Annotated in this window: 62 protein-coding genes (2 of these 62 only partly in view); 10 read left to right on the top strand and 52 right to left on the bottom strand. The window is 41.2% G+C overall.

Annotated features, from left to right (window positions below; genetic code table 11):
* The 9 genes from eno to cspD form a co-directional block, all read right to left on the bottom strand.
* Positions 1 to 1,189, bottom strand: partial view of a phosphopyruvate hydratase gene (gene eno, locus IHV10_RS11670; protein WP_197129365.1) — the 5' portion only. Its footprint begins 104 nt before the window's first position; the window shows 1,189 of its 1,293 coding nt (coding positions 1-1,189); it begins with the start codon at positions 1,187 to 1,189; its stop codon lies off the left edge, out of view.
* A gap of 95 nt (positions 1,190 to 1,284) precedes the next feature.
* Positions 1,285 to 2,817, bottom strand: coding sequence for a 2,3-bisphosphoglycerate-independent phosphoglycerate mutase (gene gpmI / locus IHV10_RS11665; protein WP_197129362.1), 1,533 nt, complete (start codon positions 2,815 to 2,817; stop codon positions 1,285 to 1,287).
* The gene (tpiA, locus tag IHV10_RS11660; protein WP_197129359.1) at positions 2,814 to 3,572 is read right to left on the bottom strand and encodes a triose-phosphate isomerase; all 759 of its coding nucleotides are present in this window, start codon (positions 3,570 to 3,572) and stop codon (positions 2,814 to 2,816) included. The genes gpmI and tpiA overlap by 4 nt, the downstream gene beginning before the upstream one ends.
* A 221-nt stretch (positions 3,573 to 3,793) precedes the next feature.
* Positions 3,794 to 4,978 (bottom strand): phosphoglycerate kinase, encoded by a 1,185-nt coding sequence (locus IHV10_RS11655; protein WP_137791696.1) that lies wholly within the window; start codon positions 4,976 to 4,978, stop codon positions 3,794 to 3,796.
* A 128-nt stretch (positions 4,979 to 5,106) separates the two neighbouring features.
* Positions 5,107 to 6,114, bottom strand: coding sequence for a type I glyceraldehyde-3-phosphate dehydrogenase (gene gap, locus IHV10_RS11650; protein ID WP_066397583.1), 1,008 nt, complete (start codon positions 6,112 to 6,114; stop codon positions 5,107 to 5,109).
* 81 nt (positions 6,115 to 6,195) lie between these two features.
* On the bottom strand, positions 6,196 to 7,218 hold the full coding sequence (locus IHV10_RS11645; RefSeq protein ID WP_197129355.1) for a sugar-binding transcriptional regulator: 1,023 nt from the start codon (positions 7,216 to 7,218) through the stop codon (positions 6,196 to 6,198).
* 285 nt (positions 7,219 to 7,503) lie between these two features.
* Positions 7,504 to 7,749, bottom strand: a complete 246-nt coding sequence (locus IHV10_RS11640) for a glutaredoxin family protein (RefSeq protein WP_197129352.1) — start codon at positions 7,747 to 7,749, stop codon at positions 7,504 to 7,506.
* 199 nt (positions 7,750 to 7,948) lie between these two features.
* Positions 7,949 to 9,274, bottom strand: a complete 1,326-nt coding sequence (rpoN, locus tag IHV10_RS11635) for an RNA polymerase factor sigma-54 (protein WP_197129348.1) — start codon at positions 9,272 to 9,274, stop codon at positions 7,949 to 7,951.
* A 224-nt stretch (positions 9,275 to 9,498) separates the two neighbouring features.
* Positions 9,499 to 9,699 (bottom strand): cold-shock protein CspD, encoded by a 201-nt coding sequence (cspD, locus tag IHV10_RS11630; RefSeq protein WP_066245685.1) that lies wholly within the window; start codon positions 9,697 to 9,699, stop codon positions 9,499 to 9,501.
* A gap of 334 nt (positions 9,700 to 10,033) precedes the next feature.
* On the opposite strand from cspD, the gene yvfG reads away from it, so the two are divergent.
* Together yvfG and clpP are read left to right on the top strand one after the other, a co-directional pair.
* Positions 10,034 to 10,249 carry a protein YvfG gene (yvfG, locus tag IHV10_RS11625; RefSeq protein WP_066245683.1) on the top strand — a complete coding sequence of 72 codons (216 nt, stop codon included), beginning with the start codon at positions 10,034 to 10,036 and terminating at the stop codon, positions 10,247 to 10,249.
* 218 nt (positions 10,250 to 10,467) lie between these two features.
* Complete coding sequence (gene clpP, locus IHV10_RS11620; RefSeq protein WP_137791692.1) at positions 10,468 to 11,070, top strand: ATP-dependent Clp endopeptidase proteolytic subunit ClpP; 603 nt, start codon at positions 10,468 to 10,470, stop codon at positions 11,068 to 11,070.
* Between the two features lie 53 nt (positions 11,071 to 11,123).
* Here clpP and IHV10_RS11615 read toward each other — a convergent pair whose 3' ends face one another.
* The 18 genes from IHV10_RS11615 to IHV10_RS11530 all read right to left on the bottom strand — a co-directional run bounded on the left by IHV10_RS11615 (position 11,124) and on the right by IHV10_RS11530 (position 28,111).
* Positions 11,124 to 12,101: a zinc-binding dehydrogenase gene (locus IHV10_RS11615; RefSeq protein WP_197129345.1), complete on the bottom strand. Its 978-nt coding sequence runs from the start codon at positions 12,099 to 12,101 to the stop codon at positions 11,124 to 11,126.
* A 158-nt stretch (positions 12,102 to 12,259) separates the two neighbouring features.
* Positions 12,260 to 13,792, bottom strand: a complete 1,533-nt coding sequence (trpE, locus tag IHV10_RS11610; protein ID WP_197129342.1) for an anthranilate synthase component I — start codon at positions 13,790 to 13,792, stop codon at positions 12,260 to 12,262.
* A gap of 295 nt (positions 13,793 to 14,087) precedes the next feature.
* The gene (locus tag IHV10_RS11605; RefSeq protein WP_197129339.1) at positions 14,088 to 14,390 is read right to left on the bottom strand and encodes a hypothetical protein; all 303 of its coding nucleotides are present in this window, start codon (positions 14,388 to 14,390) and stop codon (positions 14,088 to 14,090) included.
* Positions 14,391 to 14,532: 142 nt separating this feature from the next.
* Positions 14,533 to 14,790: an HPr family phosphocarrier protein gene (locus IHV10_RS11600; RefSeq protein ID WP_066397607.1), complete on the bottom strand. Its 258-nt coding sequence runs from the start codon at positions 14,788 to 14,790 to the stop codon at positions 14,533 to 14,535.
* A 41-nt stretch (positions 14,791 to 14,831) separates the two neighbouring features.
* A complete protein-coding gene (whiA, locus tag IHV10_RS11595; RefSeq protein ID WP_191752265.1) occupies positions 14,832 to 15,773 on the bottom strand; it encodes a DNA-binding protein WhiA in 942 nt (313 codons plus the stop codon).
* 40 nt (positions 15,774 to 15,813) lie between these two features.
* Complete coding sequence (locus IHV10_RS11590; protein ID WP_197129336.1) at positions 15,814 to 16,764, bottom strand: gluconeogenesis factor YvcK family protein; 951 nt, start codon at positions 16,762 to 16,764, stop codon at positions 15,814 to 15,816.
* Positions 16,765 to 17,640 carry an RNase adapter RapZ gene (rapZ, locus tag IHV10_RS11585; protein WP_197129333.1) on the bottom strand — a complete coding sequence of 292 codons (876 nt, stop codon included), beginning with the start codon at positions 17,638 to 17,640 and terminating at the stop codon, positions 16,765 to 16,767.
* Between the two features lie 51 nt (positions 17,641 to 17,691).
* Complete coding sequence (locus tag IHV10_RS11580; RefSeq protein ID WP_066397616.1) at positions 17,692 to 18,150, bottom strand: NUDIX hydrolase; 459 nt, start codon at positions 18,148 to 18,150, stop codon at positions 17,692 to 17,694.
* A gap of 496 nt (positions 18,151 to 18,646) precedes the next feature.
* A complete protein-coding gene (trxB, locus tag IHV10_RS11575; RefSeq protein WP_197129330.1) occupies positions 18,647 to 19,603 on the bottom strand; it encodes a thioredoxin-disulfide reductase in 957 nt (318 codons plus the stop codon).
* A gap of 84 nt (positions 19,604 to 19,687) precedes the next feature.
* Positions 19,688 to 21,313, bottom strand: a complete 1,626-nt coding sequence (locus IHV10_RS11570) for a tetratricopeptide repeat protein (RefSeq protein WP_197129327.1) — start codon at positions 21,311 to 21,313, stop codon at positions 19,688 to 19,690.
* 338 nt (positions 21,314 to 21,651) lie between these two features.
* Positions 21,652 to 22,296: a bifunctional phosphoribosyl-AMP cyclohydrolase/phosphoribosyl-ATP diphosphatase HisIE gene (hisIE, locus tag IHV10_RS11565; protein WP_197129325.1), complete on the bottom strand. Its 645-nt coding sequence runs from the start codon at positions 22,294 to 22,296 to the stop codon at positions 21,652 to 21,654.
* On the bottom strand, positions 22,293 to 23,051 hold the full coding sequence (hisF, locus tag IHV10_RS11560; protein WP_197129323.1) for an imidazole glycerol phosphate synthase subunit HisF: 759 nt from the start codon (positions 23,049 to 23,051) through the stop codon (positions 22,293 to 22,295). Before hisF ends, hisIE begins: the two co-directional genes overlap by 4 nt.
* Complete coding sequence (hisA, locus tag IHV10_RS11555; protein WP_197129321.1) at positions 23,051 to 23,782, bottom strand: 1-(5-phosphoribosyl)-5-[(5-phosphoribosylamino)methylideneamino]imidazole-4-carboxamide isomerase; 732 nt, start codon at positions 23,780 to 23,782, stop codon at positions 23,051 to 23,053. Before hisA ends, hisF begins: the two co-directional genes overlap by 1 nt.
* Positions 23,779 to 24,420 (bottom strand): imidazole glycerol phosphate synthase subunit HisH, encoded by a 642-nt coding sequence (gene hisH / locus IHV10_RS11550; RefSeq protein ID WP_197129319.1) that lies wholly within the window; start codon positions 24,418 to 24,420, stop codon positions 23,779 to 23,781. Before hisH ends, hisA begins: the two co-directional genes overlap by 4 nt.
* Complete coding sequence (hisB, locus tag IHV10_RS11545; RefSeq protein ID WP_197129317.1) at positions 24,421 to 25,017, bottom strand: imidazoleglycerol-phosphate dehydratase HisB; 597 nt, start codon at positions 25,015 to 25,017, stop codon at positions 24,421 to 24,423.
* Positions 25,018 to 26,289 carry a histidinol dehydrogenase gene (hisD, locus tag IHV10_RS11540; protein WP_197129315.1) on the bottom strand — a complete coding sequence of 424 codons (1,272 nt, stop codon included), beginning with the start codon at positions 26,287 to 26,289 and terminating at the stop codon, positions 25,018 to 25,020.
* Entirely contained in the window at positions 26,286 to 26,930 is a 645-nt protein-coding gene (gene hisG, locus IHV10_RS11535; protein ID WP_197129313.1) for an ATP phosphoribosyltransferase, read from the bottom strand. Before hisG ends, hisD begins: the two co-directional genes overlap by 4 nt.
* A complete protein-coding gene (locus tag IHV10_RS11530; RefSeq protein ID WP_197129311.1) occupies positions 26,927 to 28,111 on the bottom strand; it encodes an ATP phosphoribosyltransferase regulatory subunit in 1,185 nt (394 codons plus the stop codon). Before IHV10_RS11530 ends, hisG begins: the two co-directional genes overlap by 4 nt.
* Positions 28,112 to 28,373: 262 nt before the next feature.
* Here IHV10_RS11530 and cax point away from each other — a divergent pair, with 262 nt between their 5' ends.
* Together cax and IHV10_RS11520 are read left to right on the top strand one after the other, a co-directional pair.
* Positions 28,374 to 29,429 (top strand): calcium/proton exchanger, encoded by a 1,056-nt coding sequence (gene cax, locus IHV10_RS11525; RefSeq protein ID WP_197129308.1) that lies wholly within the window; start codon positions 28,374 to 28,376, stop codon positions 29,427 to 29,429.
* 416 nt (positions 29,430 to 29,845) lie between these two features.
* Positions 29,846 to 30,868, top strand: coding sequence for a redoxin domain-containing protein (locus tag IHV10_RS11520; protein WP_197129305.1), 1,023 nt, complete (start codon positions 29,846 to 29,848; stop codon positions 30,866 to 30,868).
* A 208-nt stretch (positions 30,869 to 31,076) separates the two neighbouring features.
* Here IHV10_RS11520 and IHV10_RS11515 read toward each other — a convergent pair whose 3' ends face one another.
* From IHV10_RS11515 to IHV10_RS11455, 13 genes are all read right to left on the bottom strand, one after another.
* Positions 31,077 to 31,619 (bottom strand): histidine phosphatase family protein, encoded by a 543-nt coding sequence (locus tag IHV10_RS11515; RefSeq protein ID WP_197129302.1) that lies wholly within the window; start codon positions 31,617 to 31,619, stop codon positions 31,077 to 31,079.
* A gap of 22 nt (positions 31,620 to 31,641) precedes the next feature.
* Positions 31,642 to 32,103: an SRPBCC family protein gene (locus IHV10_RS11510; protein WP_197129300.1), complete on the bottom strand. Its 462-nt coding sequence runs from the start codon at positions 32,101 to 32,103 to the stop codon at positions 31,642 to 31,644.
* 77 nt (positions 32,104 to 32,180) lie between these two features.
* Entirely contained in the window at positions 32,181 to 32,489 is a 309-nt protein-coding gene (locus IHV10_RS11505; protein WP_197129297.1) for a hypothetical protein, read from the bottom strand.
* 69 nt (positions 32,490 to 32,558) lie between these two features.
* Entirely contained in the window at positions 32,559 to 33,002 is a 444-nt protein-coding gene (locus tag IHV10_RS11500) for a GNAT family N-acetyltransferase (RefSeq protein WP_197129294.1), read from the bottom strand.
* A 93-nt stretch (positions 33,003 to 33,095) separates the two neighbouring features.
* Complete coding sequence (gene putP / locus IHV10_RS11495) at positions 33,096 to 34,565, bottom strand: sodium/proline symporter PutP (protein WP_197129291.1); 1,470 nt, start codon at positions 34,563 to 34,565, stop codon at positions 33,096 to 33,098.
* 519 nt (positions 34,566 to 35,084) lie between these two features.
* Positions 35,085 to 35,675, bottom strand: a complete 591-nt coding sequence (locus tag IHV10_RS11490) for a hypothetical protein (RefSeq protein WP_066397668.1) — start codon at positions 35,673 to 35,675, stop codon at positions 35,085 to 35,087.
* A gap of 89 nt (positions 35,676 to 35,764) precedes the next feature.
* On the bottom strand, positions 35,765 to 36,277 hold the full coding sequence (locus IHV10_RS11485; RefSeq protein ID WP_197129288.1) for an acyltransferase: 513 nt from the start codon (positions 36,275 to 36,277) through the stop codon (positions 35,765 to 35,767).
* Positions 36,278 to 36,919, bottom strand: a complete 642-nt coding sequence (gene ppaX / locus IHV10_RS11480) for a pyrophosphatase PpaX (protein WP_197129285.1) — start codon at positions 36,917 to 36,919, stop codon at positions 36,278 to 36,280.
* On the bottom strand, positions 36,894 to 37,862 hold the full coding sequence (locus IHV10_RS11475; RefSeq protein WP_197129282.1) for a nucleoside recognition domain-containing protein: 969 nt from the start codon (positions 37,860 to 37,862) through the stop codon (positions 36,894 to 36,896). Before IHV10_RS11475 ends, ppaX begins: the two co-directional genes overlap by 26 nt.
* A 16-nt stretch (positions 37,863 to 37,878) precedes the next feature.
* Positions 37,879 to 38,694, bottom strand: a complete 816-nt coding sequence (lgt, locus tag IHV10_RS11470; RefSeq protein WP_197129275.1) for a prolipoprotein diacylglyceryl transferase — start codon at positions 38,692 to 38,694, stop codon at positions 37,879 to 37,881.
* Between the two features lie 22 nt (positions 38,695 to 38,716).
* On the bottom strand, positions 38,717 to 39,652 hold the full coding sequence (gene hprK, locus IHV10_RS11465; protein ID WP_137791665.1) for an HPr(Ser) kinase/phosphatase: 936 nt from the start codon (positions 39,650 to 39,652) through the stop codon (positions 38,717 to 38,719).
* 75 nt (positions 39,653 to 39,727) lie between these two features.
* A complete protein-coding gene (locus tag IHV10_RS11460; protein ID WP_197129273.1) occupies positions 39,728 to 40,234 on the bottom strand; it encodes a GNAT family N-acetyltransferase in 507 nt (168 codons plus the stop codon).
* Between the two features lie 71 nt (positions 40,235 to 40,305).
* A complete protein-coding gene (locus IHV10_RS11455; protein WP_197129271.1) occupies positions 40,306 to 40,806 on the bottom strand; it encodes a cytoplasmic protein in 501 nt (166 codons plus the stop codon).
* A gap of 603 nt (positions 40,807 to 41,409) precedes the next feature.
* On the opposite strand from IHV10_RS11455, the gene IHV10_RS11450 reads away from it, so the two are divergent.
* Positions 41,410 to 42,261: a vanadium-dependent haloperoxidase gene (locus IHV10_RS11450; RefSeq protein WP_197129269.1), complete on the top strand. Its 852-nt coding sequence runs from the start codon at positions 41,410 to 41,412 to the stop codon at positions 42,259 to 42,261.
* A gap of 388 nt (positions 42,262 to 42,649) precedes the next feature.
* Here IHV10_RS11450 and IHV10_RS11445 read toward each other — a convergent pair whose 3' ends face one another.
* From IHV10_RS11445 to IHV10_RS11430, 4 genes are all read right to left on the bottom strand, one after another.
* Positions 42,650 to 43,018, bottom strand: coding sequence for a phage holin family protein (locus IHV10_RS11445; protein ID WP_197129988.1), 369 nt, complete (start codon positions 43,016 to 43,018; stop codon positions 42,650 to 42,652).
* A gap of 4 nt (positions 43,019 to 43,022) precedes the next feature.
* Positions 43,023 to 43,211 carry a PspC domain-containing protein gene (locus IHV10_RS11440; protein ID WP_137791660.1) on the bottom strand — a complete coding sequence of 63 codons (189 nt, stop codon included), beginning with the start codon at positions 43,209 to 43,211 and terminating at the stop codon, positions 43,023 to 43,025.
* Between the two features lie 14 nt (positions 43,212 to 43,225).
* On the bottom strand, positions 43,226 to 44,305 hold the full coding sequence (locus IHV10_RS11435; protein ID WP_197129267.1) for a DUF4097 family beta strand repeat-containing protein: 1,080 nt from the start codon (positions 44,303 to 44,305) through the stop codon (positions 43,226 to 43,228).
* A gap of 91 nt (positions 44,306 to 44,396) precedes the next feature.
* A complete protein-coding gene (locus IHV10_RS11430) occupies positions 44,397 to 44,699 on the bottom strand; it encodes a DUF4870 domain-containing protein (protein ID WP_197129265.1) in 303 nt (100 codons plus the stop codon).
* A gap of 177 nt (positions 44,700 to 44,876) precedes the next feature.
* Between IHV10_RS11430 and IHV10_RS11425 the strand changes: the two genes are divergently transcribed.
* The gene (locus IHV10_RS11425; protein ID WP_197129263.1) at positions 44,877 to 45,077 is read left to right on the top strand and encodes a hypothetical protein; all 201 of its coding nucleotides are present in this window, start codon (positions 44,877 to 44,879) and stop codon (positions 45,075 to 45,077) included.
* Positions 45,078 to 45,181: 104 nt separating this feature from the next.
* Positions 45,182 to 45,385, top strand: coding sequence for a hypothetical protein (locus IHV10_RS11420; RefSeq protein ID WP_197129261.1), 204 nt, complete (start codon positions 45,182 to 45,184; stop codon positions 45,383 to 45,385).
* Between the two features lie 222 nt (positions 45,386 to 45,607).
* On the opposite strand, the gene uvrA is transcribed toward IHV10_RS11420, so the two are convergent.
* Positions 45,608 to 48,478, bottom strand: a complete 2,871-nt coding sequence (gene uvrA, locus IHV10_RS11415) for an excinuclease ABC subunit UvrA (RefSeq protein WP_197129257.1) — start codon at positions 48,476 to 48,478, stop codon at positions 45,608 to 45,610.
* Between the two features lie 6 nt (positions 48,479 to 48,484).
* Positions 48,485 to 50,476, bottom strand: coding sequence for an excinuclease ABC subunit UvrB (gene uvrB / locus IHV10_RS11410; RefSeq protein WP_197129254.1), 1,992 nt, complete (start codon positions 50,474 to 50,476; stop codon positions 48,485 to 48,487).
* Positions 50,477 to 50,717: 241 nt separating this feature from the next.
* On the opposite strand from uvrB, the gene IHV10_RS11405 reads away from it, so the two are divergent.
* On the top strand, positions 50,718 to 51,590 hold the full coding sequence (locus tag IHV10_RS11405; RefSeq protein ID WP_197129251.1) for a sulfite exporter TauE/SafE family protein: 873 nt from the start codon (positions 50,718 to 50,720) through the stop codon (positions 51,588 to 51,590).
* A gap of 15 nt (positions 51,591 to 51,605) precedes the next feature.
* Here IHV10_RS11405 and IHV10_RS11400 read toward each other — a convergent pair whose 3' ends face one another.
* Entirely contained in the window at positions 51,606 to 51,836 is a 231-nt protein-coding gene (locus IHV10_RS11400) for a DUF2198 family protein (RefSeq protein ID WP_197129247.1), read from the bottom strand.
* Positions 51,837 to 52,075: 239 nt separating this feature from the next.
* Between IHV10_RS11400 and IHV10_RS11395 the strand changes: the two genes are divergently transcribed.
* Both IHV10_RS11395 and IHV10_RS11390 read left to right on the top strand, forming a co-directional pair.
* Positions 52,076 to 52,261 (top strand): hypothetical protein, encoded by a 186-nt coding sequence (locus tag IHV10_RS11395; protein WP_197129244.1) that lies wholly within the window; start codon positions 52,076 to 52,078, stop codon positions 52,259 to 52,261.
* Positions 52,262 to 52,282: 21 nt separating this feature from the next.
* Positions 52,283 to 53,083 (top strand): serine/threonine protein kinase, encoded by an 801-nt coding sequence (locus IHV10_RS11390; RefSeq protein ID WP_231619510.1) that lies wholly within the window; start codon positions 52,283 to 52,285, stop codon positions 53,081 to 53,083.
* Positions 53,084 to 53,130: 47 nt separating this feature from the next.
* Here IHV10_RS11390 and IHV10_RS11385 read toward each other — a convergent pair whose 3' ends face one another.
* From IHV10_RS11385 to IHV10_RS11365, 5 genes are all read right to left on the bottom strand, one after another.
* Positions 53,131 to 54,507, bottom strand: a complete 1,377-nt coding sequence (locus IHV10_RS11385) for a DUF2254 domain-containing protein (RefSeq protein ID WP_231619509.1) — start codon at positions 54,505 to 54,507, stop codon at positions 53,131 to 53,133.
* Positions 54,508 to 54,659: 152 nt separating this feature from the next.
* Positions 54,660 to 55,163 carry a GNAT family N-acetyltransferase gene (locus IHV10_RS11380; protein ID WP_197129242.1) on the bottom strand — a complete coding sequence of 168 codons (504 nt, stop codon included), beginning with the start codon at positions 55,161 to 55,163 and terminating at the stop codon, positions 54,660 to 54,662.
* A gap of 25 nt (positions 55,164 to 55,188) precedes the next feature.
* Positions 55,189 to 55,512 (bottom strand): MGMT family protein, encoded by a 324-nt coding sequence (locus tag IHV10_RS11375; RefSeq protein ID WP_197129239.1) that lies wholly within the window; start codon positions 55,510 to 55,512, stop codon positions 55,189 to 55,191.
* A gap of 85 nt (positions 55,513 to 55,597) precedes the next feature.
* Positions 55,598 to 57,217: an ABC-F family ATP-binding cassette domain-containing protein gene (locus tag IHV10_RS11370; RefSeq protein WP_066397735.1), complete on the bottom strand. Its 1,620-nt coding sequence runs from the start codon at positions 57,215 to 57,217 to the stop codon at positions 55,598 to 55,600.
* A 213-nt stretch (positions 57,218 to 57,430) separates the two neighbouring features.
* On the bottom strand, positions 57,431 to 57,671 hold the end of the coding sequence (locus tag IHV10_RS11365) for a TRAP transporter permease (RefSeq protein WP_197129979.1). 1,685 nt of this gene lie beyond the right edge of the window; only the last 241 of its 1,926 coding nucleotides appear in the window; its start codon lies off the right edge, out of view — the gene reads right to left on this strand; it ends in the stop codon at positions 57,431 to 57,433.

The raw sequence follows: 57,671 nt of genomic DNA, 5'->3' as shown, positions 1-57,671 counted from the left end.
TACGTGAAGGAGCACCTGTTTTGATTTGTCCAGCGTTTGTCGCAACAGCGATGTCAGCGATTGTGCTATCTTCTGATTCACCTGAACGGTGAGAGATAACTGCTGTGTAACCAGCACGTTTAGCCATTTCGATCGCGTCGAACGTTTCAGTCAACGTACCGATTTGGTTAACTTTGATAAGGATAGAGTTACCGATTCCTTTTTCGATACCTTCAGCAAGCTTAGTTGTGTTTGTTACGAACAAGTCGTCACCAACAAGCTGTACGCGGTCACCGATACGCTCTGTTAATAGTTTGAAACCATCCCAGTCGTTCTCGTCAAGACCGTCTTCGATTGAAACGATCGGATATTTGTTAGCAAGATCTTCGTAGAATGCAACCATCTCTTCAGAAGTCTTAACAACACCTTCACCAGAAAGGTGGTATTTTCCGTCTTCTTTGTTGAACAATTCAGAAGCAGCAACGTCCATTGCAAGGCGAACTTCTTCACCTGGCTTGTAACCAGCTTTTTCGATCGCTTCCATGATTGTTTGAAGAGCTTCTTCGTTCGAACCAAGGTTTGGAGCGAATCCACCTTCGTCACCTACAGCTGTGTTCAATCCTTTTTCTTTAAGAACTGCTTTTAAGCTGTGGAAGATTTCAGTACCCATGCGAAGTGCTTCAGGGAAGCTTTCAGCACCAACAGGCATTACCATAAATTCTTGAATGTCTACGTTGTTATCCGCATGCTCTCCACCGTTTAAGATGTTCATCATAGGAACTGGAAGAGTTTTAGAGTTGAATCCTCCAAGGTACATGTAAAGAGGTACGTTTAAGAAATCAGCAGCAGCATGTGCAACAGCCATGGAAACACCAAGGATTGCGTTAGCGCCTAGCTTACCTTTGTTTTCAGTACCATCAAGCTCGATCAACGTTTGGTCGATTCCAACTTGGTCAAGTACATCAAAACCGATAAGTTCTGGAGCGATGTTTTCGTTTACGTTGTTTACAGCGTTCATAACACCTTTTCCAAGGTAACGCTCTTTGTCGCCATCACGAAGCTCAACTGCTTCGTATTCACCTGTAGAAGCACCAGATGGAACGATTGCGCGTCCAAAAGCACCTGATTCTGTGTAAACTTCTACTTCAACTGTTGGATTACCGCGAGAGTCTAGAACTTCGCGAGCATAAATTTCAATAATAGCTGACATATTTGTCTCTCCTTTTTAAAAGAAAATGTAATTTGAGAATAAGGTATTTCGAGCACTATGCACAAGAGGCTCTGTACATATTCCGTAAAATAAACTTATTTAATTAATGATTTACCTGTCATTTCTTTTGGTTGTTCTCCACCTAAAAGGTTTAAAACTGTTGGTGCAAGATCGGCCAAGATTCCGTCTTGACGCAGTTTCAATCCTTCTTGTGTCACAATTACAGGAACAGGATTTGTTGTATGAGCTGTCATCGGATTGCCTTCCATCGTAATCACTTCATCAGCATTACCATGGTCAGCTGTAATGATCGCTGCTCCCCCTTTTGCAAGGATCGCATCAACCACTCTTCCTAAACACTCATCCACCGTTTCAACCGCTTTAATCGTAGGCTCAAGCATACCTGAGTGACCTACCATATCAGGGTTGGCAAAGTTTAAGATAATCGCATCGTGCTTATCTGCTTCAATCTCTCCTACAAGCGCATCCGTAACTTCATAAGCACTCATCTCAGGCTTTAAATCGTACGTTGCCACTTTAGGCGAGTCGATCAAGATACGCGTCTCACCAGGAAACTCTGCTTCACGTCCTCCACTAAAGAAGAACGTTACGTGTGGGTACTTTTCAGTTTCGGCAATACGAAGCTGTTTAAAGTTTTGTTGTGATAAAACTTCACCCAATGTGTTATCTAGGTTTGTAGGTTTGAACGCTACATTCCCATCCACTGTTTCACTGAAGTGTGTTAAACAGACGAAGTGAAGGTTTTTCGGGAACGCTTCTCCGCGATCAAATCCACGGAAATCTTCGTTCGTAAACACTTGTGAGATTTGGATCGCACGGTCAGGACGGAAGTTACAGAAGATGACTGCATCTCCATCTTGAACAGTCGCAACAGGCTCACCGTTCTCTTGTTTTAAAACAGAAGGAAGAACGAATTCATCATGAACGCCATTGCTGTATGAATCTTCAACAACTTCAAATGGATCTTTGTAATCTGGTCCTTCACCATAAACCATAGCGCGGTATGATTTTTCAACTCGGTCCCAACGCTTATCACGGTCCATGGAATAGTAGCGGCCAGAAAGTGTTGCAATCTCACCAACACCGAGTTCATTCATCTTGTCCACTGTTCTTTGAATATAACCTTTAGCCGATTGCGGTGGTACATCACGCCCGTCCAAGAATCCGTGCAGATATACCTTTTCCACGTTCTGCTTTTTAGCTAGTTCTAATAGTGAAAGAATGTGTTCGATATGGCTGTGAATACCACCATCAGAAAGCAATCCAAAGATATGAAGTGCTTTACCAGTTTTTTTCACATGGTCCATCGCATCAATAAACGTTTGATTTTCGTAAAAATCTCCTTCTTTGATCGATAGGTTCACGCGAGTCAAACTTTGGTAGACGATACGTCCTGCACCAATGTTTAAGTGACCCACTTCTGAGTTACCCATTTGACCTTCAGGAAGTCCAACGGCTTCCCCACTAGCTGTTAGTTGAGCGTGCGGATACGTTTCCCAGTAGCGGTCAAAGTTGGGCTTTTTCGCTTGTGCAACAGCATTACCTTTGTCTTCATTACGGCAAGCAAAACCGTCTAAGATGATTAAAGCTACTGGTTTTTTACTCATCGGCTAACGCCCTCCAGAAGCTGAAGGTAAGATTTTGGCTCCAGGCTAGCTCCGCCAACCAAAGCGCCATCAATATCAGACATACCCATTAATTCTTTAATGTTGTCAGGCTTCACACTGCCGCCGTATTGAATACGAACTGCATCTGCAACATCTTGAGAGAATTGCTCTGCTACAACACTGCGGATGTAAGCACATACTTCGTTCGCGTCTTCAGAAGAAGCTGTTTTGCCTGTTCCGATCGCCCAAACTGGCTCGTATGCGATAACCGTTTGTTTTATCTGCTCATCTGTTAATCCAGATAAACCTTTTTCAGTCTGTTGTTTAACAACATCCTTCGTCTTGTCTGCTTCACGCTGTTCAAGCGTTTCACCAACACATACGATTGGAGTCAGACCATGTTTGAATGCTGCATGTGTCTTTTGGTTAACAAGCTCATCTGTTTCACTAAAAAGTTCACGACGCTCAGAATGTCCTAAGATCACATATTGAACGTTAAGATCTTTTAGCATAACAGGGCTGATTTCACCTGTGAACGCACCACTCTCTTCAAAGTGCATGTTTTGTGCACCGATCGCAAGTGGTGTACCTTCTGACTCGTCTGCTAAGCTGTCAAGGAACAAAGCAGGAGCACAGATTACAGAGTCTACAGTTTCAGCTGAAGGCACAAGACCTTTCACTTCTTCTACAAAACTGCGTGCCTCTGTTAAAGTTTTATTCATTTTCCAGTTACCTGCAATAATAGGTTTACGCATTCTTTTCACCTCTTAAAAGTGTTTCTTTTAGAGTAGTACTAAAAGTTAAAGCAGTCAGTTTTACAGTAGCTTCATTGATAAGTCGATTGGAGTGTAAGGTGCGAGACTCCTGCGGGACAAGCGGTCAGGTGAGACACTTAGTGGGCAAAGCGGCAAGTGGCTCACCGCCTGCCCCGCGGAAAGCGAAGCACCTGAAGCGGAAATCGACCGCGCACAAAATCTTACTTGTCGTTTAAAGCTACTACGCCTGGAAGCTCTTTACCTTCCATGAACTCAAGGGAAGCGCCGCCGCCTGTTGAGATGTGGCTCATTTTATCAGCAAGACCAAATTTCTCTACCGCTGCAGCTGAGTCTCCACCGCCGATAACGCTGTACGTGTCAGTTGCTTCTGCTAGTGCGTTTGCTACTGAACGAGTACCGTTTGCGAATGCGTCGATCTCAAACACACCCATCGGTCCGTTCCATATTACAAGCTTCGATTCTTTAATAACCTTTACGTACTTTTCGATCGTTTTTGTTCCGATATCAAGCCCTTCCCAATCAGATGGGATAGAATCGATCGCTACTACTTTCGTGTTAGCATCGTTCGAAAAGTCGTCAGCTACTAAAACATCCTCAGCAATCAGGAAGTTCACGCCTTTTTCTTTAGCTTTTTCCATGAAACCGCGAGCCGTTTCAATCTTATCTTCTTCTAAAAGAGACTTCCCTACATCATGGCCAAGCGCCTTAATGAATGTATACCCTAAACCACCGCCGATGATCAGGTTGTCTACTTTGTCTAATAGATTATCGATTACGTCAATCTTATCCTTAACTTTTGCACCACCGATGATGGCAGTGAAAGGACGGTCAGGATTCGATAGAGCTTTTCCTAGCACTTCAAGTTCTTTTTCCATCAACAAACCGGAAACAGCAGGAAGATGTTTCGCGATCCCTTCTGTTGAAGCGTGCGCTCTGTGAGCTGCTCCAAATGCATCGTTTACGTACACATCAGCGTGTGCAGCAAATTTTTGTGCTAATTCAGGATCGTTCTTCTCTTCTCCTGGGTAAAAACGAACGTTCTCAAGTAAGATCACGCCGCCTTCTTCTAGGTTAGCAACTGCCTTTTCAACTTCCTCGCCGTAAGCTTCATCCGTTTTTACAACTTCTTTACCAAGAAGCTCGCTTAAACGTTCTGCTACAGGAGTTAGACGAAGCTCTTCAACAACTTGTCCTTTTGGACGTCCTAAATGACTTGCTAAAAGAACTTTAGCGCCTTGCTCTGTTAAGTATTTGATGGTAGGAAGAGCAGCGTTGATACGCGTTTCATCCGTAATGTTTCCATCTTTCATTGGTACGTTAAAATCAACACGGCAAAATACGACTTTGCCTTTTAGATCGATGTCACGAACACTTTTTTTGTTCATAAGTACATGCAGCCTCCTGACTAGTAAAAAGATTAAAGAAACGACAATCCCCAGGTTTTACATGGGAAAGAGGAGTAGAAGCCTGTTTGAAACGACTTCTCCCCCTCCTTATTGTTCTTCTCTATCTATTAAAGTCCTTTTTTAGCGATATAGTCAATTAAATCTACAACGCGGCTTGAGTATCCAGTTTCGTTATCGTACCAAGATACAACTTTAACCATGTTTCCTTCCATAACCATCGTGGAAAGAGCATCGATTGTAGAAGAGTGAGTGTCGCCATTGTAGTCAGTAGATACAAGCGGCTCTTCAGAGTAGCCAAGGATTCCTTTAAGGTTGCCTTCAGCTTCAGCTTTAAGTGCTGCGTTTACTTCGTCAACAGTAACTTCTTTGTCAAGTTCAACAACTAAGTCAACTAGAGATACGTTTGGAGTTGGAACACGCATTGCCATACCATTTAGCTTACCTTTAAGTTCAGGAAGCACTAGAGAAACTGCTTTAGCAGCACCAGTTGAAGTTGGAATGATGTTCTCAGCTGCCGCACGAGCACGACGAAGATCTTTATGTGGAAGATCTAGAATTTGCTGATCGTTTGTGTATGAGTGAACAGTTGTCATCATACCGCGCTTCACGCCGAATTTCTCGTGAAGAACTTTTGCGAATGGTGCAAGACAGTTCGTTGTACAAGATGCGTTAGAGATAACATCGTGGCTAGCTGCATCGTACTTGTCTTCGTTTACACCAAGAACTACAGTGATATCCTCATCAGAAGCAGGAGCAGAAATGATTACTTTTTTAGCGCCAGCTTCTAAGTGTTTAGCAGCGTCTGCACGCTTAGTGAAACGTCCAGTTGATTCAACAACTACTTCTACACCAAGGTCTCCCCAGCCAAGTTGTGCTGGATCGCGCTCAGCTAAAACTTTGATTTCTTTGCCATCTACAATAAGTGCGTTTTCCTTAACTTCAACAGAACCAGCGAATTTGCCGTGTACTGTGTCATGCTTTAATAGGAAAGCAAGAGTGTCAGCATCTGTTAAGTCGTTTACAGCTACAACTTCTACCTCAGGGTTGTTGAATGCTGCGCGGAATACATTACGGCCAATACGACCGAAACCATTAATACCAATTTTTGTTGCCATGTAAAATGACCTCCTTGATTTAAGAGAGAATTTATTTTTTATATAAAGGGAAATCCCCTTAATAACGAATTGAAAATGAACTTACGAGCGTCCCAATAATTGTCGGGCAGCTCCTTCGTCCGTGATTAAAACCTTTTTCGGACCGTGTTTCATGAATGCTGCGATCGCATCGGATTTAGATGATCCGCCTGCTACAGCCATGATGAAATCACTATTCTGCAGCTCATCTAGCTGCAAGCCAATCGTGCGCACGCGGTGAACCACTTCACCCTGCTGATCAAAGTAATAGCCGAATGCTTCTGCAACAGCTTTTTCTTTCTCCAGCTTTTGTAGAACGGATGGATTTGAGTTTCGACGTACTGCCATTGTTTTAGCATCGCCAATCCCGTGAAGCACTATACCAGCGGAGTGTATGAGCTCCATGACTTCTTTCACACCTGGCTCAGCCATCAAAGATAGATACGTTTCTTTACTCAACTGATCAGGTAGATGAAGAAGCCTGTATTCCCCATTGGCTTTTTGAGCCATCGTGGAACAAATGGTGTTCGCTTGGTTCTCAACCTTTTCACCAAGTCCGCCTCGGGCAGGAACAAACAATAACTGTTGTCCCTTTTGTATAGGTGACATCATCTCTGCTACTGAAGCGAGTGTTGTTCCACCCGTTACAGCGATAACGTTCTTCGCTGATAGCTGACGCTTTAATCGGTCTGCTGCAGCCTTACCCATATCATTTTTTACCCACACATCTTGATCACTATCACCTGGTACTACGATGACTTCTGACAGATTTAACATTTCCTTAAGTTTTGATTCTAAAACATGCAAACCAGACAATTCTTTCATCATCTCAGAAAGCTCTAGTAAAATATCATGTCCCTCTGATGTTAATGACATGCCAGCGGTCTGAATGTTTAGAAGTCCTTGATCTTTTAGAAACGAAACTTCTGAGCGCAGTACGCGTTCTGTCAGGTTCAAGGTTGATGCTAAACTTCTTCTTCCAATAGGTTCATGAATTCTCACCACGTTTAAAACGTTGTATCGCTTTCGCATCGTTTCTAGAAGATCTGGCAGCAACTTCTTTTGTATCTCTATAAGTTTTTTCATTGCACATTTCTCCTGATTCAATGAGATGAACGATTAAGCTCTCTGGAATTTTTTGATGACAAACCCCGTTGGACTTTTTATGTCCCGGCTAGTCATTTTTTGTCCCATTAGCTTAAGAAAATAACTTGGTTTGACCCAAGTCCCAATATTACCTATTGTAGATTACCCTGAAAGTGATCTTTTAAAACGTGCCAGACTTCACTTTTTGTCATAAAAGTGTCGAATTTCTCTCTGGCAAGTTTATATTATCAAATAGTCTCACTACATTTCAACAACTTTTACTTATTAAAAATTAGTAAGCGCTTTCTTTACTTTACTTTCCGAGATCATTCCGTAGTCGATTTCTTTCCCTTCGACTTCAATAACAGGAATCATCAGTCCGTATTTTTCAAGAAGGAGATCATCTTGATAGATGTCGATCGATTCTATGGTGAACGAGATCTCCTGCTGCAGCTTCTGTAATAGTTTATGTGCCTCATCACAAAGTGGACAATGTATTTTCGTATAAAGTATGACTTTTTTTTCACCCATTTTTAGTGCTCCTTCATTTTTTATTAGGCTGTTTTGTATTCATCGTTGATTTTAAAAGCAGTTGATTTCCGTTGCTGATGCCCGCTTTCCACGGGTAATCAGTGAGCCACACCCGTACGTTATGTATCAGTGTCTCACCTTTCTAGTGGCATTGGCTAGCCAAACAAAAAGGACTTCTCCGTGAGGAAAAGACCTTAGTTTAAGAGGTATACCGTTTCCGTTTTGAAGAAGATGGTATGTTTAATTCTTCCCGATATTTCGCAACCGTTCTTCGGGATATCGAGAGACCGCTGTTCTTTTCTAAAAGAGAGGCAAGTATCTGGTCTGATAAAGGTTTGGTTTTATCTTCGTTCTCTACCAATTTCTTAATTTCCCATTTGGCGGAAGTTGCAGAAACGCTGCCGCCATCTTGTGTAAAGATTTTAGCTGTAAAAAAGGATTTAAGCTCCACTGCACCTTTTGATGTTTGAATTACTTTATTTTTGACAGCTCGACTTACCGTGGATTCGTGTACCCCGATTTCGTCTGCCACTTCTTTTAAAGTGAGTGGTACCATATCCGATCGATCGAATGTTAAAAAATACTTCTCTTGTACTCTGACGATCTCATTTGTTATGTTAAGGAGCGTTTCTTTTCTTTGTTCTAGAGCCTTTTTCAACCAATTAAACTTTTGGAAAGAATCATCTAAAAATTTCGATGTTGCGTTTTTTCCGTTTAAGAGTGTGCCATAGCTTTCGTTCAGCTTCAGCATTGGTGAGTATTGCTCGTTAACAGCAATGTGAAATTTTCCGTTCTCTTCTGTTACAGAGACATCTGGATATAAATACGCTTGATCGTTGGCAGGAGCGTATGCAGCGCCTGGTCGAGGATCAAGTGTTTGAAGAAAATCCGCCGCTGCTTCTACTTCTTGTGGTGTTACGTTTAGATGAGTTGATAGCCATTTCATCTTACGCTCTGCTAGCTGGTCTAAATACTGATCTACGATTATGTAGCTTATTGTATGTTCTTGATGTTGTTCTTGAAGTTGAAGCAACAGACACTCTCTTAGATCTCGTGCACCGATTCCAACAGGCTCTAACGTTTGAAGGAGCGAGATAAGCTCCTCACATTTTTCAACTGTTGTTTGAAACCGATGTGCCGTATCCTCAGAGGAGACGGTGAGATACCCGCTCTCGTCTACACTGAGCAGTAAGTATTGAAATATTCTTCGATCCTGTTCTTGGATCGGCAGAAGGATCGATTGTTTATAAAGGTAGTCGTACAAGGTTTCTTTCTCTATGATCAGATGCTCGAGTGGTTGCTGTGCATCTGAGCGGCCATTGATTCCATTTTTCCGCACGCTTTTCTTCAAAGTCGTGAACATGCCCTTTGGTTCTGAAATTTCAATAAGCGGATTCTCTAATGCCTGTTCTTGAAGATATGATGTCAGTTCATAACTGGGAACTTGTAAGATGGCAATGGCCTGGCGCAATTCAGTTGTCATGACAAGGTTCATGCTCTGTTGTTGAAACAAACCCATTTCCATTCTAAATCCCCCCTATTCCTTCATCATACTACAGATGTAAGCGCTATACATCCTACAAAATTTGGGGTCTGACCCCACACAAATACAAATCCTATGAATTTGTATTTGTGAGGAAGACAGCTAGCTCTGCATACATACTAGATTACAAAGACTTCTTAAGATCTTCAGCCAACAAAAAAATGCCAGCACCGCCCGAAGGCAGTCTGGCATTTTAAACTTTACTATTAAAGTTTTGTTACGTTAGCAGCTTGCGGTCCACGCTCGCCATCAACGATTTCGAAAGATACTTCTTGTCCTTCTTCAAGAGACTTGAAGCCTTCTGATTGAATCGCAGAAAAGTGAACGAATACGTCGTTTCCGCCTTCAACTTCGATGAAGCCGAAACCTTTCTCAGCGTTGAACCATTTTACTTTACCATTTTGCATGGGTGTTTCCTCCTTACAAACGCTATGTAAGCGTTTTAACTCTTTTAACCGACTTACTATGTAAATAAAAAGGCAAAAAAAATTCGCACTCATCTGAATAATTCTGAAGTGGATTTTAAGTGTTCCACTTCTTATTCAAAAAGTACGACCGCTTTAAATCCAAAAGATATTCACAACGTAAATGGTTGAATTAACTATAACATGCTAAAACTCAATTGTCAAAACAAGGGATACAAATTTTATTATCCTTTTGCACAGACATTAAGATAGGCTATGATAGATAAAGAACATGGACCTTTTAGAATGGGTTTTACGAATGAAGGAGGAACAACGAGTGAGCGAAGCATTTTCAGTCCCTTATTTTAAAGAGAATTTCCAGCAATACATAGAGCGCAATAAAGATGTTTTCACGAAGACTCATGCGATGAATGCCTACTACCGTTCGATCGTCGGCACTCTTATTAATGATAATCTTAACAAAAACAGTGAGATCGTACGTCGCATCCGCAACTTAGAAACCGCCTATATCGAGATTAAAAACGAAAACTAAAGCTTATTTTTCTCATTTAAGGGTATTGTTTTCACATGTAGAGGTTTAAAATCCTGCATATAGCGGGCATTATGATGATAGCCCATACATAAGGTGTAAGAAGGATATTGAGCATTGCTGGCGAAATGAGTTACATACAGCATATCGTTTGACCTTGTTTGACCTTTTTTGTATGATGACAGTACAGTTTAACTTGAAAAAGGAGAAGGAGGATTTCCATGAACTTAATTCCAACAGTAATTGAACAAACGAACCGTGGGGAGCGCGCTTACGATATCTACTCCCGTCTATTAAAAGACCGTATTATTATGCTTGGCAGTGCGATCGACGATAATGTTTCAAACTCAATCGTAGCACAACTTCTATTCTTAGCTGCTGAAGATCCTGATAAAGACATCTCGTTATACATAAACAGCCCAGGTGGTTCGATCACAGCTGGTATGGCGATCTATGACACGATGAACTTCATCAAGCCGCACGTTTCCACGATCTGTATCGGTATGGCTGCATCTATGGGTGCCTTCTTGCTTGCTGCAGGGGAAAAAGGAAAGCGTTATGTGCTACCTAACTCTGAAGTTATGATTCACCAACCTCTTGGAGGAACACGTGGTCAAGCAAGTGATATCGAAATTCACGCTCGTCGTATCATCCAGATGCGCGAACAGCTGAACAAGATCCTTTCTGAAAAAACAGGTCAGCCGCTTGAAGTCATCGAGCGCGACACAGACCGTGATAACTTCTTGCTTGCAGAAGATGCGGTTAAATACGGATTGGTTGATAAACTAATCACATCTGTAGACAGCACAGATATTAAAAAATAAGTAAGGTAATAAAAAAACTGGACTGCAGATCTGCAGTCCAGTTTTTTTGTGGTTTATAAAACAGCTACGATTTTTCCTTTTACATGTCTTTCTGAAAGTTTGACCAGTCCTGCCGGTACTTCTTCCAACGAGATTTTTTCAGAGATCATCGCGGAAATTTTCCCTTCGACGACAAGTTGTGCTAATTCTTCGTTCATGGTCGCTAAATCTTTTAAAGCTTTTATTGAATTTGAGAAATGAGCAGCTCCTAACGCGATTTCATGAAAAGAAAGAGCCTGACTGAAAGGCTTTACAGCCGAATAATCTGGGTTTCCTGCAATAAAAGCAATGCGTCCGTTAAAGGCGATGCTTTTTAATGATTCCGTGGCATTCTCACGGCTAACCGTGTCAAGGACCGCATCGACTCCAACTTCGCTCGTAAGTTCCATAACACGAGCATGAACGTCTTCTGTTTTATAAAAAATTACGTGATCGGCTCCAAGACTTTTTACATATTCCTCATTTTCAGGCGAACACGTTGTGATGATGGTAGCTCCGATTTGTTTAGCCAACTGGATTGCAAATCCACCGACACCACCAGCTCCACCGTGAATTAAGATGGTCTCCCCTTGTTGAAGGTTCATCTTTCTAAAAAGTGCTTGATACGCTGTCATCCCTGCACAAGGAAGAGCCGCTGCCTCTTCAAATGAAAGCTCATCAGGAATTCTAGCCAAAGAATGAGCCGTTGTCACAGCATACTCAGCAAAACCGCCATGTTTCATGAAATTCCCATGAAAGAATACACGATCTCCCTGTTTGAATTCAGAAACGTCTTCACCTGTTTCCTCAACAATCCCCGCTGCGTCAACACCAAGGATGTGAGGGTAGTTCCATGCTGGGTTTCCGTGAGTTGCCGTTTTATAGTCAACAGGGTTCAAACCAGCTGCCTTAATTTGAATCAAGACTTCACCTGGTCCAGGAGTAGGTTTTTCCGTTTCCTGAACCTTCATCTCACGCCACATGTTTTTGTCTTCAAGCATTAAAGCTTTCATCTATACTCGCCCCTTTGAGTTTGGAAATATGAAAAGAATATAAGGGACAGTATATCCATTTTCAGCTTTTGATAATAGCAATCTGCTCAGATTATGATTGTTTTACAGCTTAATGAATCAATGGTTCAATGAGTTGATTATTAATGTCGTGAGTGTCTTCACCGAATAGACAAAACGGGGGTTTGTATTTGTCTGGGGTCTGTCCCCCCCTCGATTGCTTTCAGCATAGCTTTTGCTTTATTGACCGTTTCTTCGTACTCTCGCTCAGGAACCGAATCGGCAACCACGCCTGCACCTGCTTGGACGTAGGCTTTGCCATCCTGAAATACGATTGTCCGTATGGCAATACAAGAGTCCATCTGGCCGTTAAATCCTAAGTACCCGATGGCTCCTCCGTAAACACCTCGTGACTGTTGCTCTAGTTCAGAAATAATCTGCATGGCCCTGACCTTTGGTGCACCTGAAACGGTTCCCGCCGGCATACAAGAGCGCAGCGCATCGAAAAAGTCCTTATCTTTCTGCAACTTTCCTGTCACGTGTGAAACCATATGCATCACATGTGAATATCGCTCGATCTCCATATATGAATCTAGTTCTACAGTTCCGTATTCGCTCACTCTTCCTACATCGTTTCTTCCTAGATCAACAAGCATAACATGCTCTGCTCGTTCTTTTTCATCAGCAAGCAAGTCTTGCTCAAAAGCCAAATCCTCCTGAAGCGTCTTGCCTCTTGGACGTGTTCCTGCGATCGGTCTGTTCTCCACACATCCATCATCCACTTTTACAAGAAGCTCTGGGGAAGCACCCACGATATACGCGTCCTTCGATTTGTAATAATACATATATGGCGAAGGATTCATCGATCGCAGAAGTCGATACACATCGAACGGGTCCGCTTCGGTTTCCTGTTCGAATCGCTGTGATAATACGACCTGAAAAACATCTCCAGTTTTGATATATTCCTTCGCTTGCTTCACCATGTTACAAAATTCTTCTTTTGTATGTGAAGAACGAACCTCGTTTTTTTTCATTTCCGATAAAGGAAATTCAGTCTGAACAGCTTTCATTTTTGCGGGCTGCTGCAGCTCTTCATACGTTCTACGAATTCTATCGCACACTTGTTCATATTTTTCGTGTAAGTTGTTTTCACTATCATCAGGAGAAACGTGCAGATTGCATACAATCGTTGTTTTTTGTTTCAGATGGTCGAATACGATGACTTCATCTGTGAACAAAAATTCCATTTCATGTTCTTGTTCAGATGGAGATTTTGGCCTTGGGACATTTTCAAACGTATGAATCAGATCATAGCCGAAAAAGCCAACAGCACCTCCAGTGAACGGAGGCAGAGAAGAGTGTTTAGGAGATTTGTATCTTGATACGTAGTCTTTCACGATATCTAACGGAGAACCGTGCTTTTGTATACTTTTATTATCATTTATAAACGTGATATCTACTGTCTTTCCTGATGATGACACCACTAAGAACGGCTTTCGGCCAATATACGAATACCTCGCCCAACGCTCCCCACCTTCAACACTTTCAAGCAGAAAAGCATGTTCTTCATGACGGACTCTCTCAAACTGAGAAATGCACGTTTCATGGTCAGATAGGTAAGTAAAACCGATTGGAATCACATTAAAGTTTTCTTTTGATAGAGAAACGACTTCCTCTATATTTGGTATAAACATGTTATTTTCACCTCTTTCAAAAAATAAAAACCTCTCGCTTGTTACAGCGGAGGCTGATGTTTGCATCATAAATAAACTAAGAAAGAGGTTTAATCGGAGGATTAAAATACTCTCAACTCAGCTCAAACTATGCTCTCTTTTCTCCACTCATCTCAACTCTAACTATTCTCCTGATTAGTGATTAATATATAGGGTTACCCCTTTTCTGTCAACTCTCAAATGAGTAGATCTCTTTTTGAAATGAGATGTATTTGAAATAGAAAATCGAATAATATTGAATGCTTTTTCCTAAGGTTCATTTATCGATAAAAGAATGCCGAATCACCCACACCCAGCAGACACTAAAAAATAAGATAAGACTAAATATAATCGTAATCATAAAAGCGAGGCCGAGAAACAGTCCTGAACTTGCTGGATATTGCAACGAAAATCCTGCCAATGCTAAAGGATAAAGAAAGATAAAAATCAACATTAAAACCCAGAAAATCAAACGTACAGAACTTCTTCGAGGTTTAATCAGATAAAGTGTCAGAAGGATATTTAGAATCGTTAATCCTGCGGCAAACGACCAGTCATGCATAAAACTTGTGTGATGCAAAATAATCGCCTCCCTTTTTCCTCTTTAACAGTATATAGAGTGAACGGTGTGGGCCAACCCTGCAAAATCAAAAAAACTGGTGATTTGTCCTTATGGAAAGGACAAATCACCAGTTTTGTAATTGTATGGGGTCAGACCCCCGTTATTCTGCTTTGGAAACAAAAGCTGCTAGGGCTTCAACAGCTTCGTTCTCATCAGGGCCATCAACAGCGAGTACAAGTTCACTGCCAGATCCTACAGCTAAGCTCATGATTCCCATGATGCTCTTTGCGTTCACTTTCTTGCCTTCCTTCTCAACAAATACATCAGATGTGTAACGGTTTGCTTCTTGAACGAACAATGCCGCTGGGCGTGCTTGCAGTCCACTCTTCAACTGCACGGTTACTTTCTTTTCAACCATTCTACCTTACCTCCTCTAACCTTATCTCTCTATGAAAAACATCAATGGATGGGTTGACCGTTTCTAATCTTCGTAGCGATTTCATCAATCTTACGTAATCGGTGGTTAACACCTGATTTACTAACAGGGCCTGATGATACCATCTCGCCAAGCTCTTTGAGGGTAATTTCTTGATGCGTGACTCTCAGTTGCGCAATCTCGCGCAGCTTATCTGGAAGTGTCTCAAGTCCTACCTGTTCGTCAATAAACTTAATGTTCTCGACCTGTCTCATAGCAGCCCCTACTGTTTTGTTGAGGTTCGCTGTCTCACAGTTTACGAGTCGGTTCACTGAGTTACGCATATCTTTTAAGATTCTAATATCTTCAAAAAATAATACTGCGTGATGAGCGCCGATCAGTGTCAGGAACTCTGAAATCTTTTCGCCATCTTTTAAATAGATAATATAACCTTTTTTGCGTTCTAGAACTTTTGCTTTAAGTTCAAATTTGTTCATCAGTTCAGCTAATGCAACCGTATGCTCTTCATACATAGAGAATATCTCTAGGTGATAGCTTGTCTCTGGGTGGTTTACAGACCCACCTGCTAAGAACGCACCTCTCATGTATGCACGGCGACAACAGCTCTTCTTATTAAATTCCTCTGCAATGTTGCGGGTAAACGTAAATGCTCCGTCAATAATCTTCAAATCTTCCAACAATGCTCTTGATTCTTCTGAAACACGTACAATGTAGACATTATTCTTTTTCAAGCGCATCTTTTTTCGTACTAATAGCTCTACGTGATAAGGATATACACGTTTGATCAACGTATAGATTCTTCTTGCAATAGCAGCATTTTCAGTCGGGATATCCAGAATCAATTTTCTGTTGCTGAAAGAGATGGAACCATTCATTCGAATTAAGGCAGCTAACTCTGCTTTTTTACAGCAATCTTTCAGTTCGAGCTGCGTTAATTCCTTTTTTGTATCTGCAGCAAAAGACACCTGCATCACCACCTCTCTTCCATCCGTTTCAATCCGTATTCTATTTTTCAATAAGTCCTAACAATAAGTCAGAAACACGCTGTGCATCGTGTCTGACAAGCGTTCCGTACTGAATGATGTTGTCACATAACAAACCGATGCCGAACGACTTTAAGCGTTCCTCATCATAAGTAACTTGCGATGCGCCTTCTTCCAAATATAGATCCAGGTATTCTGAAGGAATCTTTTCATTATTCGCAATCACAACATCGATAAAGTTGTGGCCCACATGATCGATCAATGCCTGAATGTGATCACCAGCCGTGTAACCTGTAGTTTCTCCAGGCTGTGTCATGACATTACATACATAAACTCTAGGAGCCGTTGCCTCACGGATGCTCGTGGAAATTCCGTTCACAAGAAGGTTCGGCAAGATGCTCGTGTACAAACTTCCTGGTCCGATCACGATCAAATCAGCTTCTTGAATCGCTTTCACACTTTCACGAAGAGGCTCGATCTTTTCATCAGATAAAAAGACGCGTTTGATTTTCTTATTCGACAGCGGGATCTTAGATTCCCCCTGAACAATCGTCCCATCTTCTAACTCCGCACATAGAATAATACTGTTTTTCGCTGCAGGCAGTACTTGTCCTCTTACGTTTAAAACGCGGCTAAGTTCCCGAATTCCTGTTAAAAAATCTCCTGTAATATCGTGCATGGCAGCAAGAAGCAAGTTTCCAAGCGAATGACCCGTAATTCCGTCTCCCACTTTAAACCTATGCTGAAACATTTTTTCTACAAGCGGTTCCACTTCAGAAAGTGCGGCGATCACGTTTCTCACATCACCGGGAGGAGGCATATCGTAATCTCTCCTCAACCTTCCTGAGCTGCCGCCGTCATCTGCAACCGTAACGATAGCAGTGATATCAACTGGATAGCGCTTTAAACCACGGAGAAGAACAGAAAGACCTGTTCCTCCGCCAAGCACTACCACTTTCGGCTGCTTATTCATTTAAACTTTATCCTTTCCCATATCTCTGTGAGAGCTGAATGTCACATATTCTTTGGAAAGTGCATTTCCGATATATTCAGCTAGAGCTACAGAACGATGTTTTCCGCCTGTACATCCGATCCCGATAATCAGTTGGCTCTTACCTTCTCTTTTATATTGCGGAATCATAAACTGAAGCAGATCAAGCAGCTTTTCTAAAAACATGTTCGTTTCCGGCCACTTCAATACATACTCTGAAATATCTGCTTCAAGCCCTGTTCGCGGTCTCATATGCTCAATATAATGAGGATTTGGTAGGAAACGCACGTCGAACACTAAGTCAGCGTCGATCGGCATCCCGTACTTAAATCCGAATGACATCACGTTGATCGTGAACGGATGAGCGGCATTTGCAGAAAAACGCTGAATGATACGTTCACGTAATTGAAGTGGTTTTAAGTCAGATGTATCTAAGACTTGCTGTGCTCTTCCTTTTAGTTCTTCAAGCATCTCACGCTCTTGAGTAATCCCTTGAAGCGGGTTTCCACTCTTCGCCAAAGGATGAGAACGTCGGGTTTCTTTGTATCTGCGTACAAGTGTTGCATCCTTACAATCCAAATATAAAATCTGCGGTTGAACATCCGATGAGAGGGCAAGTTGATCGAGCGTTGAAAACAACTGATCAAAAAACTCGCGACCACGTAGGTCCATAACAAGTGCCACCTTGTTCAGCTTGCCAGCAGATTCTTGCATTAATTCTACAAATTTAGGGAGTAGTGCAGGTGGTAGATTATCAACACAGAAAAAGCCTAAATCTTCAAAGCTCTGCATGGCTACCGTCTTCCCGGCCCCTGACATTCCTGTAATAATCACCATTTGTACATCATGTCTTTCCATGCCATTTCCCCCCAGTTTACTATGTTCCATTTTTATGCGACCCGTCTTAACTTATGCTGGGTCTAAACGATAAGAAAGCAGTTCAAAATCAGGTGTATACGTAAATGTGCCAAATATCATGTTGCTGCCACTCGTCATATAGTCAAGAATGTGATGATCTCCTGGCGCCATCGGAAGTTCACGTACTTCTTCAACCGGCTTCCATGACAAAATCCCTTCTTCACATTCATCTAATGCAACACCTTCTGAGTCTGTTGCAAAAAAGGTAAACATCATCCACTCAGAGACGATCTTGTCGCCTTCTTTAATAATAAAATTAAACACACCTTTAAGCTGCGGATTCTTCAGATAGATTCCCGTTTCTTCACGGTACTCGCGTATAACAGAATCACGGATAGACTCGGTAGACTCCATCTTTCCGCCTGGTGCTACCCACCAGCCCCGTCTAGGCTTTTGAAGTAAAAGCACTTGATTATCTCTTATTAACACACAGTTTGTTACTCTTTGCACTTGTTTTCACCTCAGGGCTATGTCCTACTTTTTAGTATACTAAATTATGTAACCCCTCACAATACAGAGGCCTCAAGGGTTTGACGTATTTTAGCATTCTAATTTATGGTATTTTGCTTTTCTTATTATGTGAAAAAATCACTTTTAAAATAAGCTTTGTAATTATTGAAATCTAAACGTTTCAAAGATGTTATTGAAAGTAACTGATTTCCATTACAGTTGCTCGCTTTCCACGGGGCATGCGGTGAGCCACATTCGGACGTTTCACTTTTAAGTGTCTCACCTGCCCGCTTGTCCCGTAGGAGTCTCGCAACTTCCATTCCAATCACTTTGTCAATGAAGAGAAAACTCAAAGTAATCTTTTCGCTTTCATAGAAAAAAAACAAAAAAAGGACACGAAGCATAGCTCCGTGTCAAAGTCTTGCCTTTATAAAAAGGGGGTCAATTTCTTATTTTTATAATACCCCATAATTATTTCATCACTGTTACAATCACATTAATTGGAAGTTACGTTTTTTAGTTTCTCCGTTAAACTCTCCACGTAATGCTGAGCAGCTTGTGCCGCAATACTTCCATCACCTGTAGCCGTAACGATTTGACGAAGTGTTTTTTCACGGATATCTCCTGCTGCAAAGATACCAGGAATTCTTGTTTCCATCTGTTCGTTCGTTTCTACATAACCATTTTCGTTCGTGATGCCAAGATCTTTAAAGGCAGCGTTCAATGGAAGCATTCCGATATAGATGAACACGCCATCCGCAGAGAAGTCTTGTTCTTCTCCTGTTTCTGAATGAATTAACGTCACTTTGTTCACTTTGTTATTTTCACCGTGAATCTCTTTAACAGAGTGATTCCAGATAAAATCGATCTTTTCGTTATCAAACGCACGTTGTTGAAGGATCTTTTGTGCACGAAGTTTGTCACGTCTATGAACGATCGTTACTTTAGAAGCGAATCGAGTTAGGTAAACACCTTCTTCAACAGCGGAATCACCACCGCCGATAACAACTAATTCACGGTTCTTAAAGAATGCACCATCACACACAGCACAGTAAGAAACACCACGTCCAGAGAATTCTTTTTCTCCTGGAATGCCTAGTTTCTTATATTCAGCACCTGTCGAGATGATGATCGAACGCGCTTTGTACGTTTTGCTTCCTGCATGAATCGTTTTGTACTCTTCGCCATCGATGATTTCTTTTACATCGCCATAAGCGTATTCAGCACCGAATTTTTTTGCGTGCTCAAACATCTTGTTTGAAAGTTCTGGTCCAAGAATGTGATCAAAACCAGGATAGTTTTCTACATCTTCCGTATTAGCCATCTGTCCGCCAGGGATACCTCTTTCGATCATAATCGTATCCAAGTTCGCGCGTGATGTATAAACCGCTGCAGTCATACCAGCTGGTCCTGCACCAAGAATAGCTACATCATAAATTCTTTCTTCAGTCATTAATGCCCACTCCTTATATAAGGAAATTCTTATTTACTATATCTATATCCTATTCGCACATAGGAGTAAAGTCCATCATTCTGCTCAAACGTTGCGATTTACCCAACCTATCAGTTTTTTTATGCGTAATGACAATACAGAAACTGTGATGCCATACTGCTCTGCAACACTCTTTTGGGTAGAACGCCCTTTTTGCTTACGAGCTAAGTGATCGATTGCCGCAGCAATTGCTTTTTGATTATCAAAGATTCGTTCGCCTGTCGTCTCCGCAAATTTAATCGCTTCTGCCCAATAAAACAGTACATGCTCATCAAGCACTGAACCCATTTCTTTAACAGAAAGAAGTACATCTAATGCCATACTAATAACCTCAGAAGGTGCGTTCACTTCAACACGTGCATCATCATGTTGGAGTTCTACAGCTTTTTCAGGCTGATGTTCCAGCATGATTGTTGCAGCGATCTCTTTTACGAATAACGACTCTTCTTTTCTAAGGCAAAAGTCACGAAGCGTCTCATAAGCCTCTTCATTTTTATTCCCTCTTAAAAGAATTAAATGCGTAATTTTGTTTTTTTCCAGTCCTTTACGCACCTGCTGAATATGCTCCATCGCTTTCACTTGACGATCTTTTTTCGGTTTGTTCTGATTGTTAGTTGGAATGCGATATTGATAGTCGCCGCCTGTTATCGTCAACTCATCACTTTGTGCTTTTTCCAAATAAAAAGGAGCAACGTGACTTTCAGGATCTAGATCGATTACCTTTTTCCACGTTTTTACAGAAAGGTCTTTTTGTCCAAGTGCATAGTACGACACAGCAAGCATATGCGTGGTTACAGGATCATATACAAATGACGACTTTCTAAGTGATTGCAGCCACTTATTCGCGTATAGATGCTCCTCTAATAACCCGAACGTATTCCCCAATTTGTAACGATGCTCAGGGTGCATCGGATGCACCGTTTTTAGCCGCTCAACTAGCTTGCCACCAGGTTCGTCCATCCCTAAATGGAACAGAAAAATAGCAAGGTTGCATAGTGCGTTTAAGTTACCTGGATTCTTATCCAACACATCTTGAAGAACATCCATCGCTTCATCAAACTCGCTCTTATAAAAGTGAGTGAGTGCTAAGTTATTATACGCCGCCCAAAACTTAGGATGATTCGTGATGATCTCTTTTAACTGTTGTTGCGCTAATGGAAGATCTCCTCGTTCAATCGATTGCCTTGCTTCATCATGAAGCTTGATCAGCTCTTCTTCAGTAGAAAGAGGCAGATTAGAAGACTTGCTTCCTGTTTCGAGTGAGATAAGATCTAATAGTTCTTGTGTATCATCAACAAATTCACCATCTGGATCAATCGCGATATATAAACGAGCATGTTCTTCAGCATCACTATACATGCCTAGATGCGCAAAGTTATTCGCAAGGAAAAAATGACATTCTGAAAGATCAGAACCAGACTGCTCTAATGCGTTCAGCAAATACTTATTGGATTCTTCATATTCTCCGATCTCAGCAAGCGTTGAAGCAAGCTGACATAAAAAAGAGGGCTCTTCCGGCTGGAAGGTAACGGCCCGCTCAAACATTTTTTTTGCTGTATATAGATCACGCCTATTATAGGCTTTTATTCCTTTTTCAAAAAAGTAATCCCCATCCTGGATAAAGGGAAGAACACGGCCGCTAGCTGCACTGGCCCGTTTTTGTTTATGCATATTTGGTTCCTCCATCTACTTATGTAAACATATATACTTCTATATCGTTCTGTTTACAAAGTTTTCAACCAAAAAATTATAACACAGGCGATAGTGAGTAACACCCCTTAGACTGTAAATAATGTGCAGGAAACTTTCGACAAAAAATGATGGATGCGTGTCAATCTGTATGAGACAAGGAGTCCGAGGTTTGTAAGTTATTGCGAAAAGTTTAGAACACTTTGGTGGGGCTAATATAAATCCCTGGAATCGATCATAAATCTCTGGAATCGCTCATAAATCCCTGGAATCGATCATAAATCCTTTCAGACACAAAAAAACAACCGAGCTAAAAAGCCTCAGTTGTCCTTTTTCGTATGTCTTTCCTTTAATGTGGCCAAGATCTCGTCTAAAGGTACCTTTTGCTCCTGCAACAGTACCAAAACATGATAAAAAAGATCAGAAACTTCCCATTTCAATTCTTCGGCATCACGATTTTTAGCGGCGATAATCACTTCGCCTGCTTCTTCTCCAACTTTCTTCAGAATCTTATCGACTCCATGTTCAAAAAGATAGGTTGTGTAAGCACCTGCTGGCATCTCATGCTCTCGTTTTGCGATAATCTCTTGCAGTTCTGTCAGAATTCTATATCGATCAGGGTTTGGCGCGTCTTCTCTCTCATCCACCTCATAAAGTGTTTCTGAAAAACAACTATATGAGCCCGTGTGACAAGCAGGCCCTTTAAGTTCTACAAGCACAACCACAGCGTCTTGATCGCAATCATAGCGGATGCTTCTGACTCTTTGTGTATTTCCCGAAGTTTCGCCTTTGTGCCATAATTCTTGTCGTGATCTTGAAAAGAACACCGTTTCGCCAATTTCGATTGTTTTCTGGAGCGATTCTCGGTTCATATACGCGACCGTTAGTACCTCTTTTGATTGAATATCCTGGACTACGGCAGGAATCAATCCTTTTTCATCAAATTTCAGTTTTTCTAAATTCATCGAACAGACACCCCTAACTTTCGCAAATCTGCTTTTACCTCTGTGATCGATGTTTCTTTATAATGAAAAATACTAGCAGCAAGGCCAGCATCAGCTTTTCCAATCGTAAACGCATCGTTAAAATGCTCAGAGGAACCTGCTCCGCCTGAAGCGATAACTGGGACGGTTACCGCTTCACTCACTGCTTTCGTCAGCTCTAGATTAAAACCAGACTTTTCTCCATCTTTATCCATGCTGGTCAGCAGAATTTCTCCAGCACCACGATTTACTGCTTCTCGCGCCCACTCTGTGACTTCCCATTGAGTGGGTTTACGTCCTCCATGCGTATACACGCGCCATGATTTTAACTCTTCGTCATACTTTGCATCGATCGCCACTACGATACATTGGGCACCAAAATAATCCGATCCTTCTGTAATCAGTTCTGGTCGCAAAACCGCTGCTGTATTTACAGAAACTTTGTCAGCTCCGGCACGTAACACACGTTTCATGTCTTGGAGTTTATTGATACCGCCACCGACAGTGAATGGAATCGCAAGTTCTGCTGCAACTCGTTCAACGACTTCGACCATCGTGTCCCGTCCTTCATGACTAGCAGAAATATCAAGAAAAACGAGCTCGTCTGCTCCTTCTTCATCATAAAATCTCGCTAGTTCAACAGGATCACCAGCGTCGACTAAGTTAAGGAACTGAATGCCTTTAACAACTCTTCCTTCCTTAACATCTAGACATGGAATAATTCTTTTCGTAAGCATTATTTCACACTTCCTAACGCTTCTGGCAGGGTAAATCGATTTGTGTAAAGTGCTTTTCCAATAATCGCACCAGCGATGTTACGTTCATCTGCTTTTAAAGAAACGAGATCAGCGATTGAGCTTACACCACCTGAGGCAATCACTTCTTTTCCAGTGATGCTTGCTAATTCTCCGATCGCTTCAACGTTCGGTCCTTGTAGCATACCGTCTTTTGAGATGTCGGTGAAAATAAACGTCTCTGCACCTTCTTCTACTAATCTTTTCGCGAGATCAACAGCTTTGATGTGAGACGTTTCAAGCCATCCTTCTGTAGCTACAAATCCATCACGAGCATCAAGTCCGATCGCTACCTTTGAACCACCGTATTGCTGTAACGCTTCTCTTACAAACTCTGGATTCGAAACCGCAGCACTACCTAAGATCACCCGGTCAACTCCACCGTCTAAGTAATACGAAACGTCATCCATCGAACGAATTCCTCCACCGATCTGAACTTTTGCAGACAGTTCCTTCGCAACACGCAATACATGCTCATGGTTGATTTTCTTTCCGTCTTTCGCGCCGTCAAGATCCACCATATGAATCCACTCTGCACCTTGATCTGCAAACTGTTTTGCCATATCAAAAGGGGAATCTCCGTAGATCGTTTCTTGTTCATAGTCTCCTTGCATCAACCTAACGCACTTCCCATTACGCATGTCGATCGCGGGGTATAATACAAATTCACTCATTCTTGTTTTCCCTCCTCAACGAAATCGCAAAAGTTTTTCAGCATGCTCATGCCTGTCTCAGAACTTTTTTCAGGGTGAAACTGCGTTCCCATGACCCTGCCGCTTCCGACTACAGCTGGAACTTCCACGTCTTCGTATTGAGCGACTGCAGCAAGTACCTCTCTATTTTCCGTCTGTACAACAAAAGAATGGACGAAATAAACATATCCTTCGTCTATACCTTTTACTAACGGCTGATCACTCTGCAAAAAGTGTAGATCGTTCCATCCCATGTGAGGTACTTTATATGAATGTCCTTCGTTCGTTTTGCCTGTAAAACGTTCAACTCTTCCTGGAAGTAATCCCAGTCCTTTCGTTAAACCATTCTCGCTGCTGCCATCAAAAAGGAGCTGCATGCCTAGACAGATGCCCATCAGAGGCTTACCGCTTTCCGCCTCTTTTTTTATAAAATTAGCGAGACCTGTCTTTTCTAACTCCGTCATCGCATCTTTAAAAGAACCAACTCCCGGCAACAACAGTCCATCTGTTTTTTGAAGTTCCTCTGGATTTCCGGAGAGGATGTAAGGTTGATTGATTCTCTTTAGAGCAGAACAGACAGAATGCAAGTTGCCCATTCCATAGTCAATGATTCCGATCATCTATAACATTCCTTTCGTAGAAGGCACTCCTTTTACCCTAGGGTCGATCTGTGTGGCTTCATCTAACGCTTTTGTAAAAGCTTTAAAAATAGCTTCTATAATATGGTGTGTGTTCGAGCCATAGTGAACGATCACATGCAGGTTCATTCTCGCCTCTAACGCGAGCTTCCAAAAGAATTCATGCACGAGCTCGGTATCGAACGTTCCTACTTTTTGACTTGGAAACTCTGCACGAAATTCAAGGTGCGGACGATTGGATAGATCGATCACCACTTGAGCAAGTGTTTCATCCATAGGGACAAACGCATTACCGTATCGCTTGATTCCTCGCTTATCACCTAGTGCTCCCTGAATTGCTTGACCAAGACAGATGCCAACGTCTTCTGTTGTATGATGGTCATCGATCTCCACATCTCCCGCAGCGTTTACCGTAAGATCAAAATGTCCGTGACGTGCGATCGCGTCTAACATGTGGTTTAAAAAAGGAACAGGTGTTTGAATATCGGCTTGTCCTTCTCCATCAATGTTTAAAGATAAGCTGATCTGTGTCTCCTTTGTATTTCTTTCAATCGTATGTTGTCGCGCTTGATTTTCCATCTACTTGTCCTCCAGTCGAACATCTATCGCTCTCGCATGTGCTTCAAGTCCCTCTAGGCGAGCAAAAGCTGATATTTTCTCTCCATTTTCTTTTAGTGCCTGTTCACTATATCGAATCACGCTTGATTTTTTCGTAAAATCATCTACGTTAAGCGGACTTGAAAAACGCGCTGTCCCACTTGTCGGAAGAACATGATTGCTTCCTGCAAAATAATCCCCAACAGGTTCTGAGCTGTATTCTCCAAGAAAAATCGCACCTGCGTGTTTTATTTTTCCGAGAAGACTCATTGGATCATTCGTCATGATCTCAAGGTGTTCGGGTGCAATCTGGTTGATCACATCTGCACCTTCTTCAAGCGAATTCACGATATAGATGCTCCCATGATCTCGAATCGCTTCTGTCGCGATATCTTTTCTTGGGAGCTCAGATAGTTGTGACTCTACTTCCGTTGCAACTTCTTCTGCTAACACTTTTGAAGTTGTAACCAATACCGCTGCTGATCGGGGATCATGTTCGGCTTGTGATAAAAGGTCTGCCGCAATGTAACGAGCGTTTGCTGTCTCATCCGCAAGAACGGCGATTTCGCTCGGACCTGCGATCATATCAATGTCACATACACCAAAAACTTCGCGTTTTGCTAGCGCAACGAATATGTTACCGGGACCAACGATTTTGTCCGTTTTGGGAACCGATTCAGTGCCATATGCCAGCGCGCCGATCGCTTGTGCACCACCTATTTTAAACATTCGTTTAACTCCTGCAATAGAAGCTGCAGCCAGTACAGCAGACGGAAGTTTTCCGTCTTTCCCTGGTGGTGAGACGAGTACGATCTCCTCTACGCCCGCAACAACGGCTGGTATGACGCCCATCAACACAGATGACGGGTAAGCAGCTGTTCCACCTGGAACGTACACACCGACTGAATCAAGCGGCGTTACTTTTTGACCCAAAAGCGTTCCATCTTCACGTGTGAAGAACCATGACTGTCGTCGTTGTTTTTCGTGATATTCACGAATATTGCTTGCTGCTTCTGAAATAATTTCTATCATACTTGGATCAAGTGAAGAGATGGCTTCATCTATTTCGTTCTTTGTTACTTCAAGAGATGAAAGAGATACACCATCAAATGTTTCAGTATATTCAAAAAGGGCTTTATCTCCCTTCGATTTCACGTTTTGTAAAATATCAAGAACCGCTTTTCTTTGCTTCTCCGTGTTTTGTTCAACACTTCTCTCTAAGTTTTTTAGTTCAGTGACAGGTTGTATTCTCATTGAACTTCCTCCTTGTTCTCAACAAGTGTTCGAAGTCGCTCAACCAGATCGTTGATGCGTGCAGCATGCAATCTGTAGCTAGCAGGATTCACGATCAACCTTGATGTAATTTCAGCTATTTTCTCAAGTTCAACCAGACCGTTTTCTTTTAACGTCCGCCCCGTCGAAACGATATCAACGATTCGATCTGCTAACCCTATTAATGGTGCAAGCTCGATCGATCCGTTTAATTTGATCACTTCAACTTGCTGTCCCTGCTCTCTAAAATAATGAGACGCAACATTCGGATACTTCGAAGCGATCTTTGGTGCAACTCTTTGATCATGTCCATTCGGTAGCCCAGCAACCGCCAGATAGCATTCTGAGATTTTCAGGTCGAGCACCTCATAAACATCACGTTCTTCTTCAAGCATCACATCTTTTCCGGCGATTCCGATATCAGCTACACCGTGTTCCACATAGGTAGGGACATCCATCGGTTTTGCCAGAATAAAACGAAGACCTGCTTCAGGTGCATCGATAATTAACTTTCTAGATTCATCAAACTCGGGAGGAAGCGGATATCCAGCTTGTCTGAGAAGATCGACTGCTTCTTCAAATATTCGCCCTTTTGGCATTGCCATCGTTAATACCGTACTCATGAAAAGTCCTCTCCTTGCTGTGTTCCGATTAAATATTGCACATCATCAAAACGTTTGCTGAATTCATCTACATTTTTGACTCCAGAAAGATTCTGCATCACAACATGCGTCCCTTTATTACGCTTTTCTTTTGCTAACTTCAGTGCTTCTTTTCTGCGTTCATCTGTGTAAAGAATGCAATGTCTCTTTGTATCATCACTTTTGTTTCCGAGCGCTTCTACAAAATAGTCCATTCGAATCGCAAAGCCAATAGCGGGTGCTTTTCGGTCAAAACGACTGAGCAGATCATCATAACGTCCTCCGCTAGCGATTGGTGCGCCGATTCCAGCAGCGTATCCTTCAAACACGATTCCCGTGTAATAACTCATGTGACTGAACAACGTAAAATCGAATACAATGTTTTGTGCCGCATCATAATCTTCTAAGAGATTGTACAAGTCCTTTAGTTCTTGTAAGGTCTGCTGTCCTACTCTGTTCGGATTTAATGAAGATGCTTCATCAAGTACTTCGATACTACCTCTTAAATCCAACAGTTTTAATAAGCGCTGTGTATCGATTGAAGATAGAGGAAGCTTTTTCACATGTGAAGTGTAGCCTACATAATTTTTTTCATTTAAATAACGTAACAAATCCGCTGCTCGATCATCATTTCCTAAAATATCGGAAAGAAGCTCTTGCACAAATCCTATATGTCCAACGGCAACAGTAAATGCAGCAATTCCGCTCTTTTTGAACACTTCGGACATGAGAGCGAGTGCTTCTGCTTCTGCACTAGCCGTTCCTTCACCAATCAATTCGATACCAACTTGTTCAAATTCTGCTGGCCTTCCCCCTTCTCGCTGTTGCGCTCTAAAAACGGGAGAACTGTATGCGAGGCGGAGTGGGTAAGCTACATGCTTCATGCTTGATGACACGACCCTCGCGATCGGAGCTGTCATATCTGGTCGGAGCACCAATGTTTTTCCTTCCATATCAAGCAGCTTGAACAATTGTTGATCTAAAATTGCGGAAGCTTCCCCGACTGTATCGTGATATTCCAAAGTAGGAGTCTGAATGAATTGATAGCCCCAAGACTCCATCTCTTGTTTGATTTTATTTTTGATGTCTTCATTTTTTTGATAAAAAGCAGGAAGTGTATCCCGCATACCTGCTGGTTTTTCAAACACAAACGGTTTTGACATGATCCTTCATCCTTTATTTATAAAATGAATAGATTAAGTAATGTTTTACGAAAATATGAGCTGGGTTCTACATGAATTTGATCGAAAACACTTTAGTTCGCTAATATACTACCATGATAAAGATTTAGTTGTTAGTCTACACGTACTTGTCGAAACTGTCAACCAATTCACACAAAAATCATGTTTCCTTATTCAGAGTTAAGAAAACAGATTTCAGGGAATAGTATGTAAAAATAAATACATAGAAGGGATGGAATGCGTCTTGTTTAATCGCATCTTTTTTATTGCCATCATCATTGGCGTACCACTATCTGTTATCGGCAGCCTCATACATTGGCCAGCTGTCTTACTTTTTGTAATCTATTGTGCAACGATTATCGCACTAGCCGGTTATATGGGACGCGCCACGGAAAGCTTAGCGATCATTGCTGGTCCAAGAATCGGTGGTTTGCTCAACGCCACTTTTGGCAATGCGGTCGAGCTCATCATTTCAATCTTTGCATTAAAAGCAGGTTTGATAAGTGTAGTATTAGCGTCTTTAACTGGTTCTGTACTCGGAAATCTTTTACTAGTCGGAGGTTTGTCATTTTTCATCGGTGGATTAAAGTATAAACAACAAAAGTTCAACGTTTATGATGCACGCCATAACGCTGGTCTATTGATTTTCGCTGTGGTAGTCGCTTTTGTTTTCCCTGAGGTCTTTTCTTATAAACTGAACGACGCAGATTCACTCACCTTGAGTGTTTGGGTCTCTGTCATCATGATCGTTCTTTATATTGCCGCACTTCTGTTCAAGCTTGTTACTCACCGCGGTGTCTATCAGTCAGAACACGATGTTGCGGATGGAGATGAAAAAGCAGAATGGAGTAAGTGGAAAGCTCTTATCGTCCTCGCTCTTGCTACTCTTGCCGTTGCTTATGTTTCTGAAAAACTCGTGCATACGTTTGAAGAAGTAGGCAGAACGCTCGGCTGGAGTGAAGTGTTCATCGGAATCATCATCGTTGCGATTGTTGGTAACGCAGCTGAGCATGCTTCAGCAATCATAATGGCTTACAAGAATAAGATGAATGTTGCCGTAGAAATCGCAATTGGTTCAACACTTCAGATCGCCATGTTTGTTGCTCCCTTGCTCGTATTGGTTTCTTTATTTTTTGAAAAGTCGATGGCTCTTGTCTTTACGCTTCCTGAACTCGTAGCGATGGTTCTCGCCGTATTCTTAACGATCTCGTTAACAAGTGATGGCGATACGAATTGGTTTGAAGGGCTTACCCTTCTAGCTGCCTACCTGATAATGGGAGTTGGTTTTTATCTTTTATAAGTGCCTGTTTCGTATTCAGTATTGCTTATGAAAGTAGTTGATTTCAATTCCAGGTTGCTCGCTTTCCGCGGGGCAGGCGGTGAGCCACATTCACTTCTTGGACTGCTCGACACTAGAGGATTTTTGCTCCTGCGTCTAAAAGTTAAGGCTACCGGAGTAAGCTTCCTCGTCGCATGCCTTACGAGATGTATTTCAAGTGGTAGGCACGCACCTTCCATTCAAATCAACAGTCAAATAAGGAAAAAAATTAAATGCCACTGAAACAGCATTAAAAAAAGAGATGTAATATATAGCATAAGACCAGTGCAGGGAGAAACCCTTCACTGGTTTTTTAATGAAACAAGCAAATTAGGAATAAAAATAGCAAAACTTTGATAAAGTTTAGAATAGAGGACAAGTTTAAGGTGGGTGTTAAAATGGCGGATTATTTAACGATCGGATCTTTTCCAATAAAGATGGTTTGGCTTGCGATTGTAGGATCAGCGTTGATCGCGTATGGCATATTGTATGTAAAAGTAAGAGAAGAACCTGATAAAAAACAGCTGTTAGACGTATTGAGTAATGCGGTAGGAATTTTTCTATTGGTTTGGAAATTCAGTTATTCTGTTCTGCATCCCCTACTGATCGTTGAACATCCGTTAAGCATCTTGTACTTTAATGGAGGAGAAACAGGAATCGTACTCGGGATCATCTTTTCAATCCTTTACATGCTAAGGGCTTCAGGAAAACGGGAGCTTGATAGAACTCGGGTGTTTTATATCGGAATATTAGGTCTAACTGTTTTTTTCGCCGCTTATTATGGTGCACATTTTGCGTCAACCACCCTCTTCGCAGACGGATTGATCTCATTGTTCTTTTCCATCCTGTCAATCTACTTATATACGAAGGGTTCATTTGAAATAAGAAAAACCGTTCTATCTATGCTAGTCACCGCACTCTTCTTTTCCGTTCTCACGAATTCTCTGCTCGGTGGACAGAACACGAACGGTGAAGCAGTAGAGGCGGCATCTTATGGAATCAAAACAGGTGACCGTGCACCGAATTTTGAATTAAAAACGATTGAAGGCGAAACCGTAAAGCTATCAGACCTCAAAGGAAAGGTCGTATTCGTAAACCTATGGGCAACATGGTGTCCGCCTTGTCGTGCAGAAATGCCTGAGATGGTCCGTTTCTATAGAGACCACTCCTCTAAGAAAGTAGAAATCTTAGCTGTGAACTTAACAGACAGCGACTCTGAAAAAGAAGTGAAAAAGTTTGCTCAATCATACAAGTTAAATTTTCCGGTTTTATTAGATCCAGACGGTAAAGTCGGAAATACGTACAAAACGGTAACGATTCCGACTACTTTTATTATTAATAAAAAAGGAATCATCGTGCAAAAACATATCGGCCCGATGAGCTACGATATGATGGAAGAATTTTATAAGAATGCTCAATAAATGAAGGTTTTACGAAAGAAAACTGGCTACATTCCCTTTTCGTGTGGGGTATCAGCCAGTTTTCTTTCAATACATAGATGTAAAAGTGCACAATTTCACGGTAATTCCTTTTATATCCACGGTAAATTACACTATATTCACGGATAGCATACATAATTTCACGGATAAAATTATTTATCCGATTTTCGACACACCTCGACAGCCCCACCTAGATCTTTTCAAACAAATAGAGCTTCGCATTTTCGGGTCTGCCTAATCTCGGTCCCTTAAATCCTCTACGGATCAGTTCTTTTCTCATAAACATCATGAGTCCACCATGACTTACGATTAGTGCATTTTCTTCGTTTTCTTCTAGTATGCGGTCAACGATCTTTGAAACACGCATTTCTACATCCGTTCTACGCTCAAGCTGAGATTTGTGGTTAAAGAACCATGCTGTTCGAATGCAAAGTGGATATAAAATCATTGGAATCTTAATATCTCTTTTAAAAAACGGATAGACTGGGATTTCACGAAGGTCATCCGTTCTAATCAGCTCTCCTCTATAAATCTTCCCTGCTGTGTATTCTGCACGACGAACTGTACTCGAATAGCATTTATTCCAGTTGATACCGCCTAAGTCAACGTCTGTTTCTTCTACATCAGACGCTTCGTATTCTTTCAACCACTGATCAAATTCAGAGGGCGTGATCCATTTTTCAGTCGGATAGCCTCTTTTGACTTTGAAATGACGTACCATTCCTATCTTCATCACTGATCACCGCTTTCTACCTTTATGTGTGTTGCGTATTTTCTGCGATCTCTTTTAGCGCTCTTGCCCGTCCTACTAGAAAATTCGTCATGTACTTCTCTAGGAACAACCAATCAGCTAATCTTCCAATCACGCCAAACGGAGACTTGTAATGAAAATGATCCACCATAACGGTCCCGTTCCCCTTCGGTTCAAAGGTGTGAGTATGCACGAATGAATAGAAAGCCCCCTTTACCATCACATCTACGAACATATGAGGTCTTTCCATCTCAATAATTTTTGCAGTCAATCTTTGTCTCACGCCAAGATGAACAGCTTCCCACGTCACATGATCGCCTTTTTCCATATATCCTGACGTTACTCCGGCGACCGCTCTTTCTCCTGTATGAGAAGTCGTTTCAGTATGAATATCTACGTTTCGTGCGAGATCAAAACAGGTTTCTGCAGAAGCATGTACAAATTCTCGATGTATAATTGTAGGCATATAATGATGACTCACTTTCTAAAGAGGTAATAAAAACAACACCTCAAGTAATGAGGTGTCCAACAGAATATGATTCTTTAATTATTCTCTGTATAGAATAAAATTCCTTCCTTAACATGCTCACTGTAGAACGAGATCAACTCAAGTATTGAGTAATAGTTTCTATAGTCTTCCGTGATTCCGAACACATCTTTTATATACAGTGTTCCGAGCTGTTCTTCTTTATCGAATAGAATCAATCCGTAAACATCTCTCAACGTAAAGATTACCGGGCATCCATTATTTAGTTCACGAACAAACTGCTCCGTGCTGTCAATCGGTTGTAATGAATTTTCTGGATAAAGCGATCCTAAGAACCAAAGCTTCACTCTATCTTTTATCCTCATATCCGTCACCCCGCTTAGACCATCATATGCAGGTGCAGCTATCAAGAGTGAATTCTTTTAAACAATTGTTTAATTACATAACTTTTTTTCGAGTACAATTTTATGTAACCCATTTTTATTCGTATACGTTTCCATTACATCAAACCCATTTTTAATATTTAACAGCAGCATGTTTCTCCACTTATTCATCGTTTTGGTTCGAACAACAGAATAGCCTTTCATTTTCAGATACTCATGCTGTTGTTTCATTAAATTTGAAGCTACTCCTTGCCCCCTATAAACGGGGTCGACTCCTCCAAGCCAGCTATAATAAGTGTTATGATCGATTTCATAGCCCATTTTATAGCCAACTACCTTTGAATGATGAATAGCTGTAACGATCGTTAGAGCATTCTTCAATTTCATATTAAAAAGGAGATCGTCATTTGATGCCCCAAAGATTACTTCATGTAACTGAAGGATTTGCTTCAATTGAAATTTCTCTGGCATTCCTTCAAGAATCATGAATTCCATTCTGCGTCCTCCTCTATCAATAACTTTATTCTAAGAAAAAACTGACCAAATCAGCAATTAAATCCGCTATTTGGTCAGTACATATCCTCACTATTAACTTACTAATCTTTTCGTTTCTTCAAACTCTTCCTGAATACTTGCACTTGGTTCTTTTGTCATTAAGCTAACGACTACGATCGTTAGTGTACATGCGATGAATCCTGGAATGATCTCATATACATCAGCCATAGCCGGGATGAGTTCCCAAACGATAACAGTTACAGCCCCTACAACGATACCAGCAAAAGCAGACCATTTCGTCATTCTCTTCCAATATAGACTCAGCAAGACGACCGGACCGAATGCAGCACCAAACCCTGCCCATGCATAACCTACAAGATTCAGAATCGTTTCACTCGGATTAAGAGCCATAACAAATGCAATAACGGCAACAGCTAAAACGGCCAAACGCCCTACTAACACGAGTTCCTTGTCAGAAGCAGAACGTTTTACGAATGCTTTGTAAAAATCTTCCGTCAAAGCACTCGATGTTACGAGCAACTGAGATGAGATCGTACTCATAACTGCCGCTAAGATCGCAGCAAGCAAGAAGCCCGTAATGATCGGATGGAACAATACTTCAGATAATAAGATAAATACCGTTTCAGCTTTTGCTTCTCCAAGAGGTGCTCCCGCTTGGTTGAAGTAAGCAATCCCTACTAGACCTGTGAACATCGCTCCAATGATGGAGAAAATCATCCAACCCATTCCTATTCGTCTAGCGCTCTTCATCTCTTTTACAGACGTGATCGCCATAAAACGAACGATAATATGCGGCTGGCCAAAGTAACCCAATCCCCATGCTAATAAGGAGATGATACCGATCAAGCTAGTCCCCGTAAAGGCATCAAGCAAAGTTGGACTGATGCTTTCGATCTCGTTAAATGAAGCATCCCATCCGCCAACTTTTAAAATGGCTACGAATGGTACAAGGATTAACGCTACAAACATGATCGCTCCTTGTACGAAATCTGTATAACTTACCGCTAAAAAACCACCGAATAAAGTATAAATAATAACTACTCCAGCCGTAAGCAAGATTCCCCACATGTAATTCAGACCAAAAGCTGTCTCAAACAATTGTCCGCCCGCAACCATTCCGGATGATGAGTAAAACGTAAAGAAAATCACGATAACTAACGCAGACGTAATACGAAGTATGCGTGAAGTATCTTTGAATCGGTTCTCAAAATAATCTGGAATCGTAATCGAGTTGTTCGCTACTTCCGTATACGTTCTGAGTCGAGGTGCAACGAATAGCCAGTTTAAATAGGCACCTGCACACAAGCCGATCACAATCCATCCAGCACTCAAACCAGATACGTACATTGCACCTGGAAGACCCATTAACAGCCATCCACTCATATCTGATGCACCTGCACTAAGTGCTGTAACAGCTGGTCCAAGATTTCTTCCACCAAGCATGTAATCGGTAAGGTTATCGGTCTTTCGGTACGCATAAAGCCCGATCAGCACCATCCCGATCATGTACACACTAATTGAAAAAATAACTCCATAATCCATATTCAGTTTTCCTCCTGCCTTTTCTTGTTGTAAAAACGCTTTCAATATTTTAAAAATTATAAAAAGGAACATTTTTATTATAAATACATTTTTCGACAAAAGGAATAGATTTTTTTTTGGAAGACATCTAATAATGAGCTTGTTAGCTGCCAAAACAAGGTGGCGTGGCACATAAGGACTCATCAATCCAGTAGTTTTGGTGCTGAATCCAAATGTTTTGGTGCCGAATCCAGAAGTTTCTGCATTCAATCCAGAAGTTTTGGCTCTGAATCCAAGTGTTTTGGTGCCGAATCCAGAAGTTTCTGCATTCAATCCAGAAGTTTTGGCTGTTTATCCACGAGTTTTAGTGCTGAATCCACGAGTTTTGGCTGTTTATCCACGAGTCTGCAATCCTCGACAAATTTCGCTGTGTGTCACTAGCCCCCAAGTCTCATACTCGCTATTCCCCACTCACTCTCTTTACACATCAAAAAAACTGGTACCCATTCATAAGACGTTTGGGCGCCAGTTTTTAATCATTTATAATTTTTTTCGTCTTAATCGTTTGACCTTTACAAATTGATTCGTAAATAGATCCAGCTCTTCGTCTCGGTAGATGTAGAAGAACCTATGGTGATGACCATCTTTCATTTCGGCCAGATCACACTTCATGTAATCATCCAGTTCCTGTCGCGTCAGTTCGACCGTATACATCTTGCCATGACTCGGAATATCCAGTTGGATCTCTTCTAAAAAATGGAGTTCTTTAAATAAATAAATAGAAGTATCTAGGAGAAATTCACAGATTAAATCTTCTGTTCCAAAGTAGTGTTGAAAATGTTCGCGTGTAAACGCAATATGAGGTACGTTACGTTTGTAAGTAGAATAGTCGCCGTAAAAAACCAGCTTTGCACGTTTGCTTTGAAGTTCGTAATGCTTAACAAGACCATGACCTTTCATTTTTGACACAGCAGTCCGGAAACGATAGGTATCGCGGGCAGCAAGTTGTTCGGCCTTATTTTGTGGATGAGATGCTTTCGGTGCATGCTGAGACTGACAGTTGTCTTCAACGAGGTGTCCAATTTTAAACGTGTTCTTCATAAATACGATCGAGAATGATTTCCTTCTCATAGTATGCGCCTCCAGCTTTCGCTTTTTTGCCTGTTTTAAGTATACGACGAAAATCAAGAAAACCCAAGAGGGGAACTTACGACAAATTTCTATCTTTCCATTTCCCTCTTAAGAAGTTCTTCTTTCGTGTAGATGACCTGCATCGGATTACCACCGACGAAAGATCCCTCTGGAACATTTTTGTGGACGAGTGTTCCAGCTGATACGATCGCACCGTCACCGATCGTAACGCCTGGGAGGATCGTAGAGTTCGCACCGATCATCACTTCATCGCCCACGATCACATCACCCAAACGGTATTCTTTTATCAAATATTCGTGAGCTAATATCGTTGTATTATAGCCGATCACACAGTTCTTCCCGACTGAAATTCGTTCAGGATACATGATGTCTGGCATGACCATCAAGGCGAACGCTGTCCCCTCACCGACCTTCATCTTCAAAAAAGTACGGTATAGCCAATTTTTCATAGGTAGAAATGGCGTGTATCGAGCCACTTGTATCGCGATAAAATTCTTTACCACTTTCCAGAACGGGACAGTGTCATACACTTGGTACAACGAGTTTCTTCCTTTTACCGGATAACGCTCAGTATTCCGCAATTATCTCTCTCCTAAAACATCCAGCAAATCCGTCATTTCATTCAGCATGAAGTCTGGATTAAACTGCTGCAAATAATCGTTGCCGCGAATGGTCCATGCTACACCAGCCGTTTGTGTGCCAGCATTCTGACCCGCAAGAATATCGTACTTGCTGTCGCCTACCATGATTGCTTCTTCTGGTGTTGAACCGAGCAAAGTTAACGCTTTTTGAACAGGCTCTGGATCTGGTTTCGCGTTTTTCACGTCATCTAACGTAACAACCGTTTGAAAGAACTTATCAAGACCAACAAGGCGCAAGCCCATCTCGACTGTATTTCTCATTTTTGTAGTTACGATGCCCAGTTTATAGCCCTTTTTATACAATTCTTCTACCGTTTCAAAAACTCCTTCAAACTCTGTAACAAGTTCATCGTGATGCGAGATGTTATGTTCACGGTATGTTTGAACTAAGTCTGATACTTTTTCTTTATCGAACTGCTCCATCGTCTCAACGAGCGGCATCCCCATAAACGGCAAGACACTCTCACGATTGTATTGTTCTGGAAAATGCTTATCTAGTGTGTAAAGGAAAGAAGCGATGATCAGTTCGTTCGTATTGATTAATGTTCCGTCTAGATCAAATAGTATGGTGTTGCGTTTCATGTTGTCGTTCCTTTCTTGTTAAACGATTTTTCCGTTCAAGCTTGTTCCATACGTAAGCTACTATTACAGTAAGAACGATCGCCGTCACTACTCGAATGATCAACAACGGCAGAACGGGAATTCCTAATGGTACAAAAACAAGTGTATCCTCAACAACGGCGTGACAGCTTACGAGAAAGATAAAAGCTAGATACAGATCTTTCTTTGATACGCCGTCCTCTTTCGCCGCCTGCATCATCACACCTGCACCATAGGCAAGACCGATCGTAAGTCCGGCTGCCATCGTCATAGACGTGTTCTCTTTCATACCTAGCAGTTTCATAGCTGGTGCCATCCATTTCGAAAACTTGTTCAGCCAGCCTTTGTCCTTCATATACTGCATGATGATCATGAGGGGTATGACGATAAGTGCTAGTTGCAGAATACCGAGCGAAGCTTTTTCTAGAGCGGCGAGCGTGATCTCTCCCCATCCGTTCGGAGCCGCTTCAGGCTTTGAGATAAAACCGTATTGTGCTTTTTCTGTTCCGCCATCCCATAAAAGGTTGATCATAAAAGCAGAGAAAAGCGCCAAGCCGATTCGCACGAGTAGGATCACCCACAATTTGATACCTACACTCGCTGCAACACCAGACTCAATAAACAGGTTGTGAGAAAAAGAAAGCATAACAGCGAGAATAAATACATCTTGCACCGTTAAAGAATCGAGAGTCAGAATCCCCCCGATCCCTGCATATAGATTCAGAAAATTACCGAGGACGAGCGGAATCGCCGCTTCACCCGGAAGTCCGATCCATTTCATGGCTGGAGCTAAAACAGCGATCAGCCAATCTAACACCGGTGTGTGACTCAACAGCGTGATCAGTAAAGTGACAGGAAAAATAATTTTCCCTAGCGTCCAAGTGGTTTTCAAGCCTGCAAGTGTGCCTTTTTTTAACGTTTCCACTTTTCATTCGCCTCCCTTAGCTTTCTAGATATCGTTGTTTAGCCAATCCTGTTTTTCTTCTATAGATCCAGATGATCACCGCCGCTGCAATCCAGACCAAACTCACCACTTGTGCGATGCGAAGGGAAGTTCCCCAAACGATCAAGCTATCCGTACGAAGTCCTTCTACAAAGAAACGTCCGATCGAATACCAGATGATATACGTTAAGAACAATTCACCTCGATGAAGGTTCACTCTGCGTAAATAAAGCAAGACGATAACACCTATGAAACTCCAAAGCGATTCATAGAGAAAGGTTGGATGATAATAAGTCCCATCAATATACATCTGATTGATGATAAAGTCTGGCAACATGAGTGATTCTAAAAAGTTTCGCGTTACTTCCCCACCATGAGCTTCCTGGTTCATGAAGTTGCCCCAGCGTCCGATCGCCTGACCGAGCAAGATGCTAGGAGCTGCGATATCAACCAGCTTCCAAAAAGAGATTTTCTTTACTCTTGAAAAAACGAGTGCTGTTAAGAAAGAACCGATCAGTGCACCATGAATCGCGATACCGCCTTCCCAAACAGCGAGAATCTTACTTGGATTGTCTTTATAAAAGTCCCATTCAAACGCTACATAATAAAGCCTTGCACATAAAATAGCCACAGGTACTGCAATCATCACTACATCAACGAACGTATCCTTAGCAAGCCCGCGTCTCTCTGATTCTCTTACCGCAAGCCAAAGGCCAAGCATCGCACCAAACCCAATAATAAGTCCGTACCAATAGATCGTGAGTGGTCCTAATTCGAGTGCTACACGATTTAATGGCTGAATCGTTTCTTCCACAGTCTACACTTCCTTCTCATTCTTATAGGTCTTCTTCATCTCCAGCTTCGATCACATCTGTCAAACGGTCTGAGAATTGCTGTGCGGCATTCATGCCCATTCTCTTCAGTCGGAAGTTCATCGCTGCTACTTCAATAATTACGGCTAAGTTTCGTCCAGGACGAACAGGGATCGTTAAGATCGGAATCTCAGTATCAATGATCTTCGTTGTCTCTTCTTCCAATCCTAATCGGTCATATACTTTTTTAGAATCCCAAGCTTCCAGATTCATAACGATTGAGATTTTTTTATAGTTGCGAATCGCTCCAGCACCGAACAACGTCATCACGTTGATGATACCAAGCCCCCGGATCTCAAGAAGATGCTGGATGAGTTCAGGTGCACTCCCGATGAGCGTATCTTCATCTTCCTGTCTGATTTCAACTGAATCATCTGCTACTAACCGATGCCCACGTTTTACGAGTTCTAGTGCGGTCTCACTTTTCCCAACACCTGAGTTACCTGTGATCAAAACGCCTATTCCATATATATCTACTAAAACACCATGTTTAGCAGTCGTTGGCGCTAAGCGGCTTTCTAAATAATTGGTGATACGGCTTGATAAACGCGTTGTCGTAACCGGAGAGCGCATGATCGGCACTCCGCTTTTATGAGAAGCTTTAAGCAGTTCTTTCGGGACTTCTATATCTCTAGAAACGATAATTCCCGGTGTCTCATCCGTACAAAGCGCTGTTAAACGTTCCATACGTGTTTCAGGGTCGAGCTCAGAAATAAACGACAGCTCTGTTTTCCCAAGAAGCTGTAATCGCTCACCAGGATAAAATGTAAAGTAACCAGCCATCTCAAGACCTGGCCGGGAGATGTCGCTCGTTCGAATCGTGCGGTGGATGCCTTCTTCACCACTAACAAGCTCTAGATGAAATTTTTTTATGAGTTCATGAATATGTACCTTAGCCATTGGGTCCTCCTCGACATTTTTCAATGATTCTATTGTATCACTTCAACCACAGATTAACCAAAGAGTACTATAGGGTTATTTCTGACTTTCTGCCCAGCTGTAAACGTCTACAGGTATCGTATTAAACGTTGATTCTTTTTGGAGGGTCATCCCTAATCTCGATGCGACCGAGACAGACTTTTTATTATTTCGCTGAATCAGACAGATCAGTCGTGTGATTCCTAGTTCGTGAATGGCGTAATTTTTGAAGTGAATCGCTGCCTCCGTTGCGTAGCCGTTTCCCCAAAATTCCTTAGCCAGCCAATAGCCAATCTCATACTCTTTTTTTCCATCGATCGTTTGCTGCACAATACCTGCGTGACCGATTGGAACTAGACTTTCCTTAAGCACGATTAGATACAAACCTCTGCCATCACGATATCCCGGAATCAGCCATTCATCAAAGCTTTTTAGAGCTTCTTCTTCTGAACGAGTTACCCCTTTCCCGATGAATTGAACAACATCAGGATCTGCCCATAATGATGCAAAAAAAGCAAAATCCTCAGTCGTGTACGGTCGGAATTTCAGCCTTTCTGATTGCAAGATCACCAGCTCCTTTTGAAAGAGAAATGCCGTTTGATCGAATTCGAAGCAAACGGCTGGAATGAATATTATTATTTTACATCTATAAAAATCTTATCATGAACAAAGAGCTTTTGACTTGGTTTCGTTAAACAATTGTTTAACAGAATCTTACCTGCTTTAATGTTTTGGGCAATTTCTGTTCTGCTCCACCCTTCTAGGTGATCCGCAAGCGTGCGGTCGAGCCGAAAGATTCCGTTGACAGATGTAATCTGTATTTCGAAAGCAGAATCGCCTCTTTTCATAGAAGTAATCTTTTTCCCTGGTTCTATCTCTATAAAAGATGTCGGAATGATCGACAGGGGATCGACATGCTCTGTGAACGATTTATAGATGTTGAGTTTTTTGTTCCAAGAATGATTTTTCGGACATTTGTAAATCGCAAACTGATAGATGTTCTTTCCGTTTGCGTTGTGTCTGCGAATGGTAGTATCCGTGAATGTGGTTACTTTACCGCACATTTTGCACTGTTTTTTTACTGTGTCCGCTTTCATTTGTTGGTGTAGTGCTAAAGCATATTGTTTGAATTGCATTGTTTCTTCACCTCTGTAATTAGTAGGGAAGAAATACAACTTCTATTTGAAATCTTGCAGAACGAAAAAAAAAAGCTCCCCTCATACAAGGAGAGCTTTGAACGCAATATTACCCGTAATAACGGACTGCAGTTCGCTGTATTTCCTCTGTAATGGGTTGTAGACAGACTTCTCCCGTGGTCAGAAACAAAGCGTTTCTTAACGGTTGAGAAGCAATCTAAATTGTTTTCCATTACAGGTTAAATGTTGGCATACAGGTCACTTGAGGTCCTTTCTTCAAACAGAATACCTTAATATTACTATAAAGTATAAAATATGGAAACGAATTAATTCTTTTTTGGGGGGATTTCCACTTCAGGATTCATGCTTTCCGCAGGGCGGGCGGTGTTCATTTTATCAAATGAAGAGATCGAAAAAGAATTAGTTGAGATAAATAATAATAAGCAAAACTTTTAGCTTTATTATCAGTAATCGGGTGTATTTCTGTAATAAGAAATGTGCCCTTTCTTTTTGAATTGGGCTTATGAAAAGGACACTTGTCCAAGCATGAATTTCTGTCCACCATACATTATAAAAAATAAGAGAAAGAGGCAAAAAAAATATATGCGATATAATTACCCTCTGTGGACAAAATTGCCTTATGCAGGACAAGATCACCCGCCAAAAAATCCTGTAAATCCCTATGCTGGTTCATGGCCTTTGAACTACTTAAAACAGGAAAAGCATGGATTTACTACTTTAGATGGCGAGCCGATAAAATTAAAGTTAAAAGATCCCCGGAAGATTGATTGGAAAAAAGAATTAAAACAGGTTCAAAGAATTGTAAGACATTTAACTCAAGAACAGATTAGGATCGCAAAGTTTTGGGCAGAAGGTCCTCCAAGTAAGCAATGGACTCCCATTGCCGATATCTTAATTGACACTTATAATGTGACACCGCCATATGCAGCTCGTATCCTTGCAGCTTTAAGCGCCGGAATGAATGATGCACTTGTTGTCACCTGGTATTTAAAATATCTAGCGCTTGTTCCTCGTCCCAATCAGTTTGACCCTAAGCTCGCGACAATCGTCTGCACCCCTAATTTCCCTGCTTATCCTTCTGGACACTCCGTATTATCCGGTACAGCGGAAGTTATCTTAAGCTATTTCTTCCCTACAGAAAGAGAAGGTCTGCATCAACTAGCTGAAGAAGATGCATTATCACGTCTATACGCAGGGGTTCATTTTAACGTGGATAATGAAGAAGGACTGCGCCTCGGAAGACAGATTGGTAAGATTGTAATTAATCAATTAAGCAAAGAACGGGATGCAAAAGGAAAATATATTGATAATCCTTATACAGAACATCGGAATGCAAAATTGTTCCCCCCTCCATATATACAAGCCATTCCTTTTGATTTTGATACAAAATGTTCATCACTTGTTATTGATGAAATCTCTGAAAAAAAACGCTAAACGTTATAAGAATAAAAAGTTTCATTTTAGGGTGCATTTCTAATATAAGAAATGCGCCATCCTTTTTGAGATGAAAGAGACTTAATTTAAGTAATTTAAATCAGTTTTAGGATTTTTCCTGTGATGAGTGATTCCACGAACGGCGATTACTGAATAAGGGGAAACAGTAAATGACCAGAAAAAGATGAACTGCACCTGTTAGTGGTGTCTAACAATTGGGGTGCAGTTCAAAAAGATCTGGTCGTTTTTTTCTCATTTACATATCCATTTATAGTGCTATTCCCCCTGCTAATTGGCTTGGGAATTACGATTTTCTCATACAAAAGAGAATCCGCTATGAAAATCTACCACTTTTTTCAAGCATTGTATGAATGATCGAACGGCTACTTTAGTTTCTTTTCCGCTTCTTTTTTAAAGGTTCCCAAACAATGTTTGTCAGGAACATATTGAGAAGTGAAATGATGACTGCAGCGAGTAATGCCATTCCGAATCCATCAATGTTAAACGAGCTACCCATCAATTCAGCTGTTAATGATAAAAGCGCTGCGTTAATGACGATTAAAAATAATCCTAAAGAGAAAATGGTCACAGGCAATGTCAACAGGACCAGGATCGGCTTTAGAAAAACGTTAAACAGTGATAATAAAACGCTTGCTAGTAATGCAGCACTGATGTTTTCAATATGAAAACCATCAAAATACCCTGCCACAACCATTAGCGCAACGGTGTTGATCAATAAAGAAGCAAACCAGCTCATCATTTTATACGCCATCCTCTGGCATAACAGCTAGCGCGATGATATAGGCTAAACCAACTGGGATAACAGCTGTAAACAGTGCAAGTGCTACTGTTCCTAATCGTACAACCGTGGGATCCACATTCATATACTCCGCAATTCCACCGCAAACTCCTGATATTTTAGCATCGTTCGATCTTTTTAGTTTTTTCATGATGTATGTCACCTCTATTTCGCTTTTAGCACCACAACAGAGCCTGTTTTTGCTTCCGCCTCCAATTTAAAAGACGGCCAGCTCTTACCTCCATTCGCGATAAACGAAAGAAACTTACGAGTCACTTCTTTCTTTTCTTCTCGCACCTCAACGGACTCAAAATCACAAACAAACCCACCAACGATTGTTTTGAGAACGGCATCAAGCTCAAGTGTTTCTGGAAATTCAGTTTCTATTTTTCCCGTCACCGTCTTAAAAGATGCATACCCTTCTACTGCTGAAGCAAAACGGCAGTAGATCGAACCATTTATCGTTTCTGAGCGTACTTGTGATGCATCTACAGTAAGACGGACAGGTCCGTTCATCGTTTCTGCTTCTACGTCCTTAAACTGACAATCGTTCAGTGTTAATGAGCCGTTAGCAGCCGAAGCTTTCACGTTATTCCCCGTACAATGGTTCATCGCAATTGCTCCTACAGTTGTTTTGACCGTAAGCGTTTTTGCATGCGAATCACTTATTTTCACAGGACCATTAAACGTTGTAATCTTGATCTCGTCATAAGCTTCTCTTGGAATTGAAATAACGGCGTTCACCTTTTGATGCTTGTTTCTTGAATAGAATCGCATCTTAGTCGCATCACAATCATAGAACGTTTCATTTCTGAATTTCGTTTTCGCTGAAGATCCTTCAGGCACTTTATAAACATGAGCATCGCATTCGACTTGGACGTCTTTTCGATCCCATGGTACGACCGTAACTGAACCGTTGTATACTTCGACATCCATTGCCTGAAACATGACATGGCTGTCTTGAAAAACATAATGAACAGGTTCAGAAGGTCCGAAATTCAGATCAAAATCAACCGTCTTGATTCGTTTTACAACACGATCAAAAAACTTTGCCACTTTATAACCGGAAGTGGGAAGTTTGACAGCAGTCGCACCGTTAACGGCTTTATTTTTGAGATTGAGAGGACTGATCGAGCTCAACTGCAGCTTCTTCTTATCGTTAAGGGCATACAAAAGTTTCTCCGCCTCTTCAACAGAGATCTTACCTTCGTTCAGCATGTTTAAAATCATTTTGCGTTCTTCCATACATTGACGCCTCCTTTTTGGGGTTCCGTCACCGGCGTCGGCTGATTCTAAGATGTCTGAGACTTTCCGGTATTACTTGTACAAAAATAGATTATGAGACGATTACCTTTATCCCTTTAACAATATTCCAGATCATCACAATTAATGTCAGTGTTCCAAAAATGAGTGCACTTATAATAATAGCGATAAGATGATATTGCGTTTCAAAAATGATAATAATACCTAATGGAACAGCGATAACGGGAAATAGATGGGACAAAAATGATCTCTTAGCGTGCTCCATCACTTCAGGCTCATCTGCGATTAGATATACAGCGATCGGAAATAAAAATGGTGCGAAAAACAGACTAAAATAACATAGTGCAGAAATAGCTTTTTTTGAGCCTTCCTTCATGAAACAAGACCTCCTGCTTTAATAAATCCATAACGAAACGGGACTACGAGCAAAAGAGGCATGTGCCTTTTTTACTTCGACCCCTTTAAACAATCTTCCTTTATCTCTATAGCCATTCGACATAACTTCTAAAATTCCGTATCATAATGACAAAAACACCCAAGGGAGCTACCACCATTGAAACAGATTCGAACATTAAAAATACTTTTTATAGTATTAGCTATACTGATGATCACTAGCATTATATTCGGCGTTATGACTGAAGATGCTATGGAACTCACAGTTAGTGACCGAATTCTAGCTGGGATGTTCGGCACTTTCATCGTAATGTTGATAAACTATGTAATCTACAAACTTCTTTCTAAGATATGGAAATAAAAACACCTATCTATTTTATACGAAAATTGTCGTTTTGAGGAGGTTTTGTTTAGGAAAACCACGAAAAAGGAATGGATATACAAATACGACAGGAGTGATTTATTATGGCTGAAGAGAAAAAGAAACAAAAAGGCAAAATGGACAATCCTGAACAATACAAAACTGACCAACAAAGCTTGTTTGATAAATTTGAAAGTGAACAAAATGTAGATTCAATTCCGATGGAAGACCTTAAACAAGAAAAACGCGAAGAAAAGGACAAGAAAGGTACGAAAGATTCTTCGTCCTCAGAGGAGAAATATAAATAATTTCTAAGGTTCACATACACTTTCTCATATTTTGAGAAGGTGTATTTTTTTGTAGTTTTATTTAACCAATCGCATAGCAAAAAAGTCCTATTTCAATTAGTTAAATCCTACTTTCCCAATATATTTGTTTCATAAATGTTTTAATAAGACGATATTCTTTCAACCCCTATCTTTTAATAGAAAAAGGACGGTGAAATCATTTCACCGTCCTTTTACTAACTTCTATTTAATCGTTTCTTTTTCTTTGATCTTTCCAGTCATCCGTTTCTTATCACGTTTTAAGATCGGAGCAAGATAACGACCGGTGTGAGAAGCTTCAATTTCAGCTAACTCCTCTGGGGTACCTGCACCAACGATCATACCGCCCTTGTCCCCACCTTCTGGTCCAAGATCAATTAAATGATCACACTGCTTGATAACATCAAGGTTATGCTCGATAACAAGTACAGAGTCTCCGTTATCAACAAGTCTTTGAAGTACGACAAGTAAGCGTGAGATATCATCAACGTGAAGACCCGTTGTCGGCTCGTCTAGAATGTAGATCGTTTTTCCAGTAGAACGCTTATGAAGCTGAGATGCGAGTTTTACACGCTGTGCTTCTCCTCCTGAAAGAGTTGTAGCGGATTGACCGAGCTTAATATAGCCAAGACCGACATCAAGAATGGTCTTTAGCTTACGATTGATCTTAGGGATGTTGGCAAAGAACTCAACAGAATCTTCTACCGTCATGTCTAAGATATCTGCGATGTTTTTCCCTTTATACTTCACTTCTAATGTTTCTCTGTTATAACGTTTACCATGACAAACTTCACATGGTACGTATACATCTGGCAAGAAATGCATTTCAATTTTAATGATTCCATCTCCGCGGCATGCTTCACAACGTCCACCTTTTACATTGAAAGAAAAACGTCCCTTTTTATAACCACGTACCTTTGCTTCATTCGTTGATGCAAACACATCACGAATATCGTCAAATACTCCCGTATATGTCGCTGGATTTGATCGTGGCGTTCGGCCGATTGGGGACTGGTCGATATCAATAACTTTATCAACATGCTCTAGACCCTTGATGGACTTATGTGCACCCGGCTTGTCCTTTGCACGGTGCAGCTTTTGTGCAAGAGCTTTATGCAGGATCTCATTTACAAGCGTACTTTTCCCGGATCCAGAAACACCTGTAACTCCTGTAAATAAACCTAATGGAATTTTTGCAGATACGTTTTTCAGATTGTTTTCTGTTGCACCTTTAACCTCAATATATCTTCCATCTGGCTTACGTCTTTCTTTTGGGAGAGGGATAAACTTTTTACCAGACAAGTACTGTCCTGTAAGCGAAGCTGGATCTTCCATAATCTCTTGTGGAGTACCTTGTGATGTAATCACGCCACCGTGAGCCCCTGCACCAGGACCAATATCAATGACATAGTCTGCCGCAAGCATCGTATCTTCATCATGCTCTACAACAATCAACGTATTCCCAAGAGAACGCATTTCTTCGAGTGTACGAATCAGTCGGTCATTATCTCTCTGATGAAGCCCGATAGATGGCTCATCTAGAATATAAAGAACACCCATCAATCGTGACCCGACTTGAGTCGCAAGGCGAATACGTTGTGCTTCACCACCAGATAGAGTACCAGCTGCTCGGCTTAGCGTCAGATAGTCTAGTCCTACATTGATCAAGAAACCTGAGCGATCCACGATCTCGCGTAGAATGAGCTTCGCGATCGCACGTTCTTTATTCGTCAGATCAAGGTTATCGAAGAATTCTTTTGCTTCAGTAATGGAAAGAGAAGTCGTTTCACCGATATGCCTCCCATTGATCAGAACAGAAAGAGCTTCTTTTTTCAGACGATGCCCTTTGCATGTTGGACATGGCTTTTGCGCCATATATCCTTCCATCTGCTCACGGATATAATCTGAACTCGTTTCACGGTATCTGCGCTGAATGTTGCCTAATACACCTTCAAATTGAATCTCGTTCTTGCGTACCTGACCGAAATCATTTTTGTACGTGAAAGTCAGATACTCTTTACTTCCGTTCAGAATTTTATCCATCTGATCTTTTGGAAGATTTTCAACCGGTACGTCCATATCAATACCAAAATGGTTACAGATGCTCTCTAAAAGCTGCGGGTAATATTGAGAGCTGATGGGCTCCCAAGGTGCGATGGCGTTATCACGTAAAGAACGACTCCAGTCAGGGATAACGAGCTCCGGATCCACTTCAAGCTTTACTCCTAAACCATCACATGACGAGCACGCCCCGAACGGACTGTTAAATGAAAATAGGCGTGGTTCTAGTTCACCAATTGAAAATCCACAATGAGGACAGGCGTGATTTTGAGAGAATAAAAGTTCCTCTTCTTCCATGACATCAACAACAACACTTCCTCCACCAAGGTTGAGTGCTGCTTCAAGAGAATCAGCTAGACGAGTAGCGACTCCTTCTTTTACGACGATACGGTCGATCACGATTTCAATAGTATGCTTTTTATTTTTTTCAAGCTTAATCTCTTCAGATATCTCACGCATCTCACCGTCTATGCGGACACGAACATACCCTTGCTTCTTAATATCTTCAAGCGCTTTAACATGTTCCCCTTTTCGACCGGAAACAACAGGTGCTAAAATTTGAAGCTTCGTACGCTCAGGATATTCTAAAATCCGGTCAACCATTTGTTCAATCGTTTGGGAAGTGATCTCCACGTTATGAACAGGACATACCGGTCGTCCGATACGAGCAAATAGAAGTCGAAGATAATCATAGATTTCCGTAACCGTTCCAACTGTTGAACGAGGATTACGGCTTGTTGTTTTCTGATCGATCGAAATCGCAGGTGACAGTCCTTCAATCGAATCCACATCCGGCTTGTCCATCTGTCCGAGGAACTGACGGGCATAAGCCGAAAGAGATTCAACGTAACGACGCTGTCCTTCTGCATATATCGTATCAAAAGCAAGTGAAGATTTACCCGAACCTGATAAGCCGGTTAGAACAACCAGCTTGTCACGTGGGATCGTAATATCTATATTTTTTAAATTATGGGCTCTAGCACCCTTTACAACTATGTTTTGGTTGGTAGCCAACTGCAATCATCCTTCCGCTTTTAACTCAAGTATGAGGTCACGAAGCTCAGCTGCACGCTCGAACTGAAGGTTCTTTGCAGCATCCTTCATCTCTTTTTCCATACGCTCGATAAACGCTTCGCGATCTTTCTTGCTCATCTTTTGCTTAGGAGCTTTTGAACTTGTATACGTTTCTGTATCTTCGGCAGCTTGTGTTGCACGAATCACATCACGCACTTCTTTTTTAATCGTAGTAGGTGTGATTCCATGCTTTTCATTGTGCTCCATCTGCTTCTGACGTCTGCGCTGCGTTTCATCGATCGCAATCTGCATGGATTTCGTAATTTTGTCTCCATACATGATAACGTGACCGTTTGAGTTACGCGCGGCACGTCCGATCGTTTGGATCAACGAACGCTCTGAACGTAAGAAGCCTTCTTTATCTGCATCTAAAATCGCAACGAGAGACACTTCAGGTATATCCAGTCCTTCTCGCAACAAGTTTATTCCGACGAGTACATCAAACACACCGAGACGAAGGTCACGGATGATTTGAATCCGTTCTAACGTCTTAATTTCTGAATGCAAGTAACGAACTTTTATACCAAGCTCTACAAAATAATCGGTAAGATCCTCAGACATCTTTTTCGTTAGAGTAGTAACAAGAACTCGTTCTTTGTTTGCGATTCTTTCGTTGATCTCTCCGAGCAAGTCATCGATCTGACCTTTGATCGGACGAACTTCTAGTGTAGGATCAAGGAGTCCTGTTGGACGAATGATCTGCTCAACCGGATCAGGTGCGTGTTCGAGTTCATACGGCCCTGGTGTTGCTGATACGTAAATATGCTGAAACTTTGTATACCGCTCAAATTCGTCAAACGTTAACGGTCGGTTATCTTTTGCAGAAGGCAGTCGGAACCCGTGATCGACAAGAACCCCTTTTCTCGCTTGGTCTCCATTAAACATTCCACGAATCTGTGGAAGAGTAACATGGGACTCATCGATAACAATCAGTGAATCATCAGGAAAATAGTCTAGAAGTGTGTATGGCGTCGACCCTAATGGTCTAAGCGTCAGATGAACGGAGTAGTTCTCGATCCCTGAGCAAAAGCCCATTTCCGCCATCATCTCTAGGTCATATCTTGTACGCTGTTCGAGACGCTGTGCTTCTAACAGTTTTCCAGCTTCATTCAATTCTTTTAGGCGATCTTCAAGCTCAGCTTCGATGCGCTTGATAGCTACCTTCATTTTCTCTTCACGTGTTACGAAGTGGGAAGCCGGGAAAATGGCAACGTGTTTACGTTCACCTAGAATTTCGCCTGTTAGTGCGTCCACTTCTGTAATTCGGTCGATCTCATCACCAAAAAACTCCACACGAAGACAATGTTCGTCACGTGAGGCTGGAAAGATTTCCACGACATCTCCTCTAACTCGGAACGTACCTCGAGTAAAGTTAATATCATTTCGGTTGTATTGAACATCTACAAGATCACGTAAAAGCTGATCACGGTCTTTCTCCATTCCTTCTCTTAAAGAGATCACCATGTCTTTATATTCTTCAGGTGAACCTAGACCATAAATACACGATACGCTGGCCACAATAATAACGTCTTTGCGTTCAAAAAGTGATGAAGTAGCCGAGTGGCGAAGTTTATCGATCTCATCATTAATGCTTGCATCTTTTTCGATATACGTATCAGAATGTGCGATGTATGCTTCTGGCTGATAATAATCGTAATACGATACAAAATACTCAACTGCGTTGTTCGGAAAAAATTCTTTCAACTCACTGTAAAGCTGTCCGGCTAATGTTTTGTTATGAGCAATAACAAGAGTCGGTTTGTTTACTTCCTGAATAACGTTGGATACCGTAAACGTCTTCCCTGTTCCGGTCGCACCAAGCAGGGTCATACTCTTCTTTCCTGCGTTTATATTGTTCACAAGATGTTGGATCGCTGCGGGCTGATCCCCTTGTGGCTGATAGTTTGATTTGATTTCGAACAATTGACTTTGACTCACAAAACCGAACCTCCGTTCCTAAATTCTGGTTACTCAAATTATAGCACAGCCCATATCCAAAAACCTAATAATTACGAACAAATATTCGCAGAAGTTTCTGGAAGGAAAGTTAAGTGTTATACTTAAAGGTAGACGCTTGTTGGGAAATAAATTGTGTGGGGTCTGACCCCATTTCCCGCTAGCATTACCAAGGCTTTCGGAAAAATTGTAAAAGGTGTGTCCCTTTTAAAGGAGTTTTAAAATGGAGTTTTTTTATATACTGCTAGGTTTATGCATCGGCATCTTTTCAGGCATTTTCGGAATAGGTGGTGGCTTTATTCTGACACCTGTTCTAATCTTGTTGGGTCTCCCGCCTCTTTCAGCGATCGGGACGAGTCTTATGTACTCAATCGGGACAAGTGTTTCAGGCGTTGCTGCTCATCTTAGATTTAAGAATATTATATGGAAAACTGCTGCTGTTTTAGGAATTGTAGGAATCGTTGCCACACAGGTCGCTCATCCACTTGTAGTATGGTTAGAGAAGATGGGTTACGACGATACGATCATCCCAATATTTTATATTGTTCTTCTTGCCTACTTTGCTCTTTCCCTGCTTTATAAGCAAACAAAACGCAAGAATATAGAGCAAAGCACTACTGAGATCTATTTCTCTTGGCCAAAAGCAGTCTTTATTGGATTTACAGGAGGATTCATTTCTACGACATTAGGAGTCGGCGGAGGATTTGTAATGGTTCCAATGCTCATTTCTTTAATGAAGTTCCCTTCTAGAAAAGCGGTTGGGACGAGCTTAGTCAGTGTGTTTTTCATCGTAAGTGCTGGTTTCTTAACGTACGCATCAAGTGTACAGATTGATTATAAACTTGGCCTCCTGCTTATTTTAGGGGCGTTGGTCGGGACTCAACTAGGTGCAAAGCTCACAACCATCTATTCCAGCGAACAGATTCAAAAATATCTAGGTGCTCTCTACATCACAATCTTAAGCTCAGTAGTACTGAAACTCGTTCATCTTGATAAGGCTGGTCTAGGTATCATCACACTATATGTGCTATCCATGCTCGTACTTTTCTTAAAAGAAACGATCACTCATACAAAAAGAAAGACGTCTACCTCGTAAAGGTGACGTCTTTTTTTATCTTACTTTTCTTTTTTGTTTGTTATAAATTTTAAGTCCCAGTAAGAAGCCTATAATCGTAGAAATTACGGCAACGATTTGGAGAGGCAACGGTTGATTCAAGCCATCAAAACCAAAAATTAAGATAACAACAGTAATCGCCAAAGGTAAGTACTTAGTAAACAACACTCTATTAAATAGCAGCTGTAGACCAAACGGCAATAAAGCTGCGACAATATACTCCAACATGAAACGAAGAACCCCTCTCCTTGAACACCAAAAAACATAACTTTTGTAAACGTTCTATTATACCTCTCTAAATTTAACAAAACTCACTAGACAAAAACAAGGAAATTGTTGCGGGAAATAAATTGTTTGGGGTCAGACCCCTTCTCTTTGAAACTTTTTGTTTAAAAGTACGTACAGTAGGATAATGCTTGAAAAGGACGAATATGATTAACAAGGATCTTCAAAGGAGATGATTTTTCATGTTAAAGAAACTATTAAAATCACTATTAGGTCAAAGCAGCCATAAGAGGTACAGCAGCTCAGGCTACAAATATAAGAAAAGCTACAAGAAATACAGCAGCAGTGATTTTGGCAAGAAGCATTATGGTGGATATGGACACAAGCATTATAAAAAGAAAAAGAGAAGCAGCTTCTTTAGCTCCTGATCTGAGTAGCATTCAAACAACATGATAGCTGAACTATGGAAAGGTATGCAAAGAACGTTTTGGGACAGACCTATTAAAGCTAGAAACCTTGTTCATGATCAATATCTTATTCAAGAAGTTCTAGGAATGGGTAGTTACGGTATTACGTACCTAGCACTTGATACGCATACAGGTGAGATTATCGTACTAAAACAGCTTCGGAACACTAAAGCAAAGACCACAACAGGTCTTCTTTCTTTCCAAAGAGAGTCTCAAATTTTAGAAGCGCTGCAGAAACACCCTGTACCGAAGCTATTGAATACCTTTCAAGATGAACAAGGTCACTTTATCGCTATGGAATGGATCAAGGGAGACACATTCGAAGACCTAATTTTTCGTGAAAATCAAACATTCAACGAAAAAGAAACAATCTCGATATTGCTAGAGCTTTTAACTATTACTGAACGCTTTCACCAGAAAGGGATCATACATCGAGACCTTCGAATTCCAAATATCATTCAAAGAAATAAAAGACTGATCGTGATTGATTTTGGGCTTGCTTGTTATTTATCAGACATAGACCATGAGATTGAAGATCCACATGAGCATCCGGAGAAACTTCGGATGCGGGCTGTTAAAGTGGAAAGCGACCTGTTTGCTCTCGGTCATTTTGCCTTGTTTCTTCTTTACTCATCTTACGTGCCCCAAACGAAGAAAGAGGAGAGTTGGGAAGAAGAGTTAAAAATTTCATCCTCACTTAAATATGTTCTTCGAAAAATGCTTCAACTTGACGAGCCGTTTCATTCGGCATCGGACGTTCAAAAAGCATTGCGCTCCATATAAAAAAGCTCGGTACTGATACCGGGCTTTTTCATATTCTATAGCAGCACCTATGGTTGTTTACTTTTAAATAAGAAATCCTCATACTCTTTTTCATGATTTGTCGTCACGGAAAGATTCTGCAGCGCTCGATGAAATTGTTGATAATCTAAAGCAAATAAGAATTGATTTTCTAACCCGCTTGCGGTTAAAATCCCGAATTCCCAGACTGCATTATAATCACGCTTATTTAGAGATTTTGCCATCAAATCAAGAACCTTCAGTATTTCCGTACATACTATCACATTATCTTTTGCATAGTGACGAATGTATCCAAAAGCATTGTATAAATAATGGCTAAAATCTCGTTCTTGTAAAACGACGCGCAGATTATTTTGTTTATCTACCAAATACTTTGAAAAAATGGATCCACGTGAAATCGTAGTAAGAACTTCACCTAGTTGATAGATGGAGTTAATCGCTGTTTTTGGATCATTATTTCCAAGCGATCTAATCGCAACTTCCACAAGTTTATTAATACTAAATTCAATATCTTGAACTTCTGTTTGCCTTCTTCCAATACTGATGAGCGCTAAATATTTTTGTTCATCCACTTCATTCTCACCTTTTTTCCAATAGGTGATAAATGGCGTTGTAGCATACACATAGCTTCCGATCGCATACTCCAATCGTATGACAATATCATCTCGTTCAGCTTCTTTCATGATAGAAATGAAATCCACCAGTTGGATAAATCCCGATTTGCGCGCTGAGATCGTATTGCCGCTTTCATCACATATCTCACTGTTTACCGTAGTTAAATCATCCACTTTATAAGGATCGACTTCGTCCTCTAATGTACTCTTTACGATGTACAACGCTTCATTCTTCATGTCATAGGTCATCTGATTCACTTGAAGCCAAGCAACAGCATGATTGATAAAAAAGATAAATGTTCCCATTGAAAATGCAGCAATAATAGCCGCCGCCAAAGGAACAGCAAAATAATATTCGGCCATTCTTTTGTTCAGAAATAAAAAACTCAACAACATATAAATAAAACTTGAGGTAAATATACCTAAAACACGCTGAGTTGATTTACTAGCTATAAAGTTTTTCAACATACGAGGAGAAAACTGTCCAGAAAACGTCGTAAACACAACTAGGATCAAGTTAAACGTGAAAGTAGTCAAAGTTAGAGTTGCAGCGGTAAGCGTTCCTACTAGATTTCGTGTAAGATCATAATCGACTGCAAAAAATGGACGCATTTGATCTCCTAAATCGTACTTTAGATCAGTTGTTAATGTGGCCGTCACTAATAGTGCAGAAAATATCATGTAGAGCACGGGAGTAAACCACATATTTGATTGCACCGTATGTGATAGTTCCCTCTCCGACATTTTTGTATATTTCTTTAAATAATTATCTAACAGGTTCAATCTAAACATGTGTACATCCCCTCAGAAGTAAAAACAACAGTTATTTGGGAACACTCCAGATACAAGTAGCTCCTACCCTATTTTGCCCTATTAAAAAAAAGTCAAACTTTCTATCGGTTTATCACAATAAAAAAAGCAATTCTATTGAATAGAATCGCACGTCACTTCTTGATTATTTTATTGCAGAACGATTGGATGACTCGTCTCTCTTCATTACGCTCTTTATACTGTTCACTCGTGTATTCGCCGATCACTTTTCTCCAAAATGTTTGTGCAGGTTTGTTCGCTTCTATTTGAGAAACTTGCCAATCTCCTTTATGTTTTTCAAATACCTGATAAGCAGCAAGTTTGCCCAAACCACTAAGCCTGAATTTTTTCATGATAAAAAATTCTGAGATCGACCAGTGTTGATTGTTCTCCTCTTGTACTTCACTTACTAATACAAATCCTGCTACCTTTCCTTCCCATTCGATCAGATAAGGAAAGCGACGACTTTCTTGCCAATAGTTATCTAAATAAGCATACTGACCAAAAACTCCATTGTCATCGACGTAAATGTCGATAAACTCTGAGAAATCATAAAAATAAAACTGCATAAGATTATGGATCGTTTCTTTATCCCTTAACTCTGCTACTTTTATTACCGTATTCTGTTTGATCTGCATACTCATTTCTCCCTATCAATGCTAATTAAATATAATCCTCGCAATCTGGCGAATACCTGTATGCTTCGATGTTCATTCTATTTTTCCCTTTAAATTGCACGCCTTCACTCTCTAACAGTGACTTTTGCGTAAAAAACAATTCCTCATCTTGAATGCCGATCTCACCTTTTGCATTAATTACCCGGTGCCAAGGCAGATCATGCTTCTTACTCAAAGAGTGAAGGATACGCACGACCTGTCTAGCACTTCGCGGATTTCCAGCTACACCGGCAATCTGTCCGTAAGTCATGACTTGTCCCTTCGGTATACTTTTGATGACTTTAATGACCTTCTCAGTAAATGGTTCCATCATTTCTCCTCACTTTTTTTAAACAAATAGCCAAACAAAAAAAGAGTGCTAAATCTACGATCAGACTTAACACTCCTTCGTTGTTTTATTGATACATCAATTGGCGCTGCTTCTTCAATTCATCATTCGCCAAGTACTCATCATAAGACATTTGCTTATCAAGAATTCCTTTAGGCGTGATTTCAATGATACGGTTCGCGATCGTTTCAACGAACTGATGGTCATGTGATGTGAACATCAATGCACCTTTGTAGCCGATTAATCCGTTGTTCAATGCTGTGATCGATTCTAGATCCAAGTGGTTCGTAGGATCATCCATGATCAATACATTTGATCCGCTTAGCATCATCTTAGAAAGCATACAACGTACTTTCTCTCCCCCAGATAATACAGACGGCTTTTTCATTACTTCTTCACCTGAGAAGAGCATACGTCCTAAGAATCCGCGAAGGAAGCTTTCCGTTTGATCTTCAGGAGAATATTGACGAAGCCAGTCAACAAGAGTCTGCTCGCTGCCAGCAAAGTACTTCGAGTTATCACGCGGGAAGTACGCTTGAGACGTTGTTACACCCCATTTGTATGTTCCGCTGTCCGCTTCCATCTCACCCATTAAAATTTTAAATAGAGTTGTGATGGCGATTTCTTCTTTACCTACAAAAGCAATCTTGTCGTCTTTGTTCATGATAAAGCTCACGTTATCAAGTACTTTTACGCCGTCGATCGTTTTTGTTAGCCCTTCAACACGAAGAAGATCATTTCCGATCTCACGGTTGATGCCAAAGTTCACATACGGATATTTACGAGAAGAAGGTCGGATATCATCTAAAGAGATTTTATCCAATAACTTCTTACGTGAAGTCGCTTGTTTTGATTTAGATGCGTTCGCACTAAATCGCGCAACGAAAGCTTGAAGTTCTTTGATTTTTTCTTCTTTTTTCTTGTTTTGATCTTGTGCCATACGAAGCGCTAATTGAGAAGACTCATACCAGAAATCATAGTTACCCACATAGATCTGGATCTTTCCAAAATCAAGGTCAGCCATGTGCGTACATACTTTGTTTAAGAAGTGACGGTCATGGGATACAACGATGACTGTGTTCTCAAAATTGATCAAGAAATCTTCTAGCCATTGAATCGCTTGTAGGTCTAAGTTGTTCGTCGGCTCATCAAGAAGTAGAACATCCGGCTTACCGAAAAGAGCTTGTGCAAGCAATACTTTTACTTTTTCAGAACCTGTTAGTTCAGCTAGTTTCTTTGTGTGAAGATCTTCTTTAATACCAAGACCTTTTAGAAGGATCGCTGCTTCTGATTCAGCTTCCCAACCGTTCAGTTCGGCAAACTCACCTTCAAGTTCAGCTGCACGAATTCCATCTTCATCTGAGAAATCAGCTTTCATATAAATCGCGTCTTTCTCTTGCATCACTTCATAAAGACGAGCGTGGCCCATAATAACTGTCTGCATTACCTCTTGATCTTCATACTCAAAGTGGTTCTGCTTCAATACGGCTAAACGTTCGCCTGGCGTCATGTGAACGTCACCTGTTTGTGCTTCGATCTCACCAGAAAGAATTTTTAAGAATGTAGATTTACCCGCACCGTTCGCACCAATCAAGCCGTAGCAGTTTCCTGGTGTGAACTTTATATTAACGTCTTCAAACAGCTTGCGGTCGCCGTAGCGAAGACCAACGTTAGTTACCGTAATCATTTGGATATCTCTCCTTTTTATATATAACTGACCAACTATCTCTATCAGCCTACATACATATATTCAAATCCGTATCCTACAAAAATGCATACTTACTGATTGTATCATAAATACGAGTGGTATAACCTTACAATCTTTTACCCACATTGAATTTTTTAAACTTTGCACACATAAAAAAGCTCAGAAGACAGATAGCCTTTGAGCTTTTCCCTTTTAAACAGCTGGAGATGATGGAGCTTGTGGATTGTCTTTTTTTAATAACCAATACTGACTTCCAAGCATAAGAGCGAACGCTGCAAGACCGATCGCACTGAACATGCCTTCTGGATAGATCAGCAAGAAGCCGATCGCAACGGCTGCGATTCTTTCTAACCAAGAAAGAGCACGCATCCAATAGCCGATCATTCCTGCCCCAATCGCGATCATTCCTACAAATGCCGTTGAGATCACCCAA

The organism is Fictibacillus sp. 5RED26, assembly GCF_015903895.1.
Classification (GTDB): Bacteria; Bacillota; Bacilli; order Bacillales; family Fictibacillaceae; genus Fictibacillus; species Fictibacillus phosphorivorans.
Note: the sequence above shows the minus strand (reverse complement) of the source record. Positions and strands in the feature narration are given on the sequence as shown.

Excerpts from the sequence above, each read along its gene's own strand:
- gpmI (WP_197129362.1), bottom strand. The coding sequence starts at position 2,817 with ATGAGTAAAAAACCAGTAGCTTTAATCATCTTAGACGGTTTTGCTTGC.
- tpiA (WP_197129359.1), bottom strand. The coding sequence starts at position 3,572 with ATGCGTAAACCTATTATTGCAGGTAACTGGAAAATGAATAAAACTTTA.
- IHV10_RS11655 (WP_137791696.1), bottom strand. The coding sequence starts at position 4,978 with ATGAACAAAAAAAGTGTTCGTGACATCGATCTAAAAGGCAAAGTCGTA.
- gap (WP_066397583.1), bottom strand. The coding sequence starts at position 6,114 with ATGGCAACAAAAATTGGTATTAATGGTTTCGGTCGTATTGGCCGTAAT.
- IHV10_RS11645 (WP_197129355.1), bottom strand. The coding sequence starts at position 7,218 with ATGAAAAAACTTATAGAGATACAAAAGAAGTTGCTGCCAGATCTTCTA.
- IHV10_RS11640 (WP_197129352.1), bottom strand. The coding sequence starts at position 7,749 with ATGGGTGAAAAAAAAGTCATACTTTATACGAAAATACATTGTCCACTT.
- rpoN (WP_197129348.1), bottom strand. The coding sequence starts at position 9,274 with ATGGAAATGGGTTTGTTTCAACAACAGAGCATGAACCTTGTCATGACA.
- cspD (WP_066245685.1), bottom strand. The coding sequence starts at position 9,699 with ATGCAAAATGGTAAAGTAAAATGGTTCAACGCTGAGAAAGGTTTCGGC.
- clpP (WP_137791692.1), top strand. The coding sequence starts at position 10,468 with ATGAACTTAATTCCAACAGTAATTGAACAAACGAACCGTGGGGAGCGC.
- IHV10_RS11615 (WP_197129345.1), bottom strand. The coding sequence starts at position 12,101 with ATGAAAGCTTTAATGCTTGAAGACAAAAACATGTGGCGTGAGATGAAG.
- trpE (WP_197129342.1), bottom strand. The coding sequence starts at position 13,792 with ATGTTTATACCAAATATAGAGGAAGTCGTTTCTCTATCAAAAGAAAAC.
- IHV10_RS11600 (WP_066397607.1), bottom strand. The coding sequence starts at position 14,790 with ATGGTTGAAAAGAAAGTAACCGTGCAGTTGAAGAGTGGACTGCAAGCA.
- IHV10_RS11590 (WP_197129336.1), bottom strand. The coding sequence starts at position 16,764 with ATGAATAAGCAGCCGAAAGTGGTAGTGCTTGGCGGAGGAACAGGTCTT.
- rapZ (WP_197129333.1), bottom strand. The coding sequence starts at position 17,640 with ATGGAAAGACATGATGTACAAATGGTGATTATTACAGGAATGTCAGGG.
- trxB (WP_197129330.1), bottom strand. The coding sequence starts at position 19,603 with ATGACTGAAGAAAGAATTTATGATGTAGCTATTCTTGGTGCAGGACCA.
- IHV10_RS11570 (WP_197129327.1), bottom strand. The coding sequence starts at position 21,313 with ATGCATAAACAAAAACGGGCCAGTGCAGCTAGCGGCCGTGTTCTTCCC.
- hisIE (WP_197129325.1), bottom strand. The coding sequence starts at position 22,296 with ATGAATTTAGAAAAACTGAAATTTGATGAAAAAGGATTGATTCCTGCC.
- hisF (WP_197129323.1), bottom strand. The coding sequence starts at position 23,051 with ATGCTTACGAAAAGAATTATTCCATGTCTAGATGTTAAGGAAGGAAGA.
- hisA (WP_197129321.1), bottom strand. The coding sequence starts at position 23,782 with ATGAGTGAATTTGTATTATACCCCGCGATCGACATGCGTAATGGGAAG.
- hisH (WP_197129319.1), bottom strand. The coding sequence starts at position 24,420 with ATGATCGGAATCATTGACTATGGAATGGGCAACTTGCATTCTGTCTGT.
- hisB (WP_197129317.1), bottom strand. The coding sequence starts at position 25,017 with ATGGAAAATCAAGCGCGACAACATACGATTGAAAGAAATACAAAGGAG.
- hisD (WP_197129315.1), bottom strand. The coding sequence starts at position 26,289 with ATGAGAATACAACCTGTCACTGAACTAAAAAACTTAGAGAGAAGTGTT.
- hisG (WP_197129313.1), bottom strand. The coding sequence starts at position 26,930 with ATGAGTACGGTATTAACGATGGCAATGCCAAAAGGGCGAATATTTGAA.
- IHV10_RS11530 (WP_197129311.1), bottom strand. The coding sequence starts at position 28,111 with ATGTCAAAACCGTTTGTGTTTGAAAAACCAGCAGGTATGCGGGATACA.
- IHV10_RS11520 (WP_197129305.1), top strand. The coding sequence starts at position 29,846 with ATGGCGGATTATTTAACGATCGGATCTTTTCCAATAAAGATGGTTTGG.
- IHV10_RS11515 (WP_197129302.1), bottom strand. The coding sequence starts at position 31,619 with ATGAAGATAGGAATGGTACGTCATTTCAAAGTCAAAAGAGGCTATCCG.
- IHV10_RS11510 (WP_197129300.1), bottom strand. The coding sequence starts at position 32,103 with ATGCCTACAATTATACATCGAGAATTTGTACATGCTTCTGCAGAAACC.
- IHV10_RS11505 (WP_197129297.1), bottom strand. The coding sequence starts at position 32,489 with ATGAGGATAAAAGATAGAGTGAAGCTTTGGTTCTTAGGATCGCTTTAT.
- IHV10_RS11500 (WP_197129294.1), bottom strand. The coding sequence starts at position 33,002 with ATGGAATTCATGATTCTTGAAGGAATGCCAGAGAAATTTCAATTGAAG.
- putP (WP_197129291.1), bottom strand. The coding sequence starts at position 34,565 with ATGGATTATGGAGTTATTTTTTCAATTAGTGTGTACATGATCGGGATG.
- IHV10_RS11490 (WP_066397668.1), bottom strand. The coding sequence starts at position 35,675 with ATGAGAAGGAAATCATTCTCGATCGTATTTATGAAGAACACGTTTAAA.
- ppaX (WP_197129285.1), bottom strand. The coding sequence starts at position 36,919 with ATGAAACGCAACACCATACTATTTGATCTAGACGGAACATTAATCAAT.
- hprK (WP_137791665.1), bottom strand. The coding sequence starts at position 39,652 with ATGGCTAAGGTACATATTCATGAACTCATAAAAAAATTTCATCTAGAG.
- IHV10_RS11455 (WP_197129271.1), bottom strand. The coding sequence starts at position 40,806 with ATGCAATTCAAACAATATGCTTTAGCACTACACCAACAAATGAAAGCG.
- IHV10_RS11450 (WP_197129269.1), top strand. The coding sequence starts at position 41,410 with ATGCGATATAATTACCCTCTGTGGACAAAATTGCCTTATGCAGGACAA.
- IHV10_RS11445 (WP_197129988.1), bottom strand. The coding sequence starts at position 43,018 with ATGAGCTGGTTTGCTTCTTTATTGATCAACACCGTTGCGCTAATGGTT.
- IHV10_RS11440 (WP_137791660.1), bottom strand. The coding sequence starts at position 43,211 with ATGAAAAAACTAAAAAGATCGAACGATGCTAAAATATCAGGAGTTTGC.
- IHV10_RS11435 (WP_197129267.1), bottom strand. The coding sequence starts at position 44,305 with ATGGAAGAACGCAAAATGATTTTAAACATGCTGAACGAAGGTAAGATC.
- IHV10_RS11430 (WP_197129265.1), bottom strand. The coding sequence starts at position 44,699 with ATGAAGGAAGGCTCAAAAAAAGCTATTTCTGCACTATGTTATTTTAGT.
- IHV10_RS11420 (WP_197129261.1), top strand. The coding sequence starts at position 45,182 with ATGGCTGAAGAGAAAAAGAAACAAAAAGGCAAAATGGACAATCCTGAA.
- IHV10_RS11405 (WP_197129251.1), top strand. The coding sequence starts at position 50,718 with ATGGAGTTTTTTTATATACTGCTAGGTTTATGCATCGGCATCTTTTCA.
- IHV10_RS11400 (WP_197129247.1), bottom strand. The coding sequence starts at position 51,836 with ATGTTGGAGTATATTGTCGCAGCTTTATTGCCGTTTGGTCTACAGCTG.
- IHV10_RS11395 (WP_197129244.1), top strand. The coding sequence starts at position 52,076 with ATGTTAAAGAAACTATTAAAATCACTATTAGGTCAAAGCAGCCATAAG.
- IHV10_RS11390 (WP_231619510.1), top strand. The coding sequence starts at position 52,283 with ATGATAGCTGAACTATGGAAAGGTATGCAAAGAACGTTTTGGGACAGA.
- IHV10_RS11385 (WP_231619509.1), bottom strand. The coding sequence starts at position 54,507 with ATGTTTAGATTGAACCTGTTAGATAATTATTTAAAGAAATATACAAAA.
- IHV10_RS11380 (WP_197129242.1), bottom strand. The coding sequence starts at position 55,163 with ATGCAGATCAAACAGAATACGGTAATAAAAGTAGCAGAGTTAAGGGAT.
- IHV10_RS11375 (WP_197129239.1), bottom strand. The coding sequence starts at position 55,512 with ATGGAACCATTTACTGAGAAGGTCATTAAAGTCATCAAAAGTATACCG.
- IHV10_RS11370 (WP_066397735.1), bottom strand. The coding sequence starts at position 57,217 with ATGATTACGGTAACTAACGTTGGTCTTCGCTACGGCGACCGCAAGCTG.